This window comes from Streptomyces sp. NPDC030021 (assembly GCF_055574035.1).
Genome location: NZ_JBVIAH010000003.1, coordinates 478121 through 534650, shown reverse-complemented (window position 1 = coordinate 534650; position 56530 = coordinate 478121). Strand labels below are relative to the sequence as shown.

Genomic DNA, 56530 nt, shown 5'->3' with positions numbered 1-56530 from the left:
GATCACCCCGAAGACGCCGAACGACATGTCGATGACGCTCCACCAGACGGGGATGCCCCGGATCGGACCGCATATCAGGGCCAGCGGAATCACTCCGGCGCAGGCGATCATGCCGGCTTCGACGATCCAGATGTTGCGGACCGGGTCGCGGTGGACCCCGTAGAAGAAGACGGCGATGACGAGGTGGGCGAAGGCGAGCCAGTCGGTTCCGTAGAGCAGGAAGGGGTAGTCGGCGTCGGCCCGCTCCAGCCCGTCGCCCACCCGTCGCAGCCACTCGTTGTCGATCAGGGCGTTGGCCCAGCGGAGCTCACTGACCAGGGGGAAGGCCGTGAGGCCGCTGAGCACCAGGCAGATCAGGAACAGGGTCAACCAGGCACGGATCCGCCGCTGAAGGGCGCTTCTCTCGCTCATGGAAGAAAGCCTACGCCTGTTTCTGAACACGTTCAGCCAAATTGCTGAACGTGTTCACTATCCACCGCCGGTGCTCTGTCAGAGGCCGACGATCGCGTTCCAGCGCTTGGCGAGGGACCGGCGCTCGGCCGAGGAGATGTCCCGGGCCACGACCAGCCGCTTGCGCATGTCGTCGTCCGGGAAGATCAGCGGGTTCTCGGCCAGTTCGGCGGTCTCCTGGTCGCCGGAGGCGGCCAGGACCTCCCGGGCGGCCGGGACCGGGCAGACGTAGTTGACCGAGGCGGCGAGCGAAGCGGCCACCTCGGGCGCGTAGTAGTAGTCGATGAGGGCCTCGGCATTGGCCTTGTGTCGGGCCAGGTTGGGGACGAGCAGGCTCTCGGCCCAGAGCTCGGCCCCTTCCTCCGGGACGACGAACTCGATGTCCGGGTTGTCGGCCCGGAGCTGGATGGCGTCACCGGAGTAGGCCTGGCAGGCGAGGACATCGCCCTTGCTCAGATCGGAGGTGTAGTCGTTCCCGGTGAAGCGGCGGATGTGCTTCTTCTTCACCATGTTCTCGACCTGGTCGCACATCCGGTGGAAGTCGGACTCGGTCCAGCGGGTGACGTCCACGCCGTTGCCCTGCATGAGCAGGGCGAAGGACTCGTCGAGGCCGGAGAAGAGGGTGACCTTGCCCGCCAGGTCCGGCTGCCACAGGTCCTTGACCGACTTGATCTCCCGGCCCAGGGCCTTGCGGTTGTAGGCGATGCCGGTGATCCCCGACTGCCAGGGGACGGAGTGCAGCCGGCCCTCGTCGAAGGCGGGGGAGCGCAGTTGCGGGTCGAGGTGCCGGGCCACGTTGGGCTGGGCCGACCGGTCCAGCTTCTGGGCCCAGCCCAGGTGGACGAAGCGGGCGGCCATCCAGTCGCTGACCACGATCAGGTCGTGGCCGGTCTCCTGGCGGTTCATCAGGGCCGGGCTGACCTTGCCGAAGAACTCGTCGTTGTCGTTTATCTCCTCGGTGTACCGGACCTCGATGCCGGTCCGCTCCGAGAAGGCCTCCAGCGTCGGGCGGCGCTCCTCGTCCTCCTCGTCGGTGTCGATGTAGAGCGGCCAGTTGGAGAACGCGACACTGCGGTCCCGCTCGGAACGGTCGGGGCCCTCGCGCCCTTCCTCGGGAACGTAGGCGGCGGGCACGCCGCAGCCGGCGAGGGCGGCCGCGAGGCCCGCGGCACCGAGGCCGTACAGCGCAGAACGGCGGGAGAAGGCGAGTTCAGGCATGGGCACAGCCTCGGTGAACGCGAGGGGGCGGGCAATAGACATGTTGTCTACTGCCCGCCCCGTCAACGCTGTGCTGTGATCGATGCGGCCGATCAGCCGTCGAGCGAGGTCATCACGTGCTTGATGCGCGTGTAGTCCTCGAAGCCGTAGGCGGAGAGGTCCTTGCCGTAGCCGGACTTCTTGAAACCGCCGTGCGGCATCTCGGCGACGAGCGGGATGTGGGTGTTGATCCACACGCAGCCGAAGTCGAGGTTCTTGGACATCCGCATCGCGCGGCCGTGGTCCTTGGTCCACACGGAGGAGGCGAGGGCGAACTCGACGCCGTTCGCGTACTCCAGGGCCTGGCCCTCGTTCGCGAAGGACTGGACGGTGATGACGGGGCCGAAGACCTCGTTCTGGATGATCTCGTCGTCCTGCTTGAGGCCGGAGACCACGGTCGGGGCGTAGAAGTAGCCCTTGTCGCCGACCTGGTGGCCGCCCGCCTCGACCTTGGCGTGGGCGGGGAGGCGCTCGATGAAGCCCGCGACCTGCTTGAGCTGGTTCGGGTTGTTCAGCGGGCCGTACAGCACGTCCTCGTCGTCCGGCTGGCCGGTCTTGGTGTCGGCGGCGGCCTTGGCGAGCGCGGTCACGAACTCGTCGTGGATCGACTCGTGCACGAGCACGCGACAGGCGGCGGTGCAGTCCTGGCCGGCGTTGAAGTAGCCGGCGACCGCGATGTCCTCGACGGCCTTGGCGATGTCGGCGTCCTCGAAGACCACGGCCGGGGCCTTGCCGCCGAGCTCCAGGTGGACGCGCTTGACGTCCTTCGAGGCGCTCTCGGCGACCTGCATGCCCGCGCGCACCGAGCCGGTGATGGAGGCCATCGCCGGGGTGGAGTGCTCGACCATGGCCCTGCCGGTCTCGCGGTCACCGCAGACGACGTTGAAGACGCCCTTGGGCAGGACCGAGTCGATGATCTCCGCCATCAGCACGGTGGAGGCCGGGGTGGTGTCCGAGGGCTTGAGCACGACGGTGTTGCCCGCCGCGATCGCCGGGGCGAACTTCCACACGGCCATCATCATCGGGTAGTTCCACGGCGCGACCTGGGCGCAGACGCCGACCGGCTCACGGCGGATGATCGAGGTCATCCCCTCCATGTACTCGCCGGCCGAGCGGCCCTCCAGGAGCCGTGCGGCACCCGCGAAGAAGCGGATCTGGTCCACCATCGGGGGCAGCTCCTCGCTGGCCGTGAGGGCCAGCGGCTTGCCGGTGTTCTCCGACTCGGCGGCGACGAGCTCGTCCGCGCGCGCCTCGAAGGCGTCCGCGATCTTCAGCAGCGCCTTCTGACGCTCCGAGGGGGTGGTGTCCCGCCAGCCCGGGAAAGCGGCCGCGGCAGCGGCCATGGCGGCGTCCACATCGGCCTGGCCCGAGAGCGGGGCGGTGGCGTACACCTCGCCGGTGGCCGGGTTGACCACCTCGGTGGTCCGCCCGTCGGCGGCGTCCTTGAACTCCCCGCCGATGTAGTTGCGCAGACGACGCAGTTCGGTGGTCACTACAGCCACACTCCTGATCACATGTCCAACGATTGAGACGATTACCAAGCCTAGCCTCTCGGCGGAGGCTTTCGACAGACCCAGACGCCACCAACTACGAAATCAGTGAGATCTGAGTCTTCAAACAACGGATTTCATCGATTCCGTCTTGCGGAACAGACGACCCTCGTGCACAGTGAGGTCGTGGTCAGTCGAAGCGCAGATTCCAGGAACAGACAACCGTCCCCTTCGGTCGATGCTGTGTCCCTGGCGATCATCGAGCAACTGCAGGAGGACGGTCGCCGTCCCTATGCATCGATCGGCAAGGCCGTAGGCCTTTCCGAAGCAGCCGTGCGCCAGCGGGTGCAGAAGCTGCTCGACCAGGGCGTCATGCAGATCGTCGCCGTCACCGACCCGCTCACCGTGGGCCTGCGACGCCAGGCCATGGTCGGCATCAACGTCGAGGGCGACCTCGACCCGGTGGCCGACGCGCTGACCGCCATGGCCGAGTGCGAGTACGTGGTGATGACCGCAGGGTCCTTCGACCTGATGGTGGAGATCGTCTGCGAGGACGACGACCACCTGCTCGAAACGATCAACAAGAAGATCCGCACGCTCCCCGGCGTGCGATCAACCGAAAGCTTCGTTTACCTGAAGCTGAAGAAGCAGACCTACATGTGGGGAACCCGATAACCGTGAGCCAGGACCTCTCCAAAACCGCGTACGACCACCTGTGGATGCACTTCACCCGCATGTCGTCCTACGAGAACTCCCCCGTCCCCACCATCGTCCGGGGCGAGGGCACCTACATCTGGGACGACAAGGGCAAGCGCTACCTCGACGGTCTCGCCGGACTGTTCGTGGTCAACGCAGGTCACGGGCGCAAGGAACTGGCTGAGGTCGCCTACAAGCAGGCCCAGGAACTCGCGTTCTTCCCCATCTGGTCGTACGCCCACCCCAAGGCCGTCGAGCTCGCCGAGCGCCTCGCCCACTACGCCCCGGGCGACCTGAACAAGGTCTTCTTCACCACCGGTGGCGGCGAGGCCGTGGAGACCGCCTGGAAGCTCGCCAAGCAGTACTTCAAGCTGCAGGGCAAGCACACCAAGTACAAGGTCATCTCGCGTGCGGTCGCCTACCACGGCACTCCGCAGGGCGCCCTGTCCATCACGGGCCTGCCGGCCCTGAAGGCCCCCTTCGAGCCGCTGGTCCCCGGCGCGCACAAGGTGCCGAACACCAACATCTACCGCGCCCCGATCTTCGGCGACGACCCGGAGGCCTACGGCCGCTGGTGCGCCGACCAGATCGAGCAGGAGATCCTCTTCGAGGGTGCCGACACCGTCGCCGCCGTCTTCCTGGAGCCGGTGCAGAACGCCGGTGGCTGCTTCCCGCCGCCGCCCGGGTACTTCCAGCGGGTCCGCGAGATCTGCGACGAGTACGACGTGCTGCTCGTCTCCGACGAGACGATCTGCGCCTTCGGCCGTCTGGGCACGATGTTCGCCTGTGACAAGTTCGACTACGTCCCGGACATGATCACCTGCGCCAAGGGCATGACCTCGGGCTACTCCCCGATCGGCGCCTGCATCATCTCCGACCGCCTCGCGGAGCCGTTCTACAAGGGCGACAACACCTTCCTGCACGGCTACACCTTCGGCGGCCACCCGGTCTCCTCGGCGGTCGCGCTGGCCAACCTCGACATCTTCGACAAGGAAGGCCTCAATCAGCACGTGCTGAACAACGAGGACGCCTTCCGCTCGACGCTGGAGAAGCTCCACGACCTGCCGATCGTCGGCGACGTACGCGGCAACGGGTACTTCTACGGCATCGAGCTCGTCAAGGACAAGGTCACGAAGGAGTCCTTCACGGACGAGGAGACGGAGCGCGTGCTCTACGGCTTCCTCTCCAAGGCGCTCTTCGAGAACGGCCTGTACTGCCGGGCCGACGACCGCGGTGACCCGGTCATCCAGCTCGCGCCGCCGCTGATCGCCGACCAGGGCACCTTCGACGAGATCGAGGGAATCCTGCGCTCGGTGCTCACCGAGGCATGGACCAAGCTGTAACCGGCGCTTAGACCGCCCGAGCCGCTGTAGTCCAACCACACGGTCCGGATCCTCCGTTCGAGTGAGAACGCGGGGGTCCGGGCCGTGTGCTGTCACCATCCAAGACGTTCATCTCTTTACATCTCAGTGCGGCGCCAGTGACTTCGGCCGGCTCCGCTTCGTTCCCTCGGACGGAGGTGTACGCCATGGTGGCTCCACCGGACATTGCCCCGCCTGACAATGACGTCCTGTGGGCTCGGTCCCTTCACTACTCCCACAGGGGGTCCCCCCGGACGAAGTCTGGGGGAGGCTCCCCCGCCCTCGTCGAGATCTCCGTCGCGGTCCGCCAGGGCGAGATCCTCGCCCTGACCGGTCCCCGTGGCAGCGGCAAGACCACCCTGCTCCGCTGTCTGTCCGGGCAGCTGCGGCCCCAGCAGGGCGAGGTCTGGTTCAACAGCGTCCCCGTGCACACCATGGGCACGCTCGTCCGCGAACGGCTGCGCCGCGACCGGTTCGGCTGGCTCGGCCACGAGCCCCAGCTGCTGCCCGAGCTGAAGGTCTGGGAGAACGCGGCCCTGCCCCTGCTGCTCACCGGGGCCTCCCACCGCACCGCCCGCAAGGCCGCCTGCGAATGGCTGGACCGCCTCGACATCGCCGGCTTCGCCCGCAAGCGCCCCGGCGCCCTGACCCGCGCCGAGTGCCAGCGGGTCGCACTCGCCCGGGCCCTGGTCAACGAGCCCGCGGTGATCTTCGCCGACGAGCCCACGGCCCCCCTGCACCGCACCGAGCGGGCCCTGCTGCTCCGCACGCTGACCACCGCGGCCCGCTCCCACGACATCACCGTGCTGCTGGCCACCCACGACGAGGCCACCGCCGCCGTCGCGGACCGCCGGATCGCCCTGCTCGACGGCCGCCTCGCGGGGGCCGCGGCCGCCGCCTCCCCCGTCGCCGACACCACGGAGGACCAGGCCGCGTGCTCGCTCTCCGCCTAGCCCGCGGTTCCCGGCCGCTCGTCCAGCTGCGGCGGCTCCTCGTCGCCGCGGCCTCGGCCGGAACCGGATTCCTGCTCCTCTATGTACTCGCCGGTGCCGTGGCCCAGCCCGCCGGATCGTTCCCTCGCCTCCTGTGGGCCCTGATCCCGCTGGCCGTCACCGTCCACTTCGCCGTCGTCGTGGCCCGGGCCGACCCGGCGACCCAGCCCCGCGAGGGACTGGACGCCGTCGGGCTGGGACCCGTTCGGCTCATGCTGGCCGCCGCGATCTCCACCGCCGTCGCCTGCGCCCTGGGCAGCGCCGTGGCCCTGGCCGTCTTCCTCCACCTGCGCGGGGAGCTGGCGGGGCTGCCGTTCGACGGGACCGGGGCCGGGCTGCTCCACGCCGGCCAGCCGCTGCCGGTGGCGGGCGCCCTCACCCTGCTCGCCCTGATCCCGCTGACCGCCTCGGCCGCCACCGCCCTCGCGCTGCGCCCGCACCCGCCGCTGGCCCCGCAGACCGGACTGCCCTGGGGCATCGCGCTGACCGCCTGCGGGCTCGCGGCCTCGGCCTACGCGGGCCGGGGCGACGCCGGAATGCTCATCGGCTGGTCGCTGACCGCGGTCGGGCTCGCCCTCGCCGGACCGGGGCTCGCCTACGCCTGCGGGAGCCTGGTCCAGGCCGTGCGGCCGGGAGCGCTGCGGCTGCTGGCCGGGCGGACCCTCCAGGAGGAGGCCCCCCGGATCGGCCCCCCGCTGGGAGTGCTCTGCTCGGTGGCCACGGGCGCCCTGACCGCGTTCGCCCTGCGCGACCGGGGCGGGGTGCCCGCCCCGCTGGGCCCGCTGACCTGGCCGACCGTCGCCCTGGTGACCCTGTGCGCCGCCGCGACCCTTCTCACATCCGTGGTGGAGGCCCGCCGGAGCCGGGGGCCCGGACGCACGGCCCTGCTCGACCTGGGTGCCCCGTCCAGCGTCCTGCGCACCGCCGCGAGCCTGCGGGCCACCGCGCTCCTGGCCGTGTGCGTACCGCTCAGCTGGGGTGTGGCGCAGCTGACGTCGCTGGCATTGACCCGCTGACACGAGCAGCCCTTAGGGTGGGCCGAATGGTCAACCCAGACATCGAGATCGAGACGCTCGCCGAATTCGACCAGGTCGTGGCACGCGGCTCGCTCAGCGGCTACCGGATCCAGTCGGTCAACCTGTTGGAGCGGACCTTCGCGCTGCTGGCCGCCGACACCTCGGCGGCCGTGTTCCTGGGCTGCGCGATGGAGCCCGACGCGGCGGTGAAGGTCCGCGCCGACGGCGCGCTGGTCTTCCCGCCCGTACCGGACCTGCCGTTCAACCCGTACCGGGGCCTGCTCTACACGCCCGAGGAGCTCTTCGCCGGGCTGGCCGGCGGGTACGAGACCACCCCGGACGCCGAGGCGTACGCCTGGTTCCAGGAGACGAAGTCCGACGGCGACGTCTTCTCCTCGATGCTCCGTTCCGTCCATGACGACGCCATCTCCGACGCCCTCGACGAGCACCTCACCGGTGTCCGGGTCGTCGGTGTGATGGGCGGCCACGCGATGGCCCGCGGCGGTACGTACTACCGCGGCGCGGCGGAGCTGGGCCGGGCGCTGACCCGGTCCGGGCTGACGGTGGCCACCGGCGGTGGCCCCGGCGCGATGGAGGCCGCCAACCTCGGCGCCTACCTGGCCCCGGCCCCCGACGAGGCCCTCGTGGAGGCCCTGGAGCTGCTGGCCAAGGCCCCCTCCTTCGCGCCGTCGGTGTCCGACTGGGCGCGCGCGGCCTTCGCCGTGCGCGAGCGCTTCCCCGCCGGCGGGGACTCGGTGGGCATCCCGACCTGGTTCTACGGGCACGAACCGCCGAACGCCTTCGCGGGCCACATCGCGAAGTACTTCGCGAACGCCACCCGCGAGGACGGGCTGCTGGCCCGCTCCGACGCGGGCGTGGTCTTCCTGCCCGGTGCGGCGGGCACCGTCCAGGAGATCTTCGACAGCGGGACGCCCAACTACTACGAGTCCCGGGGCGAGCCGGCCCCGATGATCCTGGTCGGCCGCACCCACTGGACCGAGCACCTGCCGGCCTGGCCCCTGCTCCAGGCACTGGCGCGCGGCCGTGCGATGGAGTCCCGGATCGCGCTCGTCGATTCGGTGGACGAGGTCCCGGACGTCCTCGCGTCGATGAGCTGAGTTCCGGAAGCAACTTCCCGGCCCGTTCTGACGTCTGGCAGAGGTACCGCAAAACCTGCCAGACGTGAACGGAGCCCTTGGTGCTCATAGGCCTGCTGACCGCTGTCGCGGCGTCCATCTGCTACGGCACGGGATCCGTGCTGCAAGCCGTCGGCTCGCGCCGCGCCGCACGCATGTCCCCGACCGCCGCCGGGGTGACCGCCCACGGCGGCCCCAACCTGTCGTCGACCGCGAAAGCGGCGATGACCTGGGAATTCATCGTCGGCACCATCCTGGACTTCGTGGGCTTCGGACTCGGGGCCCTGGCCGCCCGTCTGCTTCCCCTCTTCCTCTCGCAGACGGTGATCAGCGCCAACCTGGTGATCACGGCCGTGCTGAGCGTGAAGATGCTCGGCATCCGGCTGAGCCGGAAGGAATGGACCTCGATCGGTGTCGTCTGCACCGCGCTGGTCCTGCTGGCGACGGCCGCGGGCCACGAGGGCGGCCACCACGCGCCGATGTCCACGCACTGGTGGCTGCTGGGGATCACCCTGCTGCTGATGGTGGGCGGCACGGTGGCCGTACGCCTCCTGGGCGGCGGCGCCGCGATCCTGGCGGGCCTGCTGTCGGGCCTGGGCTTCGGCGCGCTCGGCGTCGGCGTCCGGATCCTGAACGGCGTGGACCCGTTCGACCTCGGCACCCTCCTCACCGACCCGGCCCTCTACGCCATCCTGGTGGCGGGCATCGGCGGTATGTACCTGCACACGGTCGCCCTTCAGATCGGCTCGGTGAACGGCGCCACGGCGGCCCTGGTCGTCGGCGAGACGGTCCTCCCCGGCGCGATCGGCGTCCTGTGGCTCGGCGACGCCTCCCGCCCCGGCCTGGCCTGGCTCGCGGTCCTCGGCTTCGCCATGGCCGTCGCCGGAGCGGTGGCGGTCGCCTGGTACGGCAAGCACGAGGGGGCGGACGAGGGGGCGGACGCCCCGGTGCCGGAGCCGGTCGGCTGACCACCCGGCCGGCCGGGCTCCCTCACCCGGTCGGCCGCCCCCGGTGGTGGCGCGGCAGTGACTGCCGCTTGCTGGACCAGGGGAGAGAGTGAGGGGTTCGTGAGTCACACGACCGATCGGCTCGATACGCCACGCGCGGCCGGGATGGCCGGAATCGCCTTCGCCCTGCTGCTCGGGGCGGCGATCGTCCTGATGCGGATCGCCATCCCGTCGGGCAACGTCGCCGACGCGCCCGTCGACCCGGACAAGCGCTGGGCTGTCCAAGTGGCACTGGAGATCGTGCCCTTCGCGGGCATCTTCTTCCTCTGGTTCATGGGCGCACTGCGCGCGCATACGGGTCCGGCCGAGGACCGGTTCGTCGCCACCGTGTTCCTCGGCAGCGGATTCGTCTTCGTGGCCACCTTGTTCGCCGCCGCCGCGGCGGCGGGCACGGTGCTGGCCGAGGGCACGCCCTCCGAATTCGGCCGCCACTTCGCGTACACCCTCCTCGCGACGTACGCCATGCGGATGGCGGCCGTCTTCGTCCTCGCGACCTCGACCATCGGGCGGATGCTCGGCGTCTTCCCACGGCCACTGGCCCTGCTGGGCACCGTCGTCGGCCTGGTCCTGCTCGTGGTCGGTTCGGGAGTGCCCTGGTCCGAGCTGGTGTTCCCCGCCTGGGCGCTGATCCTCAGCCTGTACATCCTGCGCGTGGGGCGCGGCACCGCCCGCCGGGCTCCGGCCTCCACAGACCCGCCCTGACCTGGAGCCCCTTACTCCGGCAGGCGGCCCGTGGGCGCCGCGTGCATGCTGGTGGGAAGGGGAGGCCCCGGGGGCTTCGGGGGGTGACGGGGAGGAACGGCCGAGGGAAAGGCAGAACCGTCATGAGGCTTGTCGTCGACCTCAACCGCTGCCAGGGATACGCCCAGTGCGCTTTCCTCGCTCCCGATGTCTTCGCCATGCACGGCGACGAGTCGCTGCTCTACAACCCGGAGGCGGATCCGGAGCAGCGCGAGGACGTCCTGCGTGCCGTGGCCGCCTGTCCGGTACAGGCCATCCTTCTGGAGATCACGGACGAGGACATGGCGAACATGGTGGCCCCGGACGCCGTGGCCGGCGCCGGATCTCGTTCCGGAGGCGCGCGGTGACCGGTGCAGGAACACACGACGGATCCCTGGAGCGCCTCAAGCGCGAGGGCCGCATCGTCGTCGTCGGCGCGTCCCTGGCCGGTCTGCGGGCCGCCGAGACCATGCGCGAGAAGGGTTTCGCCGGTTCGCTCACGATGATCGGCGACGAACCGTACGAGCCGTACGACCGGCCCCCGCTGTCCAAGCAGGTCCTGCTGGGCAACGCGGTCGCCGACCACACCGCGCTCCCCCGCCGCCGGGCCATCGACGCCGACTGGCGCCTCGGGGTCCCGGCCACGGGCCTGGACATGGCCGGGCACCGGGTCGGGCTCGGCAACGGCGACGAGGTCGAGTACGACCGGCTGCTGATCGCCACCGGCGTACGCGCCCGGCCCTGGCCCAACGCGGAGGAAGGCGCCCTCAAGGGTGTGTTCGTGCTGCGCACCCGCGACGACGGCGAAGGGCTGCAACGGGCCCTGGCCGCCGGACCCCGCCGGGTCCTGGTCATCGGAGCCGGGTTCACCGGCTCCGAGATCGCCTCCGCGTGCCGGGAGCGCGGCCTGGACGTCACCGTCGCCGAACGGGGCGATGCGCCGCTGGTCGGAGCGCTGGGCGGGGTGATCGGCGCGGTGGCGGCCGAGATGCACCGCGAGAACGGCGTCGACCTGCGTACCGGAATCATGGTGACCTCGCTGGAGGGTGACCCCTCCGGGCGGGTCCGCGCCGCGCACCTCTCCGACGGGTCCACCGTCGAGGCGGACGTGGTGGTCGTCTCGCTGGGCGCGCAGCGCAACACCGAGTGGCTCGCCGGCTCCGGGCTGGGCGCGGGTCCGCGGGGCATCGCCTGCGACGCGGGCTGCCGGGCCTTCGACGTCCGGGGCATCGTCACCGACGACATCTACGTGGCGGGTGACGTGGCACGTTCCCCGCACGCCCTGTTCGGCTACCAGTTCCTGTCGCTGGAGCACTGGGGCAACGCCGTCGCCCAAGCCGACACCGCCGCGCACAACATGCTCAGCGAGAGCGCCGACCGCCGCCCCCACCTGTGGGTTCCGGCGTTCTGGTCCTCCCAGTTCGGCGTGAACATCAAGTCGGTCGGGGTACCGCCGATGGGGACCGAGATCCTCATCACCCAGGGCTCGCTCGCCGAACGCCGGTTCGCGGCCGTGTACGGGTACCAGGGGCGGATGATCGCCGCCGTCACCTTCGACAACTGCCGGTGGCTGCCGTTCTACGAGCAGCAGATCGAGGCCACGACGCCGTTCCCGCCGCCGTTCTCCACGGTGGACCGCAGGCCCGAGGGGGCCAAGCCGCTGCCTGCCGACTTCCCCGACCCCTCCGTCCCGACCCACGGGCCGACCATCACGCTGAGCGGCTACTCGCCGGCGGACCGGAAGATGACCTTCACTCCCGGAAGATGACCTTCGCCCCCGCGCACCACCGGCCGCGCCGCACCGCGCCCTCCCCCGAGGATCACGAGGACCTGTCATGACACAAGCCCTGCTGCGGGAGATCATCGACTACGCGAACCGCGCGAATCCGTACCCGCTGTACGAGGAACTCCGCAAGACGCCGGTGTCCCACGACGGGGACGGCCCGTACGTCATCAGCACGTACCACGAGATCCACAGCCTCCTGCACGACCCGCGGATCAGCTCCGACGCCAAGAACCTGAAGGCGACCGGGGACGATCCGCTGGGGGGCCAGTCCGACGAGGAGGGGACGACGCTGCCCCCGTCCTTCCTCAAGCTCGACCCGCCCGACCACGACCGCCTGCGGCGGATGACGAACCGGCCCTTCGGACCGCCGCACGCCCCCCACCGGGTGCACGACATGCGCGACGAGCTCGGCAGCCTCGTCTCCGGGCTCATCGACGGCATCGTGGAGACCGGACAGATGGACCGGATCGACCTGGTCGACCAGTTCGCGTACCCGTTCCCCGTCTCGGTCATCTGCCGGCTGCTCGGCATCCCCCACGAGGACGAGCCCCGCTTCCACGTGTGGGCGGAGACCCTGGCCGCCAGCCTGGACCCCGACCCGGACGCGGATCCCACGCAGCACGGCAAGGGCTCGATGGACGCCCGCATGGAGCTGGGCATGTACCTGGCCGGGCTGATCGAGGAGCGCCGCAAGAAGCCGGGCGACGACATGCTGTCCCAGCTGGCGACGGCGGACGGCCCGGACGGCGCGATGACGACCATGGAGGCGCTCAGCACCTCCGCGCTGCTGCTGATCGCGGGCCACGAGACCACGGTCAACCTCATCACCAACGGGATGCTGACGCTGCTGCGCCACCCGGAGGTCCTCCAGCGGCTGCGCGACGATCCTGACCTGGCCGTCCCGATCGTCGAGGAGCTGCTGCGGTACGAGCCTCCCGTGCAGCTGCTGCCCCAGCGCACCACCCTCTCCGACATCGAGGTCGCCGGTGTCACCATCCCCAAGGGCGCGTCCCTGTGGCTGATGCTGGCCTCCGGGAACCGCGACCCGAAGCGGTTCGAGGACCCTGACCGTTTCGACCCCGACCGCAAGGACATCCAGCACCTCGGCCTCGGCAGCGGGATCCACAGCTGCTTCGGGGCGCCGCTGGCCCGGCAGGAGGCCCAGCTGGCGCTGAGCGAGCTGGCCCGCCGGCTGGAGAATCCGCGGCTGCTGGAGGACCCGCCCCAGTACCGGCAGAACGCGGTCCTGCGCGGCCCGCGCCACCTGCCGATCGCCTGCGACGGCATCCGTCCCTAGGGGAGACACCCCTGGGGAGTGCCCTCTTCGGGCAGTACGACCACCTCGGCGGGGGTGAAGGTCACCTCGACCCGGTCCCCCATGGCCGGGGCCCCCGCCAGCCCGCACTCGGCCTCCAGCACCGGTCCCGCCTCCGGCCGCAGCAGCAGCGCGACGTGCGTGCCGCGGAAGGTGCGGGAGACCACCTCGCAGCGCAGGCCCGCCGCGCAGAGCACGACTCCGGCCGGGCGGATCAGCAGCCGCTGCTCCCCCTCGGGGGATCCGGCCGGTACGGGGACCTTGCCCCACGCGGTGGCGGCCCGCGTGCCCGAGACCACGGCCGGGACCACGTTCTCGAAGCCGAGGAACCGCGCGACGAACTCCGACGCGGGCCGCTGCCACACCTCCAGCGGGGTCCCGGCCTGCGCGATCCGGCCGTCCCGCATCACCACCACCCGGTCGGCCAGGGCGAACGCCTCGCCCTGGTCGTGCGTGACGGCCAGCACGGTCGTGCCCAGCCGGGAGAACAGCTCCCGCAGCTCCACCACGAGCCGCTCCCGCAGTCCCCGGTCCAGCTGCCCCAGCGGTTCGTCGAGCATCAGCAGCCGCGGCGACGGTGCCAGCGCCCGGGCCAGCGCCACCCGCTGCTGCTCACCGCCCGACAGGGAGGCCACCGCCCGGCCCTGGGCCCCGGGGAGCCCGACCAGTTCCAGCAGTTGCGCGACCCGGTCCGCGGACGAGGCCCGTCCGGCTCCCCGCACCCGCAGCCCGAAGGAGACGTTCGCGCCGACGTCGCGGTGCGGGAACAGCTGGTGGTCCTGGAACATCAGCCCCACGCCCCGCCGGTGCACGGGTACGCCGGCCTGGTCGGCCCCGCCCAGCAACACCCGGCCGGCGGACACCTGCTGCAGTCCGGCAACGACCCGCAGCAGGGTGGACTTGCCGCTTCCGCTCGGCCCCAGCACGCACACCACCTCGTGCTCGGCGACCGCGAGGTCCACGCCGTCCAGGGCGTACTGGGCCGCGCGCTCACCGAAGCGGACCGACACCCCCTCCAGCTGAAGCAGTGTCATCAAAATTCTCCGGAGGTCTTGTCGGGCCGCAGTCGCTCCAGCAGCAGCAGGGACACCGCGCACACCAGCATCAGAATCGTGCTCAGGGCCATCGCCTGCCCGTAGTTCAGCTCTCCGGCCCGCCCCAGCAGGCGCGCCACGGCCACCGGCAGCGTCGGCCGGTCCGCCCGCGCGATGAACACGGTCGCGCCGAACTCCCCCAGCGACACCGCGAAGGCGAACCCGGCCGCGATCAGCAGCGCCCGCCGCACCAGCGGAAGGTCCACCTCCCGCCAGGCCCGCAGCGGCGACGCGCCGAGGACCGCGGCGGCCTCGCGCAGCCGCCCGTCCACCGCGCGCAGCACCGGCAGCATGGTCCGTACGACGAAGGGCACACCCACCAGGGCCTGCGCCAGCGGCACCAGGATCCACGAGGTCCGCAGGTCCAGCGGCGGCTCGTCCAGGGTGATCAGGAAGCCGAAGCCCACGGTCACCGCGGACACCCCGAGCGGGAGCATCAGCAGCGCGTCGAAGCCGCGTACGAAGCGGCCCCCGCGCCGGGTCAGCGCCGCGGCCGCGAGTCCCCCGATGGCCAGGGCGATCGCGGTGGCGGCGAGCGCGTACTGCAGGGAGTTCCAGATCGCCTCCATCGGCGCCACCAGGAAGGTCCCGCCGCCGGCGCCCGCGTCCTGCAGGGCCCGGTAGTAGCCGAGGCCGTAGCCGCCGGGGGTGTCGAAGGACCGGTCGACCAGCACGCCCAGCGGCAGCACGATCAGCAGCGCGACGGTCAGCAGCACCCCGCCCAGCAGCGTGCGCTGCGCCCAGCCGCGCGGCCGGTGCGTGGTGCGGCCCGGATCGACCAGCCGCAGCGCGGTCTCGCGCTTGCGCACGGTCCAGGCGTGCACGGCGAGGATCGCGCCGATCGCGGCGAACTGCACCATCGTCAGCACGGCCGCCGTCGGCAGGTCCAGGAGCTGCGCGGTCTGCCGGTACACCTCCACCTCCAGGGTGGAGTACGAGGGTCCGCCGAGGATCAGTACGACGCCGAAGGAGCTGAAGGTGAACAGGAAGACCATCAGCGAGGCGGCGGCCACCGACGGGGCGAGCGCGGGCAGCGTCACGCGCCGCCAGGCGGTGAACCGCCCGGCGCCCAGCACCCGGGCGGCCTCTTCCTGGCGCGGGTCCAGCTGGGCCCACAGCCCGCCGACCGTGCGGACGACGACGGCGTAGTTGAAGAAGACGTGTGCGAGCAGGATCGCCCAGACGGTGGTGTCGAGCCGGACGCCCACCAGTTCGTCCAGCAGCCCGCCCCGCCCCAGCAGCGCGAGGAAGGCGGTGCCGACCACCACGGTCGGCAGCACGAAGGGAACGGTCACCACGGCGCGCAGCAGCTGTTTGCCCGGGAACTCGAAGCGCGCGAAGACGTACGCGGCGGGAAGCGCGATCAGCAGGGTGAGGAGGGTGGAGGCGAACGCCTGCCAGGTGGTGAACCACAGCACGTCGGCGATGTCTGGCCGGGCCAGCACCTCCGCGAACCGGCCGAACTGCCACCCTTCGTCGGTCTTCAGGCCGCGCCCGACGATCGCGGCGACGGGGTAGGCGAAGAACAGCCCGAAGAAGGCGAGGGGGACGGCCATCAGGGCGAGCCGCACGGCCGTCGCCCGCGCCCCCTCGCGGGGGCCGGAGCCCGGCGCGGCGTCCCCCGGCGCCACGCCCGGCTCCTTGGTACCGCTTACTTCACGACGAGCGCGGTCCATGCCTTGACCCACTGCTCACGGTTCTTGGCGATGGTCTCGGGAGCCACGTTCTCCGGCTTCTCGACCACCACACCGTGCTTGGTGAACAGCTCCGGAAGGGCGGCGTCCTTCGTCACGGGGTTCACGAACATCTGGAGCGGCATGTCCTCCTGGAACTTCTTGCTGACCAGGAAGTCCACGAGGGCCTTGCCGCCCTCCTCGTTCTTGGCGCCCTTGAGCAGGCCCGCGAACTCGATCTGACGGAAGCAGGTGCCGGTGGAGACGCCCGTGGGGGCCTCGGCCGGCTGCGGCTCGCCGTACAGGACCTCGACCGGCGGGCTGGAGGCGTAGGAGACGACCAGCGGGCGGTCGCCCTTGGCCTTCTTGCCGCCCGCGGAGCCGGAGAAGCGCTCGTTGTAGGCCTGCTCCCAGCCGTCGACGACCTCGACGCCGTTGGCCTTCAGCTTGCTCCAGTAGTCCTTCCAGCCGTCCTCGCCGTACTTGCCGACGGAGGCGAGCAGGAAGCCGAGACCGGGCGAGGAGGTCGCGGCGTTCTCGGTGACCAGGAGGTTCTTGTACTCCGGCTTGGTCAGGTCGTCCAGCGTCTGCGGCGGGGCGATCTTCTTCTCAGCGAAGTACGCCTTGTCGTAGTTGACGCAGATGTCACCGGAGTCGATCGGGGTGACCCGGTGCTCCTTGTCGAGCACGTACTCGGGCTTGACCTCGGCGAGGCCCTTGGCCTCGTACGGGGTGAAGATGCCGTTGTCGAGGGCGCGCGAGAGGAGGGTGTTGTCGACGCCGAAGAAGACGTCACCGCGCGGAGAGCCCTTGGTGAGGATCTCCTGGTTCAGGGCCGCGCCGGCGTCCCCGGACTTCAGTACCTTGACCGTGTAGCCGCTCTGCTGCTCGAACTCCTTGAGGACCGATTCGGTCACGTTGAAGGAGTCGTGGGAGACGAGCGTGACGGTCTTGGACTTCGGGGCGTCGCTCGCGCCTGCGGGCTTGTCCTTGGTGCCGCCGCCGCAGGCGCTGAGCGTGGTGACGCTCAGCGCGGCCGCGAGCGCGACGCCCGCGATCTTCTTGGTGGTGCTCATCGGTGAATTCCTCCTGGGATGTCCAGGAGAAGACGCGGCCCTGCCCGGCGCTCTGCGAGAGCGGACGCCGGGCAGGGCGCAACAGCAAGAGTGGTGACCGAACTTCCTACCCCGAATGACCGGGGCGAGGTTCAGAGGGTCTGCGGATGACGGATACCGCACTCTCAGCGCTGTGGCGCTCCCCTGTCGGAATATGAAATTGGTTCGGCCACAGGGTACCCCGCGGCCGAATAGCGTCGAACAGAGGCGGAATCTAGCGTTCCGAGGCAGCCAGCTGGCCGCACGCTCCGTCGATCTCCTGGCCTCGGGTGTCCCGTACGGTCACCGGCACGCCGTGGCGGGCGATGGCCTCCACGAAGGCCTTCTCGTCCTCGGGCCGCGAGGCGGTCCACTTGGAGCCCGGCGTCGGGTTGAGCGGGATCAGGTTGACGTGCACACGCTTGCCCTTGAGCAGCTTGCCCAGGAGGTCACCGCGCCAGGCCTGGTCGTTGATGTCGCGGATCAGGGCGTACTCGATCGAGATCCGGCGGCCGGACTTCTCGGCGTACTCCCAGGCCGCGCCGAGCACCTCGCGGACGTTCCAGCGGGTGTTCACGGGGACGAGGGTGTCGCGCAGCTCGTCGTCCGGCGCGTGCAGCGAGACGGCCAGACGGCACTTGAAGCCCTCGTCGGCGAAGCGCAGCATGGCCGGGACCAGGCCGACGGTGGAGACGGTGATGCCGCGCTGCGACAGACCCAGGCCGTCGGGCTCCGGGTCGGTGAGCCGGCGGATGGCGCCGACCACGCGGTTGTAGTTGGCGAGCGGCTCGCCCATGCCCATGAAGACGATGTTCGACAGTCGCGCCGGGCCGCCGGGGACCTCGCCGTCGCGCAGCGCGCGCATGCCGTCGACGATCTGGTGCACGATCTCGGCGGTGGACAGGTTGCGGTCCAGGCCCGCCTGGCCGGTGGCGCAGAACGGACAGTTCATGCCGCAGCCGGCCTGCGAGGAGATGCACATGGTGACCCGGTCGGGGTAGCGCATCAGCACGGACTCGACGAGCGTGCCGTCGTGCAGCTTCCACAGGGTCTTGCGGGTGGTGTCGTCGTCGCACGAGATGTGCCGGATGACGCTCATCAGGTCCGGCAGCAGCTCCTGCTGGAGCTTCTCCCGCGAGCCGGCCGGGATGTCGGTCCACTCGGCCGGGTCGTGCGTGTACCGGGCGAAGTAGTGCTGGGAGAGCTGCTTGGCCCGGAACGGCTTCTCACCGATCGCGGCGACCGCCTCGCGGCGCTCGGCCGGGGTCAGGTCGGCAAGGTGCCGGGGCGGCTTCTTGGCCCCGCGAGGGGCGACGAAGGTGAGCTCTCCCGGAACGGGGCGGGCCATGGCAGGTACTCCTTGTAAGACGAAAGGCGCGCCGCAGAAGCAGCGCGCCTTCCAAGAGTAACCGCCCGGCGTCCTGCGACGCCTTTTCGCAGGTCAGCCGGTGCCGACGAAGGCCGCCAGCAGCAGCCACACCACGGGGGCCGTCGGAAGCAGGGAGTCCAGCCGGTCCATGATGCCGCCGTGTCCCGGCAGCAGGGTGCCCATGTCCTTGATGCCCAGGTCCCGCTTGATCATCGACTCGCCCAGGTCGCCCAGGGTGGCGCTGACCGCGACCGCGAGGCCCAGCAGCAGGCCCTGCCACCAGGAACCGCCGTCGATCAGGAACTCCATGCACAGCGCGCCGGCCGCCATCGCGAAGGCCACCGCGCCGAACAGTCCCTCGCGGGTCTTGCCGGGGCTGATGCGCGGCGCGAGCTTGGTCTTGCCGAAGCGCCAGCCGACCGCGTAGGCCCCGGTGTCGCTGACCACGGTCAGGAGCAGGAAGGTGATCACGCGCTCGGGGCCGTCGTCGGCGGTGAGGAGCATCGCGACGAAGGTGGCCAGGAAGGGCACGTAGAACGCCGCGAAGGCGCCCGCCGTGACGTCCTTGAGGTAGTCCTCGGGTGGTTCGGTCATCCGCCACACCAGGACCGCCAGCACGGTCAGGGCCATGGCGACCCAGGCGCCCTCGGCCCCCCGGACGTATCCGGCGATGACCATGGCGGCGCCGCCGACCGCGAGCGGGACCAGCGGGGCCTTGATGCCCTTCTGCTCCTGCAGCCGGGAGGTGAGCTCCCACAAGCCGACGACGACCGCGACGACGATGACGCCGACGAAGACGGCCTTGACGATCAGCAGCGAGGCGAAGATCACCGCGCCGAGACCCACGCCCACCCCTATGGCGGCACGCAGATCCCGGCCCGCGCGCTTCTTCGGCGGCGGGGGCGAGGCGTCCTGCGGCTGCTGGGCATGCGGAGGCGGGGGGCTGGGCATGGGCTCCTGCGGCGGCGTATCGGCGCGGAAGAGGGGGCCGCTGTCGGCGGCGACCCCCCGATCGCGTGCTTCCCGGTCGTCGAAGTCACGGCCGGCGGCATCGGGCACGATGGGCATGGGCCGAGTGTGCGGGCCCACCTGTGCATCGTATGCGGGACCCGCCGGAACCGGCTCCGGCTGCCAGGAAGTGTCGTTCATCAGACTTCGAGGAGCTCGGCTTCCTTGTGCTTCAGGAGCTCGTCCACCTGCGCGACGTACTTCGCGGTGGTGTCGTCGAGCTCCTTCTCCGCGCGGCGCACCTCGTCCTCGCCGGCCTCCTTGTCCTTGACCAGCTTGTCAAGGGCGTCCTTGGCCTTGCGGCGGACAGCGCGGAGCGAGATCTTCGAGTCCTCGGCCTTGGTGCGCGCGACCTTGATGTACTCCTTGCGGCGGTCCTGCGTCAGCTCGGGGAAGGTCACCCGGATGATGCTGCCGTCGTTGCTCGGGTTGACACCGAGGTCGGAGTCGCGGATGGCCTGCTCGATGTTGCGCAGGGCGCTCTTGTCGAACGGGGTCACGATCGCCATGCGCGGCTCGGGCACCGAGAAGGAGGCGAGCTGGTTGATGGGCGTGATGGCGCCGTAGTACTCCGCCACGATCTTGTTGAACATCGCCGGGTGCGCACGGCCGGTGCGAATCGCGGCGAAGTCTTCCTTGGCGACGACGACGGCCTTTTCCATCTTCTCCTCGGCCTCGAGGAGGATCTCTTCGGTCACCACGTGCTCCTGCATGTCAGATATGGATGGTTCAGGCGGGCGGGCGGGGCCGGCGAGCCGGCCTGCGGCTCGCTCGGTCCGGCAGCGGACTGCTCAGGCCCGGGTTTCCTGGTCGCTCACGAGCGTGCCGATCTTCTCACCCTTGACGGCGCGGGCGATATTGCCCTCGGCGAGGAGCTCGAAAACAAGGATCGGCAGCTTGTTGTCGCGGCAGAGCGTGATCGCGGTGGCGTCGGCGACCTTGAGGTCGCGGGAGAGGACCTCGCTGTACTCCAGCGCGTCGAACTTCACCGCGTCCGGGTTCTTCTTCGGGTCGGAGTCGTAGACCCCGTCGACACCGTTCTTGCCCATGAGCAGGGCCTCGGCGTCGATCTCCAGGGCGCGCTGGGCGGCCGTGGTGTCGGTGGAGAAGTAGGGCATGCCCATGCCGGCGCCGAAGATGACGACGCGGCCCTTCTCCAGGTGCCGCACGGCACGCAGCGGGATGTACGGCTCCGCCACCTGGCCCATGGTGATGGCCGTCTGCACGCGGGAGTCGATGCCCTCCTTCTCCAGGAAGTCCTGGAGCGCGAGGCAGTTCATGACGGTACCGAGCATGCCCATGTAGTCGGACCGGGCCCGGTCCATGCCGCGCTGCTGGAGTTCGGCGCCGCGGAAGAAGTTGCCGCCGCCGATCACGACGGCGATCTCCGCGCCGTCGCGGACCACCGCGGCGATCTCACGCGCGATGGCGTGGACGACGTCGGGGTCGACGCCCAGTCCTCCGCCGCCGGAGAAGGCCTCGCCCGACAGCTTCAGCATGAAGCGGCGGCCCTTCTTGTCCTGGTCGCTCTTGTCGTCGGATGCGGTGTGGGGGTCCACGCCCTGATTCATGGAGATCTCCTCGTGCACATACGAAGAAGGCCATTGCCGGTGGGTCCTTGCGGTTCCCTCTACGGCAATGGCCTCCTCGTCAGATCTGCGGTCGCCTCGCGCAAGCGCGGACGACTGCTTCAGACCCTACCGGGGTCCGGTGTCCGTCGCGTACGGACGGACTCAGATGCCGACCTTGATGCGGGTGAAGCGCTTCAGGGTGACACCGGCCTCGTCCAGAACCTTCTGGACGGACTTCTTGTTGTCCAGGGCGTACGCCTGGCCGAGCAGCGTGGCGTCCTTGAAGAAGCCGTTGACGCGACCCTCGACGATCTTCGCGATGGCAGCCTCGGGCTTGCCCTCCGCGCGGGTGACCTCTTCGGCGATGCGGCGCTCGGACTCGACCTTCTCGGCCGGGACGTCCTCGGCGGACAGCCACTGCGGGGCGAACGCGGCGATGTGCTGCGCGACGCCGCGGGCGACCTCGGCGTTCTCCTTGTCGAGCTCGACCAGGACGCCGATCTGGAACGGCAGGTCGGGCATCGTGCGGTGCATGTACGCGGTCACGTAGCCGCCGCTGAACTGCGCGAAGCGGTCCAGGACGATCTTCTCGCCGAGGTTGGCGTTGGCCTCGTCGACGAAAGCGGTGACGGTCTTGCCGGGCTCGATCTCGGACGCGAGCAGCGCCTCGATGTCGGCCGGGGAGGTGGCGGCCACGTGGGCGGCCAGCTGGTTGGCGACGGCCAGGAACTTCTCGCCCTTGGCGACGAAGTCGGTCTCGCACTTCAGCTCGACGATGACACCGGAGGTGTTGTCGTCGGCGATGAGGGAGACGACCGCGCCGTTCTCGGCAGAACGGCCCTCGCGCTTGGCGACGCCCTTCTGGCCCTTGATGCGGAGCGCTTCCTGGGCCTTGTCGACGTCACCGTCGGCGTCCACGAGCGCGTTCTTGCAGTCCAGCATGCCGGCGCCGGTGAGCTCGCGGAGCTTCTTGACGTCAGCGGCGGTGTAGTTCGCCATGAGTCTGTGATTCTCTCTCGAAGTCGTAGATCTACGGGTGAACGGCGGAGGCGCCGCGCTTGTGGCGCGGCTCCCCCGCCGTCATCGTCCGTACTGCGAGTGCCCGGCGGGTGAACGCCGGGCGCCCTCAGTGGGTCAGGCCTGCTCGGCGTCGGCGGCCGGGGCCTCGACAGCCTCGGCGGCCGGGGCCTCGACGGCCGGGGCCTCGACGACAGCCTCGGCAGCCGGGGCGGCCTCGGTCTCGTCGGCCTTCTTCTCACCCTCGAGCAGGTCGCGCTCCCACTCGGCGAGCGGCTCGGCGGCGGCCTTCTCGCCCGGCTTCGAGTCGCCGGTCGCAGCGCCGGAGCGGGCGATGAGGCCCTCGGCGACGGCGTCGGCGATCACGCGGGTGAGCAGGGTGACGGAACGGATCGCGTCGTCGTTGCCCGGGATCTTGTAGTCGACCTCGTCGGGGTCGCAGTTGGTGTCGAGGATCGCGACGACCGGGATGTGGAGCTTGCGCGCCTCACCGACGGCGATGTGCTCCTTCTTGGTGTCGACGATCCAGACGGCGCTGGGGACCTTCGACATCTCGCGGATACCACCGAGGGTCTTCTCCAGCTTGGTCTTCTCGCGGGAGAGGACCAGGAGCTCCTTCTTGGTGAGACCCGAGGCGGCGACGTCCTCGAAGTCGATCGCCTCAAGCTCCTTCAGACGCTGAAGGCGCTTGTAGACGGTGGAGAAGTTGGTGAGCATGCCACCCAGCCAGCGCTGGTTGACGTACGGCATACCAACGCGCGTCGCCTGCTCGGCGATGGCCTCCTGGGCCTGCTTCTTGGTACCGACGAACATGATGGAGCCACCGTGCGCGACGGTCTCCTTCACGAACTCGTAGGCGCGGTCGATGTACGACAGCGACTGCAGCAGGTCGATGATGTAGATGCCGTTGCGCTCCGTGAAGATGAAGCGCTTCATCTTCGGGTTCCAACGGCGGGTCTGGTGACCGAAGTGGACGCCGCTTTCCAGCAGCTCCCGCATCGTGACGACGGCCATGGCCATCTCCTTGGTTTCTCGGTTTGGTTCCTGACGCCCCACCGCGCCCTGCCCCCATGAGGGACCGAGAGACGCTGTCACCTGGCTGTTTCAGCCTGGCGCCGGGGCGTGCGAAGTCGACCCGGTGACCCGGATCGCCACAAGAAGTGTACGGGACCCGGCGGTATGCCGGGTGACGCCGTTGTCCACAACGCCGCGGTCGTCCACAGGCCGGGGCGGCGGTCCGGGGGTGCGGGGGACGCTGGGGTCCATGACGACCTTGCTGCTCAGCCTGCTCCTGGCCCTGGCCCAGTCGGCTCTTCCCGGGGTCCGCCCGCTGCCCGCCCCGCTGTCGGTGGCCCGCTGGTGGGACCCGCCGCCGACCCCCTACGCGGCCGGTCACCGCGGTGTGGACCTGTCCGCGCCGGTGGGTGCGGAGGTCCGGGCGGTCGCGGCCGGCCGGGTCCACCACGCCGGGCTTGTCGCCGGGCGCGGCGTGCTTTCGCTGGCCCTGCCGAACGGGCTGCGCACCACCTACGAGCCGGTCCGCCCCCTGGTCACGGAGGGCGAGCAGGTCGTGGCAGGCCAGGTGGTGGCGGTTCTGACGGAAGGCTCGCACTGCCCGGCGCCGTGCCTGCACTGGGGCCTTCTGGCGGGCGAGACCTACCTCAACCCGCTGAGCATGCTTCCCCGCCCGACGCCCCGGCTCCTGCCGGCCGGGTCCAGCGCCGCCGGCGTTTGAGGCGCGGGGTCCGGGGCGGAGCCCCGGGGCCTCAGCCCCGGACGCCCCGCAGGGCCATGGCGACGGCGGCCTCCGTCACGACGGCGGGTTCCTCGGCGGCGCCGAGCTCGATCCGCCGCACAGCGGCGTCCACGACCCCCTGCAACAGCATCGCGGCCAGTCGCGGCTCCGCGTGCCCCAGGGAGCTCAGTGCCTCGACGATCATCGCCACGAGACCGCCGTGGGCCGCGCGGATCTTCTCGCGGGCCCCCGCGTCGAGCTCGCTGGCCGAGATGGCCACGACCGCCCGGTGCCGCCGGTCGCCCACCAGCCCCAACTGGCTGCGCACGTAGGCCTCGATCTTCTCCTCCGGCGACGGGGCGTGCTCCATCGCCGCTTCGATCTCGGCGGCCCACACGGGGAAGTCCACGGCGCACAGTTCTTCGACCACGGCGGCGCGGGAGCGGAAGTACTCGTACACGGAGGACCGGGCGAGCCCGGTGCGTTCCGCGAGGGCGGGGAAGGTCAGCGCCTCCGTCCCGCCTTCGGACAGCAGGGACCGCGCAGCGTCCAAGAGGGCGCCGCGCTGCATCGACCGGTGCTCGGCCACGGAGGCCGCTCGAATCCTGGGCACGCATCCACTGTACGGAGGTGGCGCAAGCTCACCTCCCCACATCTGCCAACTTCGCGCGCAACTGCAGGACGGACTTGGTGTGGATCTGGCTGACCCGGCTCTCGGTGACGCCGAGGACGTTGCCGATCTCGGCCAGCGTGAGGCCCTCGTAGTAGTAGAGGGTCACCACGGTCTTCTCCCGCTCGGGCAGCGTGTTGATGGCCCGCGCCAGCAGGCGCCGCAGCTCGCGGTCCTCGGCCACCGCCACCGGGTTGTCGGCGGCGGTGTCCTCCAGGGTGTCCATCAGCGAGAGGCGGTCGCCGCCCTCCCCGCCGACGTGCAGCAGCTCCTCCAGGGCGACCACGTTGGCCAGCGACAACTGGCTGAAGACGGTGTGGAGATCCTCCACCCCGATCCCCATCTCCCCGGCGACCTCGCTCTCGGTCGGGGTGCGCCGCAGCTGGGCCTCCAGCGTGGCGTAGGCCCGTTCCACGGCGCGCGCCTTCTGGCGGACCGAGCGCGGGATCCAGTCCAGCGCCCGCAGCTCGTCGATCATCGCGCCGCGGATCCGGGTGATCGCGTACGTCTCGAACTTGATCGACCGGTCGATGTCGAACTTCTCGATGGCGTCGATCAGCCCGAAGACCCCGGAGGAGACGAAGTCGGCCTGCTCCACGTTGGGCGGCAGGCCCACGCTGACGCGGCCGGCCACGTACTTCACCAGGGGCGAATAGTGCAGGATCAGCTGCTCCCGCAGCCGCTCGTCACCCGATTCCTTGTACGAGCGCCACAGCACCTCCAGGGACGAGGGCGCGGTGGACCGCACGCTGCCTCGGGCAGCGGGGGGCACCGCAGCGCGGTCGGACCCTGAGGTGTGCTGGGGCATGCTTCGCCTTTGCCGGAGCCGGATTCCTTGGGAGCGTAGCGTGACGAGATTGTCGCGGTGCGCGAAGAGTACGGGATGGCGCGGGGGCCGGGAGGCGCCCGGACTCGCGCGGGCGCCCCGGGACCGGCGCCTGGCGCTCGGTCCCGGCGACCGCCACCGGGAAGACCGCGTCTCTCATCGGTTTCACTCTTTCACCGGAACACCCCAGGTCAACGACCGCCTCGCCGGGCGGCTCCGGTTTGTGTGCCTCCTCCAGCCGTTTGTCTGCTCAACTGCCAGCCGTCGCCCTGCCGTTCGACGAACCCCAGAGAGTGAAGTTCGTACAGTCTGCCGATGACTTCATCGGCGCCGGTGCCGGAGGCAAGTGCCAGCTCGGCCACGGCCGCCGGACGGCCGGCGGGCAGTGCTTCGAGCACACGGGCGGTGTCCGGGTCCAGCAGGTCCCGGGCGAGCACAGGGCCGCGCCGCTCGGGCGCCAGCTCGCCCATGGCCCCGACCAGCTCGACCACCTCGGCCGCGTCGGTGACGACCACGGCCTCGCCCCGCAGCAGTTCGTGCACCCCGGCGGAGAGCCCGCTGGTGGCGGGTCCGGGGACGCCCATCGTGAACCGTCCCAGGCGCTGCGCCCGCCGGGCCGTGACCAGGGAACCGCTGCGGTGCGCGGCCTCCACGACGACCGTGCCCCGGGTGAGGGCGGCGATGACCCGGTTGCGCAGGACGAACCGGCTGCGTGTCGGGTGGCTGCCCGGTGGCAGCTCCCCCAGGATCAGGCCCTGCCCGGCGATCCGTCCGAGCAGCCCGGCGTGTCCGCGCGGGTAGGCGACGTCCACGCCGCAGGCCAGCACCGCCGCGGTCGCGCCGCCCGAGGCGAGGGCCCCTCGGTGGGCGGCGCCGTCGATCCCGAACGCGGCGCCGGACACCACGACCCAGCCCCGCTCGGCGAGTCCGGCGGCCAGGGTCTGGGCCATGTGCGCGCCGTACGGGGTGCAGGCGCGGGCCCCGACCACGGAGACCGAACGCAGCGCCCAGGTGCGCAGGTTCGGCCGGCCCCGCAGCCACAGTCCGACGGGCCTCTCGTCGCCCAGGTCGTCGAGCTGGGTCGGCCACTGCGCCGATCCCGGGTGGACGAACCGGCCCCCCGCCTCGGCAACATCGGCGAGGTCCCGCTCGGGATCGGCCAGCGCCGCCCGTCTGCGGTAGCCGGCGAGCCGCTCGGGGCCCACGCCGGACGGAGTGTCCGGCTCCGCCCCGGGGTCGGACAGCAGCCGTATCAGCCGCACCGCCCCGAACTCGCGCAGCCACCGCCCGCCGTGCGCGTCGCCGGGCTCCAGCACCCGGGTGAGCGCCGCCCGCGCCAGCAGTTCCGCGTCCCCGGAGCCGGTCATGTCCGGGCCCCCGGCAGCGACATCGCCCCGCGGGCGATCCCGGTCCGCAGCTCCAGCGCCACGGCCACGTCCAGCGCCTCGGGCCGGTCCCGCCCCCGCAGGTCGGCCACGGTCCAGGCGACCCGCAGCACCCGGTCCAGCCCGCGCGCGGTCAGCAGTCCCCGTTCCAGATCGCGCTCGGCGGGGGCCAGCGCGCCGGGCCCGGCCTGCCACCGGGTGCGCAGTTCCTGCCCGGGCACCTCGGAGTTGAGCCGCCACGGCGTCTCGGCGAGCCGGGCCGCGGCGCGCTCCCGGGCCTGACGCACCCGGTCGGCGACCACCGCGGTGGATTCCCCGCGGCCGCCCTGCCCCAGCAGGTCGCAGCGGGTCACCGGCTCGACCTCCACCCTCAGGTCCACCCGGTCGAGCAACGGCCCGGACAGCCGCGCCTGGTAACGCCGGATCACCGAAGGCGGGCATTCGCAGCCGGCTCCGTGCAGGGTGTGGCGCCCGCACGGGCACGGGTTGGCGGCAAGCACCATCAGGAACCTGGCGGGCAGCCTTACCACTCCGGCGGCGCGGGCGATGACCACGTGTCCCGATTCGAGGGGCTGCCGCAGCGCGTCCAGCGCCCGGCTGTGGAACTCCGCGGCCTCGTCCAGGAAGAGAACGCCCCGATGGGCCAGGGAGACCGCCCCGGGCCTGGGGATCCCGGTCCCGCCGCCCACCAGGGACTGCATGGTCGCCGAATGGTGCGGCGCGCAGTAGGGCGGTCTGGCGACCAGCGGTTCGCCGGGCGGGAGGATTCCCGCGACCGAGTGGACGGCCGTGACCTCCACGGAATCCTGACGGGTGAGCGGCGGCAGCAGCCAGGGCAGCCGTTCGGCGAGCATGGTCTTGCCCGCTCCGGGCGGTCCGCTGAGGAACAGGTGGTGTCCTCCGGCGGCCGCCACCTCCAGGGCGCGGCGCGCCGTGTGCTGCCCGGCCACGTCCGCGAGGTCGGGGAAGTCCGTGCCGTCCTCCCGGCCGGGCCGGCCCCGGGCGAGGCCCGTGCCCAGTCCCGCCCCCGGGACGAGCAGTCCGGCCAGTATCGGGTCCGGCCTGCCGGGCGGGTCGCAGGGTTCCTCCTCGGGGATCTCCCCGCCGGTCAGGACCGCGATGAGCTGGCGCAGGCTGCGTACGCCGAGGACCGAGACGTCCGGTACGAGCGCGGCCTCGGCCGCGCACTGCTGCGGCACCACCACCTGCCGGTAGCCGGCCTCCGCCGCGGCGAGGACCGCGGGCAGGATTCCGCGGACGGGGCGCACCCGGCCGTCCAGCCCCAGTTCCCCGATCAGGACGAGGTCGGCGATCGCGCCCGGGTCGACCACCTCGGCGGCCCCGAGCACGGCCGCCGCGACGGCCAGGTCGAAGCCGGCGCCGGATTTCGGTACGGAGGCCGGGCTCAGTCCGACCGTGAGCTTCTTCTGCGGCCAGGCCGCTCCCGAGTTGACCACGGCCGCCCGCACCCGGTCCCGGCTCTCGACCAGGGTCTTGTCCGGCAACCCCACCAGGGTGAAGGCGGCCACGCCGGGTTCCAGGTCGGCCTGTACCTCGACCACCACCCCGTCGACGCCGACCAGGGCCACCGAGCAGGCCCGCGCGAACCCCATCAGGCCACCCCCCTGACGTGTTCCACCTGGGGGGCGCCGCGCCGCGGCAGCAGGACCCCGACGAGGTCGATGCGCACCCCGCCCGGGGGTGGTCCGCCGTGGTCGGCGAGCCAGCGCCCGGCGAGCGTGCGCAAGCGCTCGGTCTTGGCGGGCCGTACGGCTGCCATGGGATGCTCGAACGCGCCCGCCCGGCGGGTCTTGACCTCGCACACGACGAGGGCGTCCCCGTCCCGGGCGACGATGTCGATCTCGCCGCCGCGGCACCGCCAGTTCCGCGCGATCACCGTCATCCCGGCCTCGGTCAGCCGCCGTGCCGCGAGTTCCTCGCCGTACCGCCCCAATGCCTGCTGTGCCACGCACTTCGCGTTCATCCGGCACCACCTCCGGCACCGACGGTCCCGCACCCCGGCCCACCTTGTGGATCTTGGTGGACGGTCCGGCAATTGTGGACAACCGCCTCACCCTTGCGGGTGAGGCGGCCCGGCCGGTGCCCGCCCTCAGCTGCCGGGCAGTTCGAGATCGCTCTTGTTGAGCTCCTCGATGTTCACGTCCTTGAAGGTCAGCACCCGCACCTGCTTCACGAAGCGGGCCGGCCGGTACATGTCCCAGACCCAGGCGTCGGCCATGGAGACCTCGAAGAAGACCTCCCCCTGAACCGAATGCACCTGCATCTCGTAGTCGTTCGTGAGGTAGAAACGGCGTTCCGTCTCGATCACGTACTTGAACAGCCCGACGACGTCGCGGTACTCCCGATAGAGCTTCAGCTCCATCTCGGTCTCGTACTTTTCGAGGTCCTCGGCACTCATGGCATGTTCCCCTTCAGCCGTGCGTCCCCCTATTGTGCGCCAGGCCCCTGCGCCCCTAAACGATTTCCGGGGCCAGGACCACCGGCTCACCCGGAGGACCGTCGTCGAGCAGCGTACGGAGCAGCTCGGCGAGTCTGGTCGGGTACACCGTCTCATGGGCCGCGAGAAGTTCCTCGGAGGTCCACCACCTGGCTCCGGTGACGCTGCGCCGCTCCAGCTCGGTGAGGCCGCCCATCTCGGTCTCGGTCTGCGCGGTCCGGGCGAGGAAGTACCACTCGTCCTGTTCCCAGCGCCGCCCGTCGAAGGGGAAGGAGCAGTAGCGGTGCCACAGCACCGGGCCCAGCTCCACCTCCGTGATCCCGGTCTCCTCCGCCAGCTCGCGCAGTGCGGCCTGCTCCCGGCTCTCGGTCCCCTCCAGCCCGCCTCCGGGGGTGAACCACCAGTCGTCGGAGGGGTCGGCCGGTTCGAAGCCGTGCAGCAGCAGGATCCGGTCGGCCGGGTCCAGCAGGATCACCCGCGACACCTTCCGGCGGCCGTGCCCGGCGGCCGGGTCAGCGGACACCGGCCCGCTCCTGTCGCCGTCCGCGCGCGAGGACCCGTGCGACCGGCCCGTACGCGGCCCCCAGCACCACCAGGGCGGCCCCGGCCAGCACCGCCGCCACCTGGAGGCGCAGTGGCCCGGGCCGCGAGATCCCGCCGGGCAGGGCGGCGTACGTGGCCGGCCGCTCCAGCATCGACACGGAGGGCCAGGCCAGGGCGTCGACGCGGGCGCTGACGGCCGATCGGGGCACGCTGCCCTGCCCGGTCTCCTGCAGGTGGGCCCGGGAATCCAGGGAGGCGGCCCGCCGGTCGCCCATCAGGAAGAGGTTGCCCTCGGGGACCGCCACCTCGAAGGGGGTCCCGGAGGGCGCGGTCTGTCCGGGCGGCATGTCCAGGCCCGTGTCCGGCTTGGTGGTGTCGGCGTACGGCTCGTCCAGCCGGTTGCCGTTGACCGTCAGCTCGCCGGCCGCGCCGCAGCACTTCACGACGTCGCCGCCGATGCCGACGACCCGCTTGACCATGGGGGAATCGCTCCACAGGGAATCGGTGAAGATGACCACGTCCCCGCGGCGCACCTCGGCGCCGTCGATGCGCTGCGCCAGCACCCGGTCCCCGGGCCGCACCGTGGGCATCATCGAGTCGGTGGGGACCGTGTAGGGCCGGTAGACGACCGCCCCCCACACGAAACCGCCCAGGAAGAGCGCAAAGCCGATGGCCACGGCGATTCCCGACAGCACATTGCCGAGACCGCCGCGGCCATCCTTGCCACTGCGTATTGCTTGTGTTCCGCCCATTGCAGCGCCCCCACACTCCGGGATCGTCGACCTGGGCGGCACCCTACCCGTCGGTACGGCCGCTGGTCAGCTTCTGCCTGCGCCACATGACGAGCGGGACGGCTCCCACGAGCCCCAGCGCGGCCGGGCCGAGCCCGACCGGGGCCAGTCCGGCGGCCCCGAGGCCGAGCGCGGTCGCCGCGGCCTGGTTGCCGATGCCCGGCTGGTCGAAGGTGTCCGGGACCGGCAGGGTGGCCCAGCGGGTGACCGGCCACGCGACCACCACGGCGCGCCCGACGACCTTGTCCACCGGGACGAAGCCCTTGGTGGAGTCCTGCTGGTGGTAGCGGGAGTCCTCGGAGTTCTGCCGGTGGTCACCCATGACCCAGATCTTGCCCTTGGGCACGGTGATCGGGCCGAACGGGGCGTCGTCGCACGGGGTGTTGCCGGGGTAGATGTACGGCTCGTCCAGCTCCTTGCCGTTGACGACGACCGGTCCCCCCTTCTTGCATTCGACCGTGTCCCCGCCGATCGCGATGACCCGCTTGATCAGGTCCTTCTCGGAGGCGTCCGGCATCAGGCCGATCTTGCTGAGCACCTGCTGGAGGATGTTCGGCTCGGGAGTGGGCTGCCCCGACAGCCAGTCCGCGGGGTCGTGGAAGACGACGACCTCGCCGCGCTCCGGCTCGGAGCCGAACCACGGGGTCAGCTTGTCCACCAGCACCCGGTCCCCCATCTGCAGGGTGTTCTGCATCGAGGCCGACGGGATCGAGAACGCCTGGAGCAGGAACGTCTTGATCAGCAGGGCCAGCAGCAGGGCGATGCCGATGAGGAGCGGGAGCTCCTTCCAGAAGGACCGGTGCGCGTGCTCCCTGGCATCGCCGTCCTCCTCGGTCTCGCGCTCGACGGCGTCGTCCGGCCGCTCCTCGCCTTCGTCGCGTCCGGACCGTGCGCCTACCGCCACGTCCCCCACATCCACTCCTCACTCGCGATTGCCGCCCGCGCCGAAGCCGGCACGGGCCCTCCCCTCCCTTAACGAGCGGGAGTTCCCTAAGGCGCGGGAGACCGAGGACACACTATGCGAACGGCGCGCCCCGACGGCGCCGTCGTCGGCCGCGTCCCTCGCGCCGTGCCTGATCGGGGACCATCCGGAAGGTCGCCGGCTGCTCCAGCCGGGTCCAGTGCCCGTAGGGCCAGGCGATCACGACGGCCTCCCCGACCACCCCGCTCTCGGGGATGGTGCCCTGAAAGCCCTCGTCGAGGTGGAACCGGGAGTCGGACGAGTTCGCGCGGTGATCGCCCATCACGAAGAGCCGGCCCTCCGGCACCTGCACCTCGAACGTGCTGTCCGAAGGGGTGTCGCCCGGGTTCACGTACGGCTCATCGAGGGGCGATCCGTTGACGGTGATCCGGCCCTGGCTGTCACAGCATTTGACGGTGTCCCCGCCGACGCCGATGACCCGCTTGATCAGGTCCTGTTCATCGGCCGAGGGCAGCAGGCCGATGAAGGTCAGTGCCTGCTTGATCTGCTTGACCACGATCGGGTCCTTGGGCGGACGGGCCGCCTCGCCCTTGAGCCAGCCGCCGGGGTCCTTGAACACGACGATGTCGCCGCGCTCGATCTCGGAGCCGAACCACGGCGTCAGCTTGTCCACCAGGACCCGGTCGCCGATCCGGATCGTCTGCTCCATCGAGCCCGACGGAATGAAGAAGGCCTGGACCAGGAAGGTCTTGAGGAGCAGGGCGATGCACAGCGCCACGACCACCAGCAGCGGCACCTCGCCGGCCCGGCGCGTGCGGCGGCGCCGGCGCACCTTGCGGGCCGTCCGGCGCCGTTCGGCCCGGCCGCCCTCCACCCGGCCGCCCTCCACCACCGGGGCCGGGGTGGGCTCCGGCTCGGGTTCGGGCTCGAAGTCCCAGTCCCGTCCGCCCTTCGACCGCCCGCGGCTACCCATGACCACCACCGATGTCGTCCCAGCGCGAGAGCGGCCAACCGATCCAGTCGGCCCGCCCGATCACCTTCTCCACTGGCACCATCCCCCCGCCCGGCTCCCCCAGATGGTCCCGGGAATCCCGGGACTGGGAACGATGATCACCCATGACCCACAGCGTCCCGAGCGGTACGACGATCCGGAAGGGCACCGCCGAGGGCGCGTCGCCGGGATGGAGGTACGGCTCCTCCAGCGGCACGCCGTTGACCGCCACCCGCCCGCCGGCGTCGCAGCACACCACATCGTCGCCGCCGACCCCCACGACCCGCTTCACGAAGTCGGTGTCGGACGGCTCGGCCAGCCCGAGCGCCGAGGCCGCACCGTGCAGCACGGTGCCGATCGGATTGCCGTCGGGGCGCTCCCGTACGAAGGAGCCCGTGCCGTCGAAGACCACCACGTCCCCCCGGCGCGGCTGTTCGCCGAAACGGTACGCCAGCTTGTTGACCAGTACCCGGTCGCCGACCTGGAGCGTCGGCGCCATGGAGCGGCTCGGGATCAGGAAGGGCTGGACCACGAAATTGCTGAACAGCAGCAGGAAGACGGTGCAGATCACACCGAGCACTCCGGCGCGGCGCCAGGTGAGGGGTCGCGCGCCGGCCGTCCGCCCGCTCCGGGGGAACGCAAAACGCGGCCGCCCGTCCCCCTCGACGGGGGAAGAGTGGCCGCGCTGCGTGTGAGGTGCTTCGGTGTCCATCGGGGGCGAGCCTATCCGGCCGCCTCCGGACTCCGGGAGTTACCTCAGCGGTCGCGCTTCTCCTTGATCTTCGCGGCCTTGCCGCGGAGCTCACGGAGGTAGTACAGCTTGGCGCGGCGAACGTCACCGCGGGTGACGAGCTCGATCTTCTCGAAGATCGGGGAGTGGACCGGGAAGGTACGCTCCACGCCGACGCTGAAGGAGACCTTGCGCACGGTGAAGGTCTCGGAGACGCCGGCGCCCTGGCGGCGGATGACTACGCCCTTGAACTGCTGGATACGGGAGCGGTTGCCCTCGATCACGCGGACGTGCACGTTGATCGTGTCACCCGGGCGGAAGGCCGGGACGTCCGTGCGGAGCGTGGCGGCGTTGACGCCGTCGAGCAGGTGAGACATGTTCTTCGTCTGCTTTCTTCGCATGACGCCACAGGTCGCCAGTGCGGGTTTCCGTAGAGAATTCGGGAGCTGCGGGACCCGGCGGACGACGGTCCCCCTGTGGCAGGGGCGCCCGCGAGCACACAGCAGCCGCCTATTCTTCCACGGCCTGGGCCCTGCGCCAAAATCGGCCGTCGGCGGACGGCTGCCAGCCCAGGACGGAGAGGATCTCCCGGTCCTTCTTGTCGAAGCCGGCGGCCTCGCAGCGCTCGATCAGGTCGGGGCGGTTCTGCGCGGTCCGGCGGAAGGCCTCGTCCCGGCGCCACCGGGCGATCTTCCCGTGGTGCCCGCTGAGCAGCACCTCGGGGATGTCCCGGCCGCGCCACACCGGGGGCTTGGTGTAGACGGGCCCCTCCAGCAGGTTCGCCATCTCGCCCGGCGCGAAGGAGTCGTCGCGGTGCGATTCGGCGTTGCCGAGCACCCCGGGCAGCAGCCGGGCCACGGCCTCGGTGACCACCAGTACGGCAGCCTCGCCGCCCGCCAGGACGTAGTCGCCGATGGAGACCTCGTACACCGGCATGCGCGTGGCGTACTCGTCCATGACCCGGCGGTCGATGCCCTCGTACCGGGCCGGCGTGAAGATCAGCCAGGGCCGCTCGGAGAGTTCGACGGCCAGTTCCTGGGTGAAGGGGCGGCCACTGGGGGTGGGGACGACCATGACGGGACCGTGCGCGCCCGCCTCGTAGCCGTCGGCCAGGGCGGAGTCCAGGGCCTCGCCCCACGGCTCGGTCTTCATGACCATGCCGGGACCGCCGCCGTACGGGGTGTCGTCCACCGTGTTGTGCCGGTCGTACGTCCACTCCCGCAGGTCGTGGACGTGGACGTCGAGCTGCCCGCGGGCGCGCGCCTTGCCGACGAGGGAGACGTCCAGCGGCTCCAGGTACTCGGGGAAGATCGTGACGACGTCGAGTCGCATCAGGCGTCGTCCCCGGAATCCGCGGCGTCCTCGTCCCGGGTCGAGACGACGACGGCGTCACGCTCGTCGATCAGCCCGGGCGGCGGGGTGATGACGCAGCGCTGCTCCTCCAGGTCGATCTCGGCGACGATCTCCTCCACGAAGGGGATCATCACCTCGGTGCCGTCCGGCCGCTCGACGATGAAGAGGTCCTGCGAGGGCAGGTGGGAGATCTCGGTGATCCGGCCGATCTCGGTGCCGTCCTCCAGCACCACGTCCAGGTCCATCAGCTGGTGGTCGTAGTACTCGTCGGGCTCCTCCGGCAGCTCGGAGGGGTCCACCTCGGCGATCAGGAGGATGTTGCGCAGCGACTCGGCTCCGGTGCGGTCCTTGACGCCCGCGAAGCGGAGCAGCAGCCGCCCGCTGTGCACGCGGCCCGTCTCGATCGTCAGCGGTCCCGCCGTCGCGGGCTCCGTCTTGAGCACGGCGCCGGGACTCAGTCGCAGCTCCGGCTCGTCGGTGCGCACCTCGACGGTGACCTCACCCTTGATGCCGTGGGCGCGGCCGATCCGCGCGACTACCAACTCCACTGTGCTCTTCCCTTACTGCGGCGTGGTTGCTCACATCAATGGTCGCTCCTGCCCGGGGGCAGAAACGACACGGGCCGGGGCGGGCGACCAACGCCCTCCCCGGCCCGTGCCGGTGAATCAACTGCTCAGCGGACCTGGTCCACGTCGACGAGGTCGACGCGGATCCCACGGCCGCCGATGGCGCCCACGACGGTACGCAGAGCACGTGCGGTGCGGCCGTTGCGGCCGATCACCTTGCCGAGGTCGTCGGGGTGAACCCGGACCTCGAGCACCTGCCCGCGGCGCAGGTTGCGCGAGGCGACCTGCACTTCGTCGGGGTTGTCCACAATGCCCTTCACGAGGTGCTCAAGAGCCTCCTCGAGCATGCTCAGGCCTCGGTCGACTCGGCGGCGGCCTCAGCCTCGTCCGCCTTCTTGTCGGCCTTCTTCGCCTTCTGCGTGATGGCGTCGCCCTTGCCCTCGCCGATGCCCTCGAGGGCCTTGGCGAACTCGTCGAAGGAGCGACGCTTGCTCTCCTTCGTCGCCGGCTGCAGGAGCGGCGCGGGGGCGGGGAGACCCTTGTGGGCCTGCCAGTCACCGGTCAGCTTCAGGATGGCGAGCACAGCCTCGGTGGGCTGGGCGCCGACGGACAGCCAGTACTGCGCACGCTCGGCGTTGACCTCGATGCGCGACGGGTTGTAGGTCGGGTGGTAGATACCGATCTCCTCGATCGCGCGACCATCCCGGCGGGTGCGGGCGTCGGCGACGACGATGCGGTAGTGCGGCTGGCGAATCTTGCCGAGGCGCTTGAGCTTGATCTTGACTGCCACTGGAGTGGTGTCTCCTGAACTTGACGTGGTTGGGCACATGAGATGCCACGTGGGGTTGCGGTACTCGGGTGCCCGATGGACGCGTCAGCCGGAGGAGAGAGGGGTCCTATGCGACTGTCGAGTACAGCTAGCCATTGTGCCATACGCCTGCGGCGCGCTCAGCCGGGCGGGCAGGACCGGTGCCCGCCGGCGGTACGGCGGTACGGGCCACCCGTGCGTGCGCCGTCGGCGGCCGCCCCGGTGGGGGCGACGGCCCGGCGTCCGGTTCGCCGTGGGGCGGTGGCCCCGGCGGCGACGGGAAAGGCGGTCAGGAGGCCGCCGCGATGGCCACGTCGGGGATGCGGAAGGGCTTCATGCAGCCACCGCACACGATCGGCGCCTGGGCCAGCACGGAGGGGACCACCCGGACGTTGCGCCCGCAGTCGCAGACGGCCTTGACGCGCACGCCACCGCCGGAGGATCCGTGCCGGGCGGCAGGCCCCCGGAAGCTGCGCTTGGTGTCGGCCGCGGTCGCGGCCGTGTGCGCCTTCAGCGCGCGCTGCAGCCGCTCGATGGTGGGACGGTAGCGGCGCTTCGCCTCCGGATTGAGCGTGACCAGGGAGAAACCGCTGCTCGCGTGCGGCTCCTCGGAGTGGTCCAGCCCCATCTCCTCGGCGATCGCGAGGAATCTGCGGTTGTGGTAGCGGCCGGCGCGCGAGGTGTCGCGGACACCGCGGGCGGCGGCGATGCCGTGGACTGCCTCGTGCAGCAGTCGCTCGAAGGAGAGCTCGGCGCCGCAGGCGGACGAGGACTCACCGATCAGGGACTCGGGCGCGGCAAGGTCAGGCAGCTCGGGGTGGTACCGCTGAATATCGGCCCACGCCTGCGCCAGCTCTGCGGCGAGAACAGGTGGTGTCGTGCTCACGTCGTGACAACGAGCCGAGGTGCCCGGGTGTTCCGATTCCGGGCCATTCCAAATTTTTTGCACGTACCAGTCAGTTCAGTCTCATGCGTCCTGACGAGGACGGGTGCGCCGATCTCAGGAGGAGTCGGTACGTAACGTCGACCAAGTCGCCCCGGTCGACGGACATGAACCGGCCCCGGCGCGCGGCACGAGCCGCACGCCGGGGCACACAGGCCGGTCGGCCCGGTCAGTACGAGCGCGCGACGATCGCGAGCGTACCGGGGGCGTCGTCCGCCTCCGGGACCGACCCGTCCTCGGCGATCAGGCAGCGCACGGAGACGGCCTGCTCGGCCAGCTTCGCCTCGCCCTCCGGACCGAGGTCCGCCCACGGGATCCGCGCCCAGCCACCGGCGACGGCGGCCTCGGCGGCCTCCCCGATGGTCGTGACGTCGGACGTACGGGCCACACGGCGCTCGCGGGACTCGCGCAGCAGCTGCGCCTGGTCCTCTTCCAGCACCTTGGGCAGCAGGTCGGCGAGGGCGTCGATCTGCACGGGGGTCTTCCCGCCCGGGATCCGGCGGGCCAGCATCGCGGTGCCGGCCTCCAGGTCGCGGGGACCGATCTCGATGCGGACCGGTACGCCCTTGAGCTCCCAGTCCACGGCGCGGCGGCCGAAGGGGGTGTCGACGCGGTCGTCGACCTGCACCCGCAGGCCGGCGGCCTTCAGCTGGGCACCCAGCTCGCGGACCTTCGTGACGGCCTCGTCACCCTTGATCGCCATGACGACGACCTGGACGTGCGCGAGGCGCGGCGGGACCCGCAGGCCGTTGTCGTCGCCGTGGGACATGATCAGGCCGCCGACCATGCGGGTCGAGACGCCCCACGAGGTCTGCCAGACAAGCTCCTGCTTGCCTTCCTTCGACAGGTACTGGGTGTTGAACGCCTTGGCGAAGTTGGTGCCGAGCTCGTGGCTCGTGCCCAGCTGCAGGGCCTTGCCGTCGCCCATCATGCCCTCGAGGGTGAGGGTGTTGATGGCGCCGGCGAAGCGCTCCTTGGCGGTCTTGCGGCCGAGCACGACGTCGATGCCGAGCACGTTCGTCATGAAGTCGCCGTAGACGTCCGTGTGGATGCGGGCCGCGTAGTCGCGGGCTTCCTCGTAGGTGGCGTGGGCGGTGTGGCCCTCCTGCCAGAGGAACTCGCTCGTACGGAGGAACACGCGCGGGCGCATCTCCCAGCGGACCACGTTGGCCCACTGGTTGATCAGCAGGGGCAGGTCGCGGTAGCTCTGGACCCACTTGGAGAAGTAGTCGTTGATGATCGTCTCGGACGTGGGCCGGACGACGACCGGCTCTTCCAGCTCCTTGCCGCCGCCGTGCGTGACGACCGCGAGCTCGGGGGCGAAGCCCTCGACGTGCTCGGCTTCCTTCGTCAGGTACGACTGCGGGATGAACAGCGGGAAGTACGCGTTCTGGGCGCCCGCGTCCTTGATGCGCGCGTCCATCTCCTGCTGCATCCGCTCCCACAGGCCGTAGCCGTACGGTCGGATGACCATGGTGCCTCGGACCGGACCGTTGTCGGCCAGCTCGGCCTTGTTGATCAGATCCTGGTACCAGCGGGGGAAATCCTCCGCCTGCGGGGTGAGAACGGGTGCCTTTGCCATGCCGCGAATCGTACGGCGCCCGGCACACGATGCGTGAATCGGGTGCCGCGCTCCTCTGGACGCGGGGGCGAATGGGGAGTTCTCTGGCAACGGGGGCAAGGGGGCGACACGGAATCAGGAGCGCTCTTTCGATGACACCGACGCCGACGGCGACGCTCGTCGCCCGGGACTGGGCGGAGATCCAGGAACGGATGCTTGTACCGCTGTACGAAGCGGTTTACGACCGGCTGGAGGTCGGGCCGGGTGACCGGCTGCTCGGCCTGGACTGCGGAGCCGGGCTGCCGCTGCTGCTGGCGGCCGGGCGGGGAGCCGTGGCCACGGGGGTGGAGGCGGATCCGGCCCGGCGGGCGCTGGCCCGTGAGCGGCTGCTGGAGGTTCTGGCGGCCCCGCCGGAGCCGCCGCCCCCGCCCCGCCCGTACGACGCCCTGCTCGCCTTCTCCCCGGCGCCCTCGGCCCTGGCCGCGGCCCTGCCCGCGGTCCGCCGCGGCGGGGCGGTGGTACTGGCCGGCTGGGGGCCCGCGGAGCGCTGCACGGTGCCGTCGGTCCTCGGCGGCGGGCCCGCGCCGCGGGATCTGGACGCGCTGGTGGAGCGGGCCGGGCTCCGGCCGGACGGTTCCGGGCGGGTGTTCTGCCCGTTCGGGTACGCGGACGTGGACAGCGCGGTACGCGGACTGCTGTCGACCGGGCTCTACGACGGCACGGCCGATTCCGTGCTGGCGGAGAAGGAGCTGGCCGAGGCGCTTCACCCGTTCGAGCGATCCGACGGCGCCGTGTGGCTGCCGAACATCTTCCGGTACGTGATCGCCCGGGTGGACTGACGGCCGCTCCTCAGTCGGTGCCGTGCCCCTTCGTCAGCCGGGCGATGCCCGCGGCGGCGTAGGCGGCCGTCTCGTCCAGGGTCTCGTTGGCGAGGAGGGCCTGGGCCAGGGCGTCCAGCTGCGGGCGGTGATCGCGCAGCAGGCGGCAGGCCTCCAGGTAGCACTCGTCCACGATGCGCCGCATCTCGTGGTCGACCGCGTCGAGGGTGGCGGGGGCGGCGGAGAGTCCGTAGGGGCTCTGCCCGTCGGAGGGGATCGCGGTGAGGCGGCCGATCCGCTCGCTCATGCCCCAGCGGCCGACCATGCCGCGGACGATGTTGGTCACCTGCTCCAGGTCGTTCTCGGCGCCGGTGGTGACGACGTCGTAGACGACGTGCTCGGCCGCCATGCCGCCGAGCGCGCCGATGATGCGGCCGCGCAGGTACGGCTCGGTGTAGGCGTACCGGTCCGAGTCCGGGGTCGAGAGGGTGACGCCCAGCGCGCGGCCGCGGGGCACGATCGTGATCTTGCGGACCGGGTCGGCGCCCGGCTGGAGCATGCCCAGCAGGGCGTGGCCACTCTCGTGGTAGGCGGTGCGGCGGCGCTCCTCCTCCGGCATGACCAGCGGTCTCTCGGCGCCGAGCTGGACCTTCTCCAGGGCGTCGGACAGGTCCGCCCCGGTCACCTGCGTCTGCTGGCGTTTGACGGCCAGCAGCGCGGCCTCGTTCGCCAGGTTCGCCAGGTCCGCTCCGGTCATGCCGGGGGTGGTCCGGGCCACGTGTGCCAGGTCGACGCCCTCGGCGAGCGGGATGTCGCGGGTGTGGATGCGCAGGATGGCCTCGCGGCCCGCCCGGTCGGGCGGGGAGACGACCACCATGCGGTCGAAGCGGCCGGGGCGGGTGAGGGCGGGGTCCAGCACGTCCGCGCGGTTGGTGGCCGCGAGGACGATCACGCCCTCCGAGCCGGAGAAGCCGTCCATCTCGGTGAGGATCTGGTTGAGGGTCTGTTCGCGTTCGTCGTGGCCGCCCATGGCACTGCCGCCGCCGCGGGCCCGTCCGATGGTGTCGATCTCGTCGATGAAGATGATGGCGGGGGCCACCTTGCGCGCCTCGGTGAACAGTTCGCGCACGCGGGAGGCGCCGACCCCGACGATCATCTCGATGAACTCGGAGGCGGAGGCGGAGAAGAAGGGCACCCCGGCCTCGCCCGCGACCGCCCGCGCCAGCAGGGTCTTGCCGGTGCCGGGCGGGCCGGAGAGCAGGACTCCGCCGGGCATCCGGGCGCCCATCTTCCGGTACTCCTGCGGGTTCTTGAGGAAGTCGACGACGTCGCTGAGCTCCCCCTCGACCTCGTCGATCCCTGCCACGTCCTGGAAGGTGGTGCGGCGGGAGCCCGTCTCCAGCTCGACCGGCTTGGGCGGCGCCTTGCGGCCCAGTGCGCCCATGCCGCCCGTTCCCGAGCCCATCCGGCGGGCGATGACCACCCACAGGAGGACCAGCAGCAGCATGGGGGCGAGGGAGATCAGCAGGTTGGCGAGGAAGCTGCGCTGGACGACGACCGGGGAGGCCGTCACGGTCACGTTCTGCTTGGTGAGGTCGGCCCACAGCGCGTCGTCGGCGAAGGCCGGTCGCTGGGTGACGAACTTGGTGTAGTCGCCCTTGTCGCCGTCGGGCAGCGGCTGCTCGGCCTTCAGCTCGCCCTGGATGGCGTCGCCCTTGGAGTAGATCTTCGAGACGTTGCCGGCGGCCACCTGCTTGCTGAACTCGGTGTACGAGATCGTCGGCTCGTCCCCCTCGTTGAAGAAGGACAGCACCAGGTTGGCCACCAGATAGACGATCAGGGCCGCGAGGATCAGCCCCCGCCAGCCGCCCGGCAGCCCCTTCTTCTTCGGCGGAGGAGCGGGCGGGGCGCCTTCCGAGCGCCAGGGGGTGTCGGCCCTGGTGCGGGGAGGTACGGGGGTGGGGCTGGGCACGGGGCGCCTCCTTCTGCCATCCTCCCGGCCGACCATAAGGGATAAATCAGGCCGTCGCCCCAGCAGGGAACAGCAGGGCCCCGACCGTGCGAACACGGCCGGGGCCCTCCTCACCCACCTGCGCGGGTGTTACTTCATGAACTTCTTGAACTCGTCCGGAAGGTCGAAGTCCTCGCCGCCCTGACCGCCCGCCGGAAGGCCGAAGGGGTTGCCGGCGGCCGCGGGCTCGATCGCCTGCGGGCCCTGCTCCCGGCGGGCCGCGGCTGCGGCCTCCTCTTCCTTGCGCTTCATCGGGTTGCCGCTCTTGCGCTTGCCCTTGGCCTGCTTGACCTGCTTCTTCTGCCGGCCGGGGCCGCCGCCCATCCCGGGCATGCCGGGCATGCCCGGCATGCCGCCGCCCTGGGCCATGCGGGACATCATCTTGCGGGCGTCGAAGAACCGCTCGACGAGGCCCTTGACCGCGCTGACCTCGGTGCCGGAACCCTTGGCGATACGGGCACGGCGCGAGCCGTTGATGAGGTGCGGGTCCTGGCGCTCGGCCGGGGTCATCGACTTGATGATCGCGGCCATGCGGTCGACGTCGCGCTCGTCGATGTTGTTGATCTGTTCCTTGATCTGACCCATGCCGGGGAGCATGCCGAGCAGCTTGGAGATGGAGCCCATCTTGCGGACCTGCTCCATCTGGGCCAGGAAGTCGTCGAGCGTGAACTCCTTGGGGCCCTTGGCGAGCTTGGCCGCCATCTTCTCGGCCTCGGCCTGCGAGAAGGTCTTCTCGGCCTGCTCGATGAGGGTGAGCATGTCACCCATGTCGAGGATCCGGCCCGCCATGCGGTCGGGGTGGAACGCGTCGAACTCGTCGAGCTTCTCGCCGTTCGAGGCGAACATGATCTGCTTGCCGGTGACGTGCGCGATGGAGAGCGCGGCACCACCGCGGGCGTCGCCGTCGAGCTTCGACAGCACGACGCCGTCGAAGCCGACGCCGTCGCGGAAGGCCTCGGCGGTGTTGACCGCGTCCTGACCGATCATGGCGTCGACGACGAAGAGGATCTCGTCGGGGCTGACGGCGTCGCGGATGTCCGCGGCCTGCTGCATCAGCTCGGCGTCGATGCCGAGGCGGCCGGCGGTGTCGACGATGACGATGTCGTGCTGCTTGGTCCGCGCGTACTCGACGGAGTCCTTGGCGACCTGGACCGGGTCGCCGACGCCGTTGCCCGGCTGGGGGCCGTAGAAGGCCACGCCGGCGCGGTCGGCGACGACGGAGAGCTGGTTGACGGCGTTGGGGCGCTGGAGGTCGCAGGCGACGAGGAGCGGGGTGTGGCCCTGCCCCTTGAGCCAGAGGCCGAGCTTTCCGGCGAGGGTGGTCTTACCGGCACCCTGGAGACCGGCCAGCATGATCACGGTGGGGGCGGTCTTGGCGAAGCGCAGCCGCCGGGTCTCGCCGCCGAGGATCGTGACGAGCTCGTCGTTGACGATCTTCAGGACCTGCTGGCCCGGGTTCAGGGCCTTGCTGACCTCTTCACCGCGCGCGCGTTCCTTGACGTTCGCGATGAAGGAGCGGACGACCGGGAGGGCGACGTCGGCCTCGAGGAGCGCGATACGGATTTCCCGGGCCGCTGCGTCGATGTCAGCCTCGGACAGCCGGCCTTTGCCGCGCAGGCCCTTGAAGGTATTCGCCAAGCGGTCGGAGAGCGTATCGAACACGGTGGTCGCGATTCCTCGGGTCGGGGGCGTTGTGGTCGTCCCCCAGGGTATCGGGCCCTTCCCCCATCCGGGGACCTGCCTGCTCCTGGTGCGGGTCTGCCGCTGCGCGGAGCCTGTCCCCGCCCCGCCCTTTCGCCGTTTCCCGGGGCTCCGCCCCGGACCCCGCGCCTCAAACGCCGGCGAGGCTGGATCTTCCAGCCTCCCCGGCGTCGGCGGCGCCGCGTCCGCGCTACGACAGGGCCGATGCCACCACGCCGGCCAGGGCTGCCGCCTCCTGGGGGTCCAGGGGCTTGCCCTCGGGGGTGGTCACGTACAGCGTGTCCACCGCGTTCGCGCCCAGGGTGGAGACGTGGGCGCTGCGCACCCTGACGCCCGCCGATTCCAGGGCCCGCCCGATCCGGTGCAGCAGGCCGACGGCGTCCGGCGCGCGCACCTCCAGGACCGTGGCCAGGGAGGACACGTCCGGGACCACCGTGACCCGGGGCGGCGGCGGGACCACCCCGCGCCGGCGCGGATAGGCCGCCTCGCGGTCGGCCAGCTTGGCCGGGACGTCCAGCGAGCCGTCCAGGGCGCGGACCAGGTCGGTACGGAGCCGGGCGGCCTGCGGCAGCGCGCCGTACTCCGCCGCCACCCGCCAGCGCAGCACCAGGACCTCGCCCAGCCGGTCCGGGAGCTCCATGGAGCGCAGGTCGGCCGCCCGTACGGTGAGCCGGTGCAGGGCCAGGACCCCGGCCACCGCGGGGAGGACCCCCGGCTGGTCGGGGACGGCGACGACGAGGTCCACGCCGACCGCGTCCTCCTCCTGGCGGGCCTGGAGCGCCAGGACCGGTTCCCCGGTGCGCAGGGCCTCCACCGCCAGGCGTTCCTGTTCGGTGGTCGGGATCTCCGGTTCGCCGGCCGCCGGGGCCGTGCCGCGCAGTACGGCGGCGACCCGCGCGACGAGGTCCGCCACGAGCGACCCCCGCCATGCGCTCCACGCCGCCGGACCGGTGGCCAGGGCGTCCGCCTCGGTCAGGGCGTGCAGTATCTCCAGCGTGCCCACCGAGCCCACCGCGTCGGCGACCGCGCGGACCGTGGCCGGGTCGTCCAGGTCGCGCCGGGTGGCGGTGTCGATCAGCAGCAGGTGGTGCCGTACGAGCGCCCCGAGCACGGCGACGTCGTGCGGGTCGAAGCCGACGCGGGCGGCGACGTCGCGGGCGATGGTCTCGCCGGCCACCGAGTGGTCTCCCGGCCAGCCCTTGCCGATGTCGTGCAGGAGCGCGGCCATCAGCAGCAGGTCGGGACGGCCGACCCGGCGGGTGAGGGCGGAGGCCCGCACCGCCGTCTCGATCAGGTGCCGGTCGACCGTCCAGGTGTGGACGGGATTGCGCTGGGGGCGGCAGCGCACCCGCTCCCAGTCCGGGAGCAGCCGGGTGATCAGGCCCTCGGCCTCCAGGGCCTCCCACACGGCCACCGTCGGCTCCCCCGCCCCCAGCAGGGTCAGCAGTTGCTCGCGGGCCTCGGCCGGCCAGGGCACCGGGAGCGGTTTCCCCTGCGCCGCGAGTCTGCGTACGGCGTGCAGGGAGACGGGCAGACCCGCCTGGGCGGCGGCCGCGGCGAACCGCAGGGCGAGTACGGGATCGCGGTCGGGGCGCGCGGCCAGGGCCAGTACGGCCTCGCCGTCGGACTCCACCACGCCTTCGGCCAGGGGTGCCCGCGCGGCGGCCCGGTCGCCGCGGGCGCCCAGCAGTCCGCGCAGCCTGGGCCGGGCGGCGCGGGCCCGCAGGACGCGCCCGACCTCCCGCCAGGTCACGTCGCCGGCGTAGGCGACGACGCGCGCGGCCTCGTACACCTCGCGCAGCAGGGCGTCCGCGTCGAGGAGTCCGAGCTGGGCCGCGACCTGGTCCTGTTCCTGGAGGGAGAGCCGGTCGGTGGCCCGGCCGGTGACCAGGTGCAGGGCGTCCCGGGCGTCCAGGAGCCGCCGCCGGGCCTCGGCGAGGCCCTCCCGCGGGGCGTCGGCCAGCCAGGACGCGGCGACCGCCCGCAGCGCGGTGGCGTCGCGGAGGCCCCCGCGGGCCTCCTTGAGGTCGGGTTCGAGCAGGAAGCGCAGTTCCCCGGCCCGCTCGGCCCGCTCGCGGCACAGGGAGTGCAGCTCCGGGAGTCTTCTGGCCGCCTGGTTGCGCCAGTCGGCCAGTACGGAGGTCCGCAGGCCGGCGAGGAGTCCGGCGTCACCGGCGACGGTGCGGGCGTCCAGCAGGCCGAGGTGCACCTTGAGGTCCTCGGCGGCGGTGCGGCGGGCCTCGCCGGGGGTCCGTACCGAGTGGTCGAGGGCGAGGCCGAGGTCCCACACCGGGTACCAGAGGCGGTCGGCCAGCGCGCCCAGCGCCCGCGGCTCGGCCTTGCCGTCGTGCAGCAGCACCAGGTCGAGGTCGCTGCGCGGGGAGAGTTCGGCGCGCCCGTAGCCGCCGACGGCCACCAGCGTGGCGCCGCGGACGCCCGTCTCCCGTACGGCGGTCGTGAACAGGGCGTTCAGCCATTCGTCGGTCAGCCCGGCCAGGGCGGAACGGCGCGAAGGCCCGGACTGCGACTCCTCCTGGAGGAGTCGCAGCCGGGCCGCGGCGTATCCGCTGGGTCCCGAGTCGGCCGTGTGGTCGGTGTTCTCTTCGACGCTCGTCACCCGGGAGCTCCTGTCAGCTAGAGCGCGTCAGCGCCGCGCTCGCCGGTGCGGACCCGTACGACCGAGTCCACGGGGACGCTCCACACCTTGCCGTCACCGATCTTTCCGGTGGCCGCCGCGCTCACGATCACCCGGATCAGTTCCTCGGCGTCGGAGTCGTCGACCAGGACCTCGATGCGGATCTTGGGGACGAGGTCCACCTGGTACTCGGCACCGCGGTAGACCTCGGTGTGGCCGCGCTGGCGGCCGTAGCCGCTGGCCTCGGTGACCGTGAGTCCCTGCACTCCGAAGGCCTGGAGGGCTTCCTTGATCTCGTCCAGCTTGTGCGGCTTGACGATCGCGGTGATCAGCTTCATGCGTCAACCTTCTTGCTCGCGGCGGAGGGGGTGGGTGCGGTGGTGCTCCGCGAGGCGGCTCCGCCGCCGGCTCCGCTGAAGTCGTAGGCCGTCTCGGCGTGCTCGACCTGGTCGATACCGGCGACCTCGTCGTCCTCGGACACCCGCATCCCGATGGTCTTGTCGAGGAGGAAGGCGAGGAGCGCCGATGCCACCAGAGAGTAGGCGAGGACGGCGAAGACTCCGATGGCCTGCTTGCCGAGCTGTTCCAGACCGCCGCCGTAGAAGAGGCCGGCCACGTCGGACTGGACACCGCCGGTGGCGAAGAGGCCGACGAGCAGGGAGCCGACCACACCGCCGACGAGGTGGACGCCGATCACGTCGAGGGAGTCGTCGTAGCCGAACTTGTACTTGAGGCCGACGGCCATGGCGCAGAGCAGACCGGCGATGACACCGATGGCGATCGCGCCGAGCGGGCTGACCGCACCGCCCGAGGGGGTGATGGCGACGAGCCCGGCGACCGCGCCGGAGGCGGCGCCCAGGGTGGTGAAGGAGCCGTGGCGCAGCTTCTCGTAGCCGAGCCAGGCGAGCATGGCGGCGGCGGCGGCGACCTGGGTGTTGACGAACATGACCGCGCCGACGCCGTCGTCGTTGCCGAGCCAGGAGCCCGCGTTGAAGCCGAACCAGCCGAACCACAGGAGGCCGGCGCCGAGCATCACGAGGGGGAGGCTGTGCGGGCGCATCGGGTCCTTCTTGAAGCCGACGCGCTTGCCGATGACCAGGATCACGCCGAGGGCGGCGGCGCCGGCGTTGATGTGGACGGCGGTGCCGCCCGCGAAGTCGATGACGCCGAGCTCGAAGAGCCAGCCGCCGGCGCCCCAGACCCAGTGGGCGACGGGGAAGTAGACGACGGTGACCCACAGGCCGGTGAACAGGACCCAGGCGCCGAACTTCACGCGGTCGGCCAGCGCACCGCTGATCAGGGCGGGGGTGATGACGGCGAACATCAGCTGGAAGACGGCGAAGACGTAGACCGGGATGGTGTAGCCGTCCCACAGCTCGGTGATCCCGATGCCGCTGAGGCCGACGTAGTCGGAGTTCCAGCCGATGAGGGAACCGGAGTCGGTGCCGAAGGCGAGGCTGAAGCCGTAGAGGACCCACAGGATCGTGACGATCCCGAGGCTGATGAAGCTCATCATCAGCATGTTGAGGCTGCTCTTGACGCGGACCATGCCTCCGTAGAAGAAGGCGAGTCCCGGGGTCATCAGCATGACCAGGGCGGAGCAGATGAGCATGAACCCGGTGTTCGCGGCAGACAGCGTCGGGGCGTCTGCCGCGAGGGTCGTGATGGCTGATGCCATCGGCGTCTCCTCGTCGTCGGTACGTTCGCGTGCGGGCGATCGTGAAAACCTGAGCGGCGTAAAAGGGGGTGTCCGGCCGGGCTGGGGAGGCTGGCCGGTTAATGACCCCGAGATTCGCGCAGGCCGGTTTCCGGCGGCGCCGCTCGGTGTTTCGCCCCGATGACGAAGGCATCCGTGGTGTTACGACGTGGTGAACGCGGCAGCCATCGATTGAGGAACCACGACGGCGAGCAACCACTCCGCGAGAGCGGCGGCGGTTTAGCCGCAAAGAACAGAAACCGGCCGCGGCAGTGACCCGGATGTCCTGGCTGGGGGAGCCTGATCGGGCTTCACGGGGTGACTGCCGCGGCCGGGGCCTTGGGGGCGGCCGCGTGGGCCGTCAGACGGCCTCCGCGGCTTCGGGGAGCCGGGAGGCGAGGTGGTCGGTGAGCCGGACGATCTCGGCGACGTCGCCGTACTCGCGGGCGGCGGTGTCTACGGTCTTGCGCAGGCGGGTGTTCACCCGTTCGGACCGCACCTTTCCCGCCACGTCGAGGGCCCGGTCGACAAGGGTCGCGGCCTGCTCGGGCTCGCGCTGGAGCAGGTGCACGGTGGCCATGCCGATGAGGTTGAGGGCGTAGGAGCGCTGGTGCTCCTCGTCCTTCTCGAAGAGCTCGACGGCCCGTTCCATGACGGGCTCGGCGAGGGAGGCGTACATGGGGCTGCGCCCGGCCACGTAGGCCAGGTCCCGGTACGAGTGGGAGTTCTCGCCGTTCAGCTCGGCCTCGGAGAAGAAGCGGATCCAGTCGGGTTCGGGTTCGCCCGCGAAGCCGACGTCGGAGAAGGTGTCCTCGGCCATCCGCACGGCCCGCTTGCAGCGGCTGGGCTGGCCCATGTTGGCGTACGCGCGGGCCTCCATCGCATACAGCATGGCCTGGGTGCGCGGGCCGGCGCAGTCGCGGCTGCCGTACTGCGCGAGGTGGATGAGTTCCAGGGCGTCCTCGGGGCGGCCCAGGTGGATCATCTGGCGGCTCATGCTGGAGAGGATGTACGAGCCGAGCGGCTTGTCCCCGCCTTCCTTGGCGGCGTGCAGCGCGAGCACGAAGTACTTCTGCGCGGTGGGGTGCAGGCCGATGTCGTAGCTCATCCAGCCGGCCAGTTCGGCCAGTTCGGCGGCGACCTTGAAGAGCCGCTTCATGACCGGCGCCGGATGGTTCTCCTGGAGCAGGTCGGTGACCTCGTGGAGCTGGCCCACGACGGCTTTGCGGCGCAGTCCGCCGCCGCACTGGGCGTCCCACTGGCGGAACATGACGGTGGTGGCGTCGAGGAGGTCGAGTTCCGGTCCGGAGAGCCGGGGCGGGCGGTGGCCGCCGAGGGCCCCCGTCGGCCCCGCCCCGCGCGGTCCCGGGTCGGCGGCCGGTACCGGGACGAGCCAGCGCTGCATGGGCTCGATGAGGGCGGGGCCGGCGGAGAGGGCGAGCGAGGTCCCGAGGAAGCCGCGGCGCGCCAGCATCAGGTCGCTGCGGGAGAACTCGCCGAGCAGTTCGACGGTCTGCGGGCCGGCCCACGGCAGATCGACCCCGGAGACGGAGGGGGTCTGGTGGGCGGTGCGCAGGCCGAGCTGCTCGATGGCGACGACGGAGCCGAAGCGCTCGGAGAACAGCTCGGACAGGATGCGCGGCACGGGTTCGCGGGGCTGTTCACCGTCGAGCCAGCGGCGCACCCGGGAGGTGTCCGTGCTGATGTGGTGGGCGCCCATCTGGCGCGCCCGGCGGTTGACCTGCCGGGCGAGTTCACCCTTGGACCAGCCGCTGCGGACGAACCACGAGGTCAGCTGGTCATTGCGCGCAGCAGCATCCTCGATCGTTCCGCTTGCGCCGTTGCCGCTCACTGGAACGCCCCCATCCGCTCAGCATCTTCCTTACGAAACCCTGGCCGGGGCGCCGGGCGCCACCACGGACCTTCACAGGTCCTTCACGCATTGCCTCCGGCATACCCACGGGATGGGCCGCCTTCGGTTTCGTGTACCGAAAGTAATCCTACGATCACCCCTGCCGCGAGGTCGATTCCAGAAACGCCACCATTCGCCACCCCTTCGAATGAACAAGCCACCCGCCAGGCGCGATTCACTTGACACCGAGGTGAAAGCGGATCGGTTGGACTGGAGTGCGCTCGGGGCGCGCGCGGCGAGGAGTGCGCCGGGCGGCATCGGAGAACACCCCGCGGTGGGACTGCCGGCAGAGGTCCCGCCGAGGTCGTCGCACCGGCTTCGTAACCACCGGCACGTCCGACCCGTTGGAGGGGGCATGGGCATGGGCTTCACGATCGGCGGCAGCCGCGGCACCAAGGAGTTCCGCTCCGGCACCCGGCGCCGCGGCGGCCGGACCTCGGAGTGCACGGCGGTGGCGGAGTACACCGGACTGTGGGGCTGGGACGTGGTCCCCGGCGCCCGCGCCGCGGCGCCCGCCCGGGACTGCTCCTGCGGGGACGCGAAATGCCGCGCACCCGGGTCGCATCCCCTGGCCTTCGCCCCCACGGTCCCGGCCGGGGCCACCCTCGACGAGGTCACCGAGGCCTGGGGCGGGTACCCGGGCGCCGCCGTACTGCTCCCCGTGGGCCGCGCCTTCGACGTCATCGAGGTCTCCGAGGAGGCCGGGCGCCGAGCGCTGGTGCGGCTGGAGCGGATGGGCCTGCCGCTCGGCCCGGTCATCGTCACCGCCGACGGCCGGGCGCAGTTCTTCGTAGCCCCGGGGGCTGCGGCCGAACTGCCGCAGCTGCTGTACCGGATGGGCTGGGACGACGCCGACCTCGACCTGCGGGCCCTGGGCCACGGCGCCTTCGTGACGGCCCCGCCCTCCGACCGCGCCGGGCTCGGCCAGGTCGGCTGGCTGCGGCCGCCCGCGCTCGACTCCGCCGGCGGCCCGCCGCAGGCCAGGCTGCTGCTGGGGACCCTCGCCTACATCTGCCACCGCTTCCGCCGCTAGGGGGTGTCTTGTCGGTCAGGCCGGGCTCGCGGGGTCTCCCTGATCCGGCCTGACCGACACGACACCCCTAGCCCGTTCCGGACGCGCACATGACGGTGCCCCCGCGTTCCGGCGGAACGCGGGGGCACCTGTGTCCGTGCGGGACCGTGGTCAGTCGCCGATCAGGGCGTCCACGAACGCCTCCGGCTCGAAGGGCGCCAGGTCGTCCGGACCCTCACCGAGGCCGATGAGCTTGACCGGTACGCCCAGTTCGCGCTGGACGGCGACGACGATGCCGCCCTTGGCGGTGCCGTCGAGCTTGGTCAGCACGATGCCGGTGATGTCCACGACCTCGGCGAAGACACGGGCCTGAATCAGGCCGTTCTGCCCGGTGGTGGCGTCCAGGACCAGCAGGATCTCGTCCAGCGGACCATGCTTCTCCACGACGCGCTTGACCTTGCCGAGCTCGTCCATCAGACCGGTCTTGGTGTGCAGCCGGCCCGCGGTGTCGATGAGCACCACGTCGGCGCCCTCGGCGATGCCCTCCTTGACCGCGTCGTAGGCGATCGAGGCCGGGTCGCCGCCCTCGGGGCCGCGTACGGTACGGGCGCCGACGCGCTCGCCCCAGGTCTGGAGCTGGTCGGCGGCGGCGGCGCGGAAGGTGTCGGCCGCGCCGAGCACCACGCTGCGGCCGTCGGCGACGAGCACCCGGGCCAGCTTGCCGGTGGTGGTGGTCTTGCCGGTGCCGTTGACACCGACGACCATGATCACGCCGGGGGTGTCCTCGCCGCTCTCCGTCTTCACGGCGCGGTCGAAGTCGGTGCCGACCAGGGTCAGCAGCTCCTCCTTGAGCAGGGCGCGCAGGTCCGCCGGGGTCCGGGTGCCGAGCACCTTGACCCGCTCGCGGAGCCGGTCCACGAGCTCCTGGGTCGGCACGACACCGACGTCGGCGACGAGGAGGGTCTCCTCGATCTCCTCCCAGGTGTCCTCGTCGAGGTGCTCCCTGGAGAGCAGCGTGAGCAGCCCCTTGCCGAGGGAGTTCTGCGACCGGGCCAGGCGGGCGCGCAGCCGGACCAGGCGCCCGGCGGTGGGCTCGGGAACCTCGATCTCGGGCGCGGCCGGGGCCGCGGGCACGGGTTCGGCTGCCGGCGCCTCGACGGGAGCCTCGGCCTCCGGGAGCCCGACCTCCTCGATCGTGCGGCGCGGCTCTTCCGCCGTCTCTACGGCGTCCTCCCCCACCTGCGGCTCGGCAGGCGGGGCAGTGATGGTCGGCGTGCTCGGCGGTGCCGGCGGCGGCAGCTGCTTCTTCTTGCGGCTGCTGACCACGAGCCCGCTGATCACACCGACCGCGACCAGGGCGATGACTACAGCAAGGATGAGGATGTCCATAACCCCACCAGTATCGGACACGGCCACCCCGGAGCCGGGAACCTGCGCGTGCGGACCAGGACGTAAGCCGCCGTTTGTGGTTTTAGCAGCAAATCCATGATGATGGACGACTTCTGCCCATACCCTCCCCAACGGAGCAATCGCATGCCTGCCGAGCCCGCCGACGGCGCAGCCGAAACCGCGATCGAGACCCGCGGTCTGGAACCGGTCCCGGACAGCGAGCGCGGCGGCCGGGTCCGCGAGCTCGTACCCACCTGGGTCGCCGCCAACATCAGCGTGCTGCTGCTGACCATGGGTGCGGGGCTGGTGATCTTCAACAAGCTCAACATCTGGCAGGTGCTCGTCGTCGCGGTCGCCGCGCCGGTCCTCTCGTACGGGATCGTCGGCCTGATATCCATCGCGGGCAAGCGCGGCGGCGCCCCGGGCATGGCCCTCTCGCGGGCGGTGTTCGGCCAGCGCGGCAACCTCTTCCCGGGCGCCCTGATCTGGGTGGCCCGCTGGGGCTGGGAGACCATCAACGCGGTCAGCGGCGCCTACGCCGTACTGACCGTGCTCGACCTGCTGTTCGGGGTCCGCAGCAGCACCCCGCTCATCGTCGTCACCCTGCTGTTCTTCGTGGGCTGCACCTTCGTGGTCTCGGGTCTCGGCATCAACGCGCTGCGCGTCTGCTCCACGTGGTCGACGTACCTCTTCGGCGCCTTCAGCGTGCTCGTCCTCGGGTACCTGGTCTTCACCACCGACTGGTCCGCGGTCTTCGGCAAGCCCGCCGGCTCCAGCGCGATGATGATCGCGGGCATCGGCACGATCGCGGCCGGCGGGATCAGCTGGGTGCCCTCGGGCCCCGACTTCACCCGCTACCTGCCGCGCACCGCCTCCTCCAAGGCCATGGTCGGCGCGACGATCGGCGGCGCCGGCGTGGTCGTGCTCCCGATGGTCCTGATGGGCGCGGTCATGGCCGTCGGCACCCCGGACCTGGCCACGGCCCAGGACCCGGTCTCCTTCATCGGTGAGCTGCTGCCGACCTGGATCGCGGTCCCGTACCTGCTCATCGCGCTCGTCGGCATGCTGCTGATCAACTCGATGTCCATGTACTCCGCCGGGTTCACGGCGCAGACCCTGGGCATCAAGGTCCCGCGCGCCGCGGCGGTCAGCGTCAACGCGGTCATCAGCCTGGTCTTCGGTTTCCTGCTGATGGTGGTCGCCACCAGCTTCTTCGGCTCGTTCATCTCCTTCCTGACGCTGCTGGCCGTGGCGTTCTCCGCCTGGATCGGCGTCTTCGGCGTGGACATGCTGCGCCGGACGGCGTACGACGGCCCCGCGCTGCTGGACACCACGCGGACCAGCGCCTACTGGTACAAGGGCGGCTTCGCTTGGCAGGCGATGACCGCGTGGGCCCTCGCCCTCGTCGTGGGCCTGCTGTTCACCAAGGTGGACTGGTTCGCCGGACCGCTCGCCTCCACCTGGATCGGGGAGAACGGCCTGGGCTGGGCCGCGGGCATCGTCACCTCGGCCGTGCTGTACGCCGTACTGCCGCGCACGGCGCCGGTGGAGCCGGTCGACGTGGCCGGGGAGCGCGAGCTCGCCGGATCCCTGTCCAACTGACGCTGCGTCAGCTAACGTCCCCCTTCGCCCGCCCACCCACATCCGGCGAAGGGGGACTTCTTCATGCCCATCACCGTGGCCCGGTTCAATCTCGTCGACCCCGACGGCACCCCCGAGTCCCTCTCCGCCCGCTACAAGGCGGCGCTGGAGATGGCCCGGTACGCGGACGACCGCGGGATCGACACCATCCAGACCGAGGAGCACCACGGCACCGGCAACAACTGGCTGCCCTCCCCCTTCGCCTTCGCGGGCGCGGTCTTCGGCGCGACCCGCCGGATCGCCGTCACCGTCTCGGCGATCATCGGCCCGCTGTACGACCCCCTGAGGGTCGCCGAGGACATCGCCGTCCTCGACCTGCTGAGCGGTGGCCGCCTGGTGACGGTCGCGGGCATCGGCTACCGGCCCGAGGAGTACGAGCAGCACGGCGTGGAGTGGGGCAGGCGCGGCAGGCTCCAGGACGAGCTGCTGGAGACCCTGCTGAAGGCGTGGACCGGCGAGCCCTTCGAGTTCCGGGGCCGCACGGTACGGGTCACCCCGGCGCCGTTCACCCGGCCCCACCCCCTGCTGCTGGTCGGCGGCAGCTCCGAGGCCGCGGCCCGCCGCGCCGCCCGGCTGGGGCTGCCCTTCTTCCCCAGCGCGCACCTGCCGGAGCTGGAGGCGTACTACACCGCGCGGCTGGCGGAGTACGGCACGGAGGGCTTCTGCATGATGCCGGCGGCCGAGACCCCGCTGCTGCACATCGCGGAGGACCCGGACCGGGTCTGGGCCGAGCACGGCGAGCGCTTCCTGCACGAGGCGGGCATGTACGCGTCCTGGCAGTCCAAGGACATCCGCAGCGCCGTACGGTCGGCCGCGCGCTCGGTGGCAGAGCTGCGCGCGGAGGGCGTCTACCGGATCCTCACCCCGGACGAGGCGGTCGCGTACGGCCGGGCCGCGGGCGAGGCGGGGAACCTGGTCCTGCACCCGCTGTGCGGCGGGATGCCGCTGGACGAGGGCTGGCGGAGCCTGCACCTGCTCTGCGAACAGGTACTGCCCCGGCTCAAGGACTGAGCCGGGGCAGTATCGAGGAGATGGGGCGTTGGCGGGGGTGGTTACCCCATCTCCTCCAGCGCCTTGCCCTTGGTCTCCGGCACCCACTTGAGGATGAACGGGATCGAGAGCAGGGCGAAGCCGGTGTAGATCATGTACGCGCCGGACAGGTTCCAGTCCGAGAGCGTCGGGAAGCTGACGGTGATGACCCAGTTGGCGATCCACTGGGCGGCGGCGGCCACGCCGAGGGCGGCGGCCCGGATGCGGCCCGGGAACATCTCGCCGAGCAGCACCCAGACGACCACGCCCCAGGAGAGGGCGAAGAAGAGGACGAAGCAGTTGGCGGCGACGAGGGCCACGATGCCCTGGGCGTGCGGCAGGGAGATGTCGTCGCCGACCCCGGACTTGTACGAGAAGGCCCAGGCGGCCAGGCCCAGCGAGATCGACATGCCGACGGATCCGATGAGCGCGAGCGGCTTGCGGCCGAGCCGGTCGACGAAGATCATCGCGATCACCGTGCCGACGATGTTCACGACCGAGGTCTCGAAGGAGTACAGGAACGAGGCGCTCGCGTCGATGCCGACCGACTGCCACAGCGAGGAGCTGTAGTAGAAGATCACATTGATGCCGACCAACTGCTGGAAGAGCGAGAGGCCGATACCGACCCAGACGATGGGCAGGAAGCCGAAGCGGCCGCCGAGCAGGTCCTTGAAGGTGGACTTGTGCTCGGAGCGCATCGCGTGCTCGATCTCGGCGACGCGTCCGTCCAGGTCGATCTTCGAGCCCTCGACCTCGGTCAGCACCTTCCTGGCCTCGTCGTTGCGGCCGACGGAGATCAGGAAGCGGGGGGACTCCGGGATGACGAAGGACATCAGCCCGTAGAGGGCGGCCGGGACGACCATGACGCCCAGCATCCACTGCCAGGCCTCCAGGCCCGCGATGTCGCCGCGCTGGTCCCCGTCGGCGAGGTTCAGGATGGCCCAGTTCACGAGCTGGGAGACCGCGATGCCGATGACGATGGCGGCCTGCTGGAAGGAGGCGAGCCGGCCGCGGTAGGCGGCCGGGGACACCTCGGCGATGTAGGCGGGGCCGATGACGGAGGCCATGCCGATGCCGAAGCCGCCGATCACGCGCCACATGGCGAGGTCCCAGAGGGCGAACGGCAGGGCCGAACCGAGGGCGCTCGCCATGAAGAGGAGGGCGGCGATCTGCATGCAGCGGATTCGACCGATCCGGTCAGCGATGCGGCCCGCGGTGGCGGCGCCGAACGCGCAGCCGATCAGTGCGGCGGCGATCACCTGGGCGAGCGCCGCGGACCCGACGTCGAACCGTTCACGGATGGCGACGACGGCGCCGTTGATGACGGAACTGTCGTACCCGAAGAGGAAGCCGCCCATGGCCGCGGCCGCGGCGATGAAGATGACGTGGCCGAGGTGCTCGGGGTGCGGCGAGGATCCGCCGCCCGGTGCCGAGGCCCGCGATGTGCTGCTGGTCAAGGTGTGCTCCGTGGGGGTTTTGTCCGTCCTCACAGTGGCGCACAGTTCAAGATCGGGCACCACTCGAAGGCGGGAGACAGCGGAGCGAGCCTATGCGTTCAGCTTCTGAAGTCAATACTTGGCGTGAAGTTCACGTGTCCGGAAGATTGCCGACATTGAATTCACTTCTTGAATCTACGGGTCTCAGCGGAGCCGCTGGCTGATGACCTTGGAGACCCCGTCCCCCTGCATCGAGACGCCGTAGAGCGCGTCCGCGACCTCCATCGTCCGCTTCTGGTGCGTGATGACGATCAGCTGCGAGCTCTCCTGGAGCTCCTCCATGATCCGGATCAGCCGCTGCAGATTGGTGTCGTCGAGCGCGGCCTCGACCTCGTCCATCACGTAGAACGGGCTGGGGCGCGCCTTGAAGATGGACACCAGCAGCGCCACGGCGGTCAGCGAGCGCTCGCCGCCGGAGAGCAGCGACAGCCGCTTGACCTTCTTGCCCGGCGGACGGGCCTCCACGTCGACGCCGGTGGTCAGCATGTTGTCGGGGTCGGTGAGGATCAGCCGGCCCTCGCCGCCGGGGAACAGGCGCGAGAACACCCCCTCGAACTCCCGGGCCGTATCCCGGTACGCCTCGGTGAAGACCTGCTCGACGCGCTGGTCGACCTCCTTCACGACTTGAAGGAGATCGGCCCTCGTCTTGCGGAGATCCTCCAGCTGCTCGCTGAGGAACTGGTGGCGCTCCTCCAGCGCGGCGAACTCCTCCAGCGCGAGCGGGTTGACCTTGCCGAGCTGCTGGTAGGCGCGTTCGGCGGCCTTGAGCCGCTTCTCCTGCTGGGCCCGGACGAACGGGCCGGGCCGGTTCCGCGGGTCCTGCGGGTCCTCCGGCAGCACCTCGCCTTCGGCAGCC

The 56530-nt window shown here is 71.1% G+C and carries 54 protein-coding genes (2 of these 54 cut by a window edge); 15 read left to right on the top strand and 39 right to left on the bottom strand.

What is annotated here, in order from left to right:
- The 3 genes from ACZ4YL_RS08510 to ACZ4YL_RS08500 all read right to left on the bottom strand — a co-directional run.
- Positions 1-411: the 5' portion of a hypothetical protein gene (locus ACZ4YL_RS08510; RefSeq protein ID WP_301366198.1), read on the bottom strand. Its footprint begins 54 nt before the window's first position; 411 of the gene's 465 nt are visible here — the first part of the coding sequence; its start codon is at positions 409-411; the stop codon falls past the left edge of the window.
- A gap of 78 nt (positions 412-489) precedes the next feature.
- Positions 490-1668: a polyamine ABC transporter substrate-binding protein gene (locus ACZ4YL_RS08505; protein ID WP_468114731.1), complete on the bottom strand. Its 1179-nt coding sequence runs from the start codon at positions 1666-1668 to the stop codon at positions 490-492.
- Positions 1669-1760: 92 nt separating this feature from the next.
- Positions 1761-3200 (bottom strand): gamma-aminobutyraldehyde dehydrogenase, encoded by a 1440-nt coding sequence (locus tag ACZ4YL_RS08500; protein WP_468114729.1) that lies wholly within the window; start codon positions 3198-3200, stop codon positions 1761-1763.
- A 168-nt stretch (positions 3201-3368) separates the two neighbouring features.
- On the opposite strand from ACZ4YL_RS08500, the gene ACZ4YL_RS08495 reads away from it, so the two are divergent.
- From ACZ4YL_RS08495 to ACZ4YL_RS08450, 10 genes are all read left to right on the top strand, one after another.
- On the top strand, positions 3369-3872 hold the full coding sequence (locus ACZ4YL_RS08495) for an Lrp/AsnC family transcriptional regulator (RefSeq protein WP_007266859.1): 504 nt from the start codon (positions 3369-3371) through the stop codon (positions 3870-3872).
- Positions 3857-5236, top strand: a complete 1380-nt coding sequence (locus ACZ4YL_RS08490) for an aspartate aminotransferase family protein (RefSeq protein ID WP_314244423.1) — start codon at positions 3857-3859, stop codon at positions 5234-5236. Before ACZ4YL_RS08495 ends, ACZ4YL_RS08490 begins: the two co-directional genes overlap by 16 nt.
- A gap of 185 nt (positions 5237-5421) precedes the next feature.
- Complete coding sequence (locus tag ACZ4YL_RS08485; protein ID WP_468114727.1) at positions 5422-6207, top strand: ABC transporter ATP-binding protein; 786 nt, start codon at positions 5422-5424, stop codon at positions 6205-6207.
- On the top strand, positions 6189-7262 hold the full coding sequence (locus ACZ4YL_RS08480; protein WP_468114725.1) for a hypothetical protein: 1074 nt from the start codon (positions 6189-6191) through the stop codon (positions 7260-7262). The genes ACZ4YL_RS08485 and ACZ4YL_RS08480 overlap by 19 nt, the downstream gene beginning before the upstream one ends.
- Before the next feature lie 26 nt (positions 7263-7288).
- Positions 7289-8380 (top strand): LOG family protein, encoded by a 1092-nt coding sequence (locus tag ACZ4YL_RS08475; RefSeq protein WP_468114723.1) that lies wholly within the window; start codon positions 7289-7291, stop codon positions 8378-8380.
- Positions 8381-8460: 80 nt separating this feature from the next.
- On the top strand, positions 8461-9366 hold the full coding sequence (locus ACZ4YL_RS08470) for a DMT family protein (RefSeq protein ID WP_468114722.1): 906 nt from the start codon (positions 8461-8463) through the stop codon (positions 9364-9366).
- Between the two features lie 99 nt (positions 9367-9465).
- Positions 9466-10107: a hypothetical protein gene (locus tag ACZ4YL_RS08465; protein WP_468114720.1), complete on the top strand. Its 642-nt coding sequence runs from the start codon at positions 9466-9468 to the stop codon at positions 10105-10107.
- Positions 10108-10229: 122 nt separating this feature from the next.
- Positions 10230-10493, top strand: coding sequence for a ferredoxin (locus ACZ4YL_RS08460; protein WP_468114719.1), 264 nt, complete (start codon positions 10230-10232; stop codon positions 10491-10493).
- Positions 10490-11893: an NAD(P)/FAD-dependent oxidoreductase gene (locus ACZ4YL_RS08455; protein WP_468114717.1), complete on the top strand. Its 1404-nt coding sequence runs from the start codon at positions 10490-10492 to the stop codon at positions 11891-11893. Before ACZ4YL_RS08460 ends, ACZ4YL_RS08455 begins: the two co-directional genes overlap by 4 nt.
- Positions 11894-11960: 67 nt before the next feature.
- Complete coding sequence (locus ACZ4YL_RS08450) at positions 11961-13208, top strand: cytochrome P450 (RefSeq protein ID WP_468114715.1); 1248 nt, start codon at positions 11961-11963, stop codon at positions 13206-13208.
- Here the strand turns inward: ACZ4YL_RS08450 and ACZ4YL_RS08445 are convergent.
- The 9 genes from ACZ4YL_RS08445 to rpsB all read right to left on the bottom strand — a co-directional run bounded on the left by ACZ4YL_RS08445 (position 13205) and on the right by rpsB (position 23066).
- Positions 13205-14260 carry an ABC transporter ATP-binding protein gene (locus ACZ4YL_RS08445; protein ID WP_468114713.1) on the bottom strand — a complete coding sequence of 352 codons (1056 nt, stop codon included), beginning with the start codon at positions 14258-14260 and terminating at the stop codon, positions 13205-13207. The genes ACZ4YL_RS08450 and ACZ4YL_RS08445 overlap by 4 nt on opposite strands.
- A complete protein-coding gene (locus ACZ4YL_RS08440) occupies positions 14260-15876 on the bottom strand; it encodes an ABC transporter permease (protein WP_468114849.1) in 1617 nt (538 codons plus the stop codon). Before ACZ4YL_RS08440 ends, ACZ4YL_RS08445 begins: the two co-directional genes overlap by 1 nt.
- Positions 15877-15971: 95 nt before the next feature.
- A complete protein-coding gene (locus tag ACZ4YL_RS08435; RefSeq protein WP_468114711.1) occupies positions 15972-17069 on the bottom strand; it encodes a thiamine ABC transporter substrate-binding protein in 1098 nt (365 codons plus the stop codon).
- A 253-nt stretch (positions 17070-17322) separates the two neighbouring features.
- Positions 17323-18435, bottom strand: a complete 1113-nt coding sequence (gene rlmN, locus ACZ4YL_RS08430; protein ID WP_468114709.1) for a dual-specificity RNA methyltransferase RlmN — start codon at positions 18433-18435, stop codon at positions 17323-17325.
- A gap of 93 nt (positions 18436-18528) precedes the next feature.
- Positions 18529-19605, bottom strand: a complete 1077-nt coding sequence (locus ACZ4YL_RS08425) for a phosphatidate cytidylyltransferase (protein ID WP_301366223.1) — start codon at positions 19603-19605, stop codon at positions 18529-18531.
- Positions 19605-20162, bottom strand: coding sequence for a ribosome recycling factor (gene frr, locus ACZ4YL_RS08420; protein ID WP_030016386.1), 558 nt, complete (start codon positions 20160-20162; stop codon positions 19605-19607). Before frr ends, ACZ4YL_RS08425 begins: the two co-directional genes overlap by 1 nt.
- A gap of 93 nt (positions 20163-20255) precedes the next feature.
- Complete coding sequence (gene pyrH / locus ACZ4YL_RS08415) at positions 20256-21035, bottom strand: UMP kinase (RefSeq protein WP_030016384.1); 780 nt, start codon at positions 21033-21035, stop codon at positions 20256-20258.
- 162 nt (positions 21036-21197) lie between these two features.
- On the bottom strand, positions 21198-22034 hold the full coding sequence (gene tsf / locus ACZ4YL_RS08410; protein WP_301366227.1) for a translation elongation factor Ts: 837 nt from the start codon (positions 22032-22034) through the stop codon (positions 21198-21200).
- A 135-nt stretch (positions 22035-22169) separates the two neighbouring features.
- Positions 22170-23066 (bottom strand): 30S ribosomal protein S2, encoded by an 897-nt coding sequence (rpsB, locus tag ACZ4YL_RS08405; RefSeq protein WP_468114706.1) that lies wholly within the window; start codon positions 23064-23066, stop codon positions 22170-22172.
- A 250-nt stretch (positions 23067-23316) separates the two neighbouring features.
- Here rpsB and ACZ4YL_RS08400 point away from each other — a divergent pair, with 250 nt between their 5' ends.
- The gene (locus tag ACZ4YL_RS08400; protein WP_468114704.1) at positions 23317-23787 is read left to right on the top strand and encodes a M23 family metallopeptidase; all 471 of its coding nucleotides are present in this window, start codon (positions 23317-23319) and stop codon (positions 23785-23787) included.
- 31 nt (positions 23788-23818) lie between these two features.
- Here ACZ4YL_RS08400 and ACZ4YL_RS08395 read toward each other — a convergent pair whose 3' ends face one another.
- The 18 genes from ACZ4YL_RS08395 to proS all read right to left on the bottom strand — a co-directional run bounded on the left by ACZ4YL_RS08395 (position 23819) and on the right by proS (position 38355).
- Entirely contained in the window at positions 23819-24376 is a 558-nt protein-coding gene (locus ACZ4YL_RS08395) for a TetR/AcrR family transcriptional regulator (RefSeq protein WP_468114847.1), read from the bottom strand.
- 52 nt (positions 24377-24428) lie between these two features.
- Positions 24429-25265 carry an RNA polymerase sigma factor WhiG gene (whiG, locus tag ACZ4YL_RS08390; protein ID WP_030012408.1) on the bottom strand — a complete coding sequence of 279 codons (837 nt, stop codon included), beginning with the start codon at positions 25263-25265 and terminating at the stop codon, positions 24429-24431.
- A 209-nt stretch (positions 25266-25474) separates the two neighbouring features.
- Entirely contained in the window at positions 25475-26650 is a 1176-nt protein-coding gene (gene dprA, locus ACZ4YL_RS08385; RefSeq protein WP_468114702.1) for a DNA-processing protein DprA, read from the bottom strand.
- Positions 26647-28281, bottom strand: coding sequence for a YifB family Mg chelatase-like AAA ATPase (locus ACZ4YL_RS08380; protein WP_468114700.1), 1635 nt, complete (start codon positions 28279-28281; stop codon positions 26647-26649). The genes dprA and ACZ4YL_RS08380 overlap by 4 nt, the downstream gene beginning before the upstream one ends.
- Positions 28281-28652: a YraN family protein gene (locus ACZ4YL_RS08375; RefSeq protein WP_468114698.1), complete on the bottom strand. Its 372-nt coding sequence runs from the start codon at positions 28650-28652 to the stop codon at positions 28281-28283. The genes ACZ4YL_RS08380 and ACZ4YL_RS08375 overlap by 1 nt, the downstream gene beginning before the upstream one ends.
- A gap of 126 nt (positions 28653-28778) precedes the next feature.
- Complete coding sequence (locus tag ACZ4YL_RS08370; RefSeq protein ID WP_005311352.1) at positions 28779-29087, bottom strand: DUF2469 domain-containing protein; 309 nt, start codon at positions 29085-29087, stop codon at positions 28779-28781.
- A gap of 55 nt (positions 29088-29142) precedes the next feature.
- Positions 29143-29649, bottom strand: a complete 507-nt coding sequence (locus ACZ4YL_RS08365; protein ID WP_301366247.1) for an NUDIX hydrolase — start codon at positions 29647-29649, stop codon at positions 29143-29145.
- Positions 29639-30421, bottom strand: coding sequence for a signal peptidase I (gene lepB, locus ACZ4YL_RS08360; RefSeq protein ID WP_468114696.1), 783 nt, complete (start codon positions 30419-30421; stop codon positions 29639-29641). Before lepB (ACZ4YL_RS08360) ends, ACZ4YL_RS08365 begins: the two co-directional genes overlap by 11 nt.
- Positions 30422-30464: 43 nt before the next feature.
- Positions 30465-31364: a signal peptidase I gene (lepB, locus tag ACZ4YL_RS08355; RefSeq protein ID WP_468114694.1), complete on the bottom strand. Its 900-nt coding sequence runs from the start codon at positions 31362-31364 to the stop codon at positions 30465-30467.
- A 112-nt stretch (positions 31365-31476) separates the two neighbouring features.
- Complete coding sequence (gene lepB / locus ACZ4YL_RS08350; RefSeq protein WP_468114692.1) at positions 31477-32355, bottom strand: signal peptidase I; 879 nt, start codon at positions 32353-32355, stop codon at positions 31477-31479.
- Positions 32348-33085: a signal peptidase I gene (lepB, locus tag ACZ4YL_RS08345; protein ID WP_468114690.1), complete on the bottom strand. Its 738-nt coding sequence runs from the start codon at positions 33083-33085 to the stop codon at positions 32348-32350. Before lepB (ACZ4YL_RS08345) ends, lepB (ACZ4YL_RS08350) begins: the two co-directional genes overlap by 8 nt.
- Before the next feature lie 44 nt (positions 33086-33129).
- On the bottom strand, positions 33130-33480 hold the full coding sequence (rplS, locus tag ACZ4YL_RS08340) for a 50S ribosomal protein L19 (protein WP_301366251.1): 351 nt from the start codon (positions 33478-33480) through the stop codon (positions 33130-33132).
- A gap of 133 nt (positions 33481-33613) precedes the next feature.
- Positions 33614-34435, bottom strand: a complete 822-nt coding sequence (trmD, locus tag ACZ4YL_RS08335) for a tRNA (guanosine(37)-N1)-methyltransferase TrmD (RefSeq protein ID WP_150259726.1) — start codon at positions 34433-34435, stop codon at positions 33614-33616.
- Positions 34435-35004: a ribosome maturation factor RimM gene (gene rimM / locus ACZ4YL_RS08330; protein ID WP_468114688.1), complete on the bottom strand. Its 570-nt coding sequence runs from the start codon at positions 35002-35004 to the stop codon at positions 34435-34437. The genes trmD and rimM overlap by 1 nt, the downstream gene beginning before the upstream one ends.
- A gap of 125 nt (positions 35005-35129) precedes the next feature.
- Positions 35130-35369 carry an RNA-binding protein gene (locus ACZ4YL_RS08325; protein WP_030011889.1) on the bottom strand — a complete coding sequence of 80 codons (240 nt, stop codon included), beginning with the start codon at positions 35367-35369 and terminating at the stop codon, positions 35130-35132.
- Positions 35370-35371: 2 nt separating this feature from the next.
- Positions 35372-35812, bottom strand: a complete 441-nt coding sequence (rpsP, locus tag ACZ4YL_RS08320; RefSeq protein ID WP_351153623.1) for a 30S ribosomal protein S16 — start codon at positions 35810-35812, stop codon at positions 35372-35374.
- A gap of 307 nt (positions 35813-36119) precedes the next feature.
- Positions 36120-36716 carry a hypothetical protein gene (locus tag ACZ4YL_RS08315; protein WP_030012572.1) on the bottom strand — a complete coding sequence of 199 codons (597 nt, stop codon included), beginning with the start codon at positions 36714-36716 and terminating at the stop codon, positions 36120-36122.
- Between the two features lie 226 nt (positions 36717-36942).
- Positions 36943-38355: a proline--tRNA ligase gene (gene proS, locus ACZ4YL_RS08310; RefSeq protein ID WP_468114686.1), complete on the bottom strand. Its 1413-nt coding sequence runs from the start codon at positions 38353-38355 to the stop codon at positions 36943-36945.
- A gap of 131 nt (positions 38356-38486) precedes the next feature.
- Here proS and ACZ4YL_RS08305 point away from each other — a divergent pair, with 131 nt between their 5' ends.
- Entirely contained in the window at positions 38487-39173 is a 687-nt protein-coding gene (locus tag ACZ4YL_RS08305) for a class I SAM-dependent methyltransferase (RefSeq protein WP_468114684.1), read from the top strand.
- Between the two features lie 10 nt (positions 39174-39183).
- Here ACZ4YL_RS08305 and ftsH read toward each other — a convergent pair whose 3' ends face one another.
- From ftsH to nsdA, 6 genes are all read right to left on the bottom strand, one after another.
- A complete protein-coding gene (gene ftsH / locus ACZ4YL_RS08300) occupies positions 39184-41124 on the bottom strand; it encodes an ATP-dependent zinc metalloprotease FtsH (protein WP_468114682.1) in 1941 nt (646 codons plus the stop codon).
- A 129-nt stretch (positions 41125-41253) separates the two neighbouring features.
- Positions 41254-42825 carry a signal recognition particle protein gene (gene ffh / locus ACZ4YL_RS08295; protein WP_468114680.1) on the bottom strand — a complete coding sequence of 524 codons (1572 nt, stop codon included), beginning with the start codon at positions 42823-42825 and terminating at the stop codon, positions 41254-41256.
- Positions 42826-43054: 229 nt separating this feature from the next.
- On the bottom strand, positions 43055-45481 hold the full coding sequence (locus ACZ4YL_RS08290; protein ID WP_468114678.1) for a [protein-PII] uridylyltransferase: 2427 nt from the start codon (positions 45479-45481) through the stop codon (positions 43055-43057).
- Between the two features lie 17 nt (positions 45482-45498).
- A complete protein-coding gene (locus ACZ4YL_RS08285; RefSeq protein WP_030009357.1) occupies positions 45499-45837 on the bottom strand; it encodes a P-II family nitrogen regulator in 339 nt (112 codons plus the stop codon).
- A complete protein-coding gene (locus tag ACZ4YL_RS08280; protein WP_468114676.1) occupies positions 45834-47177 on the bottom strand; it encodes an ammonium transporter in 1344 nt (447 codons plus the stop codon). Before ACZ4YL_RS08280 ends, ACZ4YL_RS08285 begins: the two co-directional genes overlap by 4 nt.
- Positions 47178-47556: 379 nt before the next feature.
- The gene (gene nsdA / locus ACZ4YL_RS08275) at positions 47557-49047 is read right to left on the bottom strand and encodes a transcriptional repressor NsdA (protein WP_468114674.1); all 1491 of its coding nucleotides are present in this window, start codon (positions 49045-49047) and stop codon (positions 47557-47559) included.
- A 421-nt stretch (positions 49048-49468) separates the two neighbouring features.
- Here nsdA and ACZ4YL_RS08270 point away from each other — a divergent pair, with 421 nt between their 5' ends.
- A complete protein-coding gene (locus ACZ4YL_RS08270) occupies positions 49469-50140 on the top strand; it encodes a bifunctional DNA primase/polymerase (protein WP_468114672.1) in 672 nt (223 codons plus the stop codon).
- 150 nt (positions 50141-50290) lie between these two features.
- Here the strand turns inward: ACZ4YL_RS08270 and ftsY are convergent, their stop codons facing one another.
- Positions 50291-51508, bottom strand: coding sequence for a signal recognition particle-docking protein FtsY (gene ftsY, locus ACZ4YL_RS08265; RefSeq protein WP_468114670.1), 1218 nt, complete (start codon positions 51506-51508; stop codon positions 50291-50293).
- Positions 51509-51652: 144 nt separating this feature from the next.
- Between ftsY and ACZ4YL_RS08260 the strand changes: the two genes are divergently transcribed.
- Complete coding sequence (locus ACZ4YL_RS08260; protein WP_468114668.1) at positions 51653-53110, top strand: purine-cytosine permease family protein; 1458 nt, start codon at positions 51653-51655, stop codon at positions 53108-53110.
- Positions 53111-53173: 63 nt separating this feature from the next.
- Entirely contained in the window at positions 53174-54160 is a 987-nt protein-coding gene (locus ACZ4YL_RS08255) for an LLM class flavin-dependent oxidoreductase (protein WP_468114666.1), read from the top strand.
- Positions 54161-54201: 41 nt separating this feature from the next.
- On the opposite strand, the gene ACZ4YL_RS08250 is transcribed toward ACZ4YL_RS08255, so the two are convergent.
- Positions 54202-55635, bottom strand: a complete 1434-nt coding sequence (locus ACZ4YL_RS08250; protein ID WP_468114665.1) for a sugar porter family MFS transporter — start codon at positions 55633-55635, stop codon at positions 54202-54204.
- Between the two features lie 183 nt (positions 55636-55818).
- Positions 55819-56530: the 3' portion of an AAA family ATPase gene (locus ACZ4YL_RS08245; protein WP_468114664.1), read on the bottom strand. The gene runs 3023 nt beyond the window's last position; only the last 712 of its 3735 coding nucleotides appear in the window; the start codon falls outside the window, past its right edge; its stop codon occupies positions 55819-55821.

Excerpts from the sequence above, each read along its gene's own strand:
- ACZ4YL_RS08425 (WP_301366223.1), bottom strand. The coding sequence starts at position 19,605 with ATGAACGACACTTCCTGGCAGCCGGAGCCGGTTCCGGCGGGTCCCGCA.
- ACZ4YL_RS08260 (WP_468114668.1), top strand. The coding sequence starts at position 51,653 with ATGCCTGCCGAGCCCGCCGACGGCGCAGCCGAAACCGCGATCGAGACC.
- ftsY (WP_468114670.1), bottom strand. The coding sequence starts at position 51,508 with ATGGACATCCTCATCCTTGCTGTAGTCATCGCCCTGGTCGCGGTCGGT.
- ACZ4YL_RS08305 (WP_468114684.1), top strand. The coding sequence starts at position 38,487 with ATGACACCGACGCCGACGGCGACGCTCGTCGCCCGGGACTGGGCGGAG.
- ACZ4YL_RS08445 (WP_468114713.1), bottom strand. The coding sequence starts at position 14,260 with ATGACACTGCTTCAGCTGGAGGGGGTGTCGGTCCGCTTCGGTGAGCGC.
- ACZ4YL_RS08485 (WP_468114727.1), top strand. The coding sequence starts at position 5,422 with ATGGTGGCTCCACCGGACATTGCCCCGCCTGACAATGACGTCCTGTGG.
- lepB (WP_468114692.1), bottom strand. The coding sequence starts at position 32,355 with ATGGGTAGCCGCGGGCGGTCGAAGGGCGGACGGGACTGGGACTTCGAG.
- rlmN (WP_468114709.1), bottom strand. The coding sequence starts at position 18,435 with ATGGCCCGCCCCGTTCCGGGAGAGCTCACCTTCGTCGCCCCTCGCGGG.
- ACZ4YL_RS08460 (WP_468114719.1), top strand. The coding sequence starts at position 10,230 with ATGAGGCTTGTCGTCGACCTCAACCGCTGCCAGGGATACGCCCAGTGC.
- ACZ4YL_RS08270 (WP_468114672.1), top strand. The coding sequence starts at position 49,469 with ATGGGCTTCACGATCGGCGGCAGCCGCGGCACCAAGGAGTTCCGCTCC.
- ACZ4YL_RS08435 (WP_468114711.1), bottom strand. The coding sequence starts at position 17,069 with ATGAGCACCACCAAGAAGATCGCGGGCGTCGCGCTCGCGGCCGCGCTG.
- ACZ4YL_RS08280 (WP_468114676.1), bottom strand. The coding sequence starts at position 47,177 with ATGGCATCAGCCATCACGACCCTCGCGGCAGACGCCCCGACGCTGTCT.
- lepB (WP_468114690.1), bottom strand. The coding sequence starts at position 33,085 with ATGGACACCGAAGCACCTCACACGCAGCGCGGCCACTCTTCCCCCGTC.
- rplS (WP_301366251.1), bottom strand. The coding sequence starts at position 33,480 with ATGTCTCACCTGCTCGACGGCGTCAACGCCGCCACGCTCCGCACGGAC.
- ACZ4YL_RS08400 (WP_468114704.1), top strand. The coding sequence starts at position 23,317 with ATGACGACCTTGCTGCTCAGCCTGCTCCTGGCCCTGGCCCAGTCGGCT.
- ACZ4YL_RS08370 (WP_005311352.1), bottom strand. The coding sequence starts at position 29,087 with ATGAGTGCCGAGGACCTCGAAAAGTACGAGACCGAGATGGAGCTGAAG.
- ACZ4YL_RS08450 (WP_468114715.1), top strand. The coding sequence starts at position 11,961 with ATGACACAAGCCCTGCTGCGGGAGATCATCGACTACGCGAACCGCGCG.
- whiG (WP_030012408.1), bottom strand. The coding sequence starts at position 25,265 with ATGCCCCAGCACACCTCAGGGTCCGACCGCGCTGCGGTGCCCCCCGCT.
- dprA (WP_468114702.1), bottom strand. The coding sequence starts at position 26,650 with ATGACCGGCTCCGGGGACGCGGAACTGCTGGCGCGGGCGGCGCTCACC.
- rpsB (WP_468114706.1), bottom strand. The coding sequence starts at position 23,066 with ATGGCCGTCGTCACGATGCGGGAGCTGCTGGAAAGCGGCGTCCACTTC.
- ACZ4YL_RS08325 (WP_030011889.1), bottom strand. The coding sequence starts at position 35,369 with ATGCTCGAGGAGGCTCTTGAGCACCTCGTGAAGGGCATTGTGGACAAC.
- ACZ4YL_RS08475 (WP_468114723.1), top strand. The coding sequence starts at position 7,289 with ATGGTCAACCCAGACATCGAGATCGAGACGCTCGCCGAATTCGACCAG.
- ACZ4YL_RS08505 (WP_468114731.1), bottom strand. The coding sequence starts at position 1,668 with ATGCCTGAACTCGCCTTCTCCCGCCGTTCTGCGCTGTACGGCCTCGGT.
- ACZ4YL_RS08440 (WP_468114849.1), bottom strand. The coding sequence starts at position 15,876 with ATGGCCGTCCCCCTCGCCTTCTTCGGGCTGTTCTTCGCCTACCCCGTC.
- proS (WP_468114686.1), bottom strand. The coding sequence starts at position 38,355 with ATGGCAAAGGCACCCGTTCTCACCCCGCAGGCGGAGGATTTCCCCCGC.
- ACZ4YL_RS08375 (WP_468114698.1), bottom strand. The coding sequence starts at position 28,652 with ATGAACGCGAAGTGCGTGGCACAGCAGGCATTGGGGCGGTACGGCGAG.
- ACZ4YL_RS08380 (WP_468114700.1), bottom strand. The coding sequence starts at position 28,281 with ATGGGGTTCGCGCGGGCCTGCTCGGTGGCCCTGGTCGGCGTCGACGGG.
- lepB (WP_468114696.1), bottom strand. The coding sequence starts at position 30,421 with ATGGGCGGAACACAAGCAATACGCAGTGGCAAGGATGGCCGCGGCGGT.
- ACZ4YL_RS08285 (WP_030009357.1), bottom strand. The coding sequence starts at position 45,837 with ATGAAGCTGATCACCGCGATCGTCAAGCCGCACAAGCTGGACGAGATC.
- tsf (WP_301366227.1), bottom strand. The coding sequence starts at position 22,034 with ATGGCGAACTACACCGCCGCTGACGTCAAGAAGCTCCGCGAGCTCACC.
- pyrH (WP_030016384.1), bottom strand. The coding sequence starts at position 21,035 with ATGAATCAGGGCGTGGACCCCCACACCGCATCCGACGACAAGAGCGAC.
- trmD (WP_150259726.1), bottom strand. The coding sequence starts at position 34,435 with ATGCGACTCGACGTCGTCACGATCTTCCCCGAGTACCTGGAGCCGCTG.
- ACZ4YL_RS08255 (WP_468114666.1), top strand. The coding sequence starts at position 53,174 with ATGCCCATCACCGTGGCCCGGTTCAATCTCGTCGACCCCGACGGCACC.